The 56,339-nt window shown below is 67.7% G+C and carries 54 protein-coding genes and 1 tRNA gene (2 of these 55 only partly in view); 21 read left to right on the top strand and 34 right to left on the bottom strand.

Features of this window, described 5'->3' with window-relative positions:
* Positions 1-380: the 3' portion of a GNAT family N-acetyltransferase gene (locus ACFVWG_RS17020; protein ID WP_391544225.1), read on the top strand. It extends 628 nt beyond the left edge of the window; 380 of the gene's 1,008 nt are visible here — the last part of the coding sequence; the start codon falls outside the window, past its left edge; the stop codon is at positions 378-380.
* Between the two features lie 389 nt (positions 381-769).
* Here ACFVWG_RS17020 and ACFVWG_RS17015 read toward each other — a convergent pair whose 3' ends face one another.
* Positions 770-958 (bottom strand): hypothetical protein, encoded by a 189-nt coding sequence (locus ACFVWG_RS17015; protein WP_391544386.1) that lies wholly within the window; start codon positions 956-958, stop codon positions 770-772.
* Between the two features lie 214 nt (positions 959-1,172).
* Between ACFVWG_RS17015 and ACFVWG_RS17010 the strand changes: the two genes are divergently transcribed.
* From ACFVWG_RS17010 to ACFVWG_RS16990, 5 genes are all read left to right on the top strand, one after another.
* Positions 1,173-2,489, top strand: a complete 1,317-nt coding sequence (locus ACFVWG_RS17010) for an XRE family transcriptional regulator (protein WP_391544224.1) — start codon at positions 1,173-1,175, stop codon at positions 2,487-2,489.
* Between the two features lie 25 nt (positions 2,490-2,514).
* The gene (locus ACFVWG_RS17005; RefSeq protein ID WP_391544223.1) at positions 2,515-3,087 is read left to right on the top strand and encodes a GNAT family N-acetyltransferase; all 573 of its coding nucleotides are present in this window, start codon (positions 2,515-2,517) and stop codon (positions 3,085-3,087) included.
* Between the two features lie 33 nt (positions 3,088-3,120).
* A complete protein-coding gene (locus tag ACFVWG_RS17000) occupies positions 3,121-4,773 on the top strand; it encodes a PHP domain-containing protein (protein ID WP_391544222.1) in 1,653 nt (550 codons plus the stop codon).
* A gap of 26 nt (positions 4,774-4,799) precedes the next feature.
* A complete protein-coding gene (locus ACFVWG_RS16995) occupies positions 4,800-5,642 on the top strand; it encodes an oxygenase MpaB family protein (protein WP_391544221.1) in 843 nt (280 codons plus the stop codon).
* A gap of 73 nt (positions 5,643-5,715) precedes the next feature.
* The gene (locus tag ACFVWG_RS16990; protein WP_391544220.1) at positions 5,716-6,882 is read left to right on the top strand and encodes an ROK family protein; all 1,167 of its coding nucleotides are present in this window, start codon (positions 5,716-5,718) and stop codon (positions 6,880-6,882) included.
* 112 nt (positions 6,883-6,994) lie between these two features.
* On the opposite strand, the gene ACFVWG_RS16985 is transcribed toward ACFVWG_RS16990, so the two are convergent.
* Positions 6,995-7,591, bottom strand: a complete 597-nt coding sequence (locus ACFVWG_RS16985) for a ParA family protein (RefSeq protein ID WP_391544219.1) — start codon at positions 7,589-7,591, stop codon at positions 6,995-6,997.
* Between the two features lie 210 nt (positions 7,592-7,801).
* Between ACFVWG_RS16985 and ACFVWG_RS16980 the strand changes: the two genes are divergently transcribed.
* Entirely contained in the window at positions 7,802-9,271 is a 1,470-nt protein-coding gene (locus tag ACFVWG_RS16980; RefSeq protein ID WP_391544218.1) for an FAD-binding protein, read from the top strand.
* A 299-nt stretch (positions 9,272-9,570) separates the two neighbouring features.
* On the opposite strand, the gene ACFVWG_RS16975 is transcribed toward ACFVWG_RS16980, so the two are convergent.
* The 5 genes from ACFVWG_RS16975 to ACFVWG_RS16955 form a co-directional block, all read right to left on the bottom strand.
* Positions 9,571-10,542, bottom strand: a complete 972-nt coding sequence (locus ACFVWG_RS16975; protein WP_391544217.1) for an ABC transporter substrate-binding protein — start codon at positions 10,540-10,542, stop codon at positions 9,571-9,573.
* Positions 10,539-12,482 (bottom strand): ABC transporter permease subunit, encoded by a 1,944-nt coding sequence (locus ACFVWG_RS16970; protein WP_391544216.1) that lies wholly within the window; start codon positions 12,480-12,482, stop codon positions 10,539-10,541. The genes ACFVWG_RS16975 and ACFVWG_RS16970 overlap by 4 nt, the downstream gene beginning before the upstream one ends.
* The gene (locus ACFVWG_RS16965) at positions 12,482-13,582 is read right to left on the bottom strand and encodes a glycine betaine/L-proline ABC transporter ATP-binding protein (RefSeq protein ID WP_391544215.1); all 1,101 of its coding nucleotides are present in this window, start codon (positions 13,580-13,582) and stop codon (positions 12,482-12,484) included. Before ACFVWG_RS16965 ends, ACFVWG_RS16970 begins: the two co-directional genes overlap by 1 nt.
* 97 nt (positions 13,583-13,679) lie before the next feature.
* Positions 13,680-14,138: a group II truncated hemoglobin gene (locus ACFVWG_RS16960; RefSeq protein WP_391544214.1), complete on the bottom strand. Its 459-nt coding sequence runs from the start codon at positions 14,136-14,138 to the stop codon at positions 13,680-13,682.
* A 334-nt stretch (positions 14,139-14,472) separates the two neighbouring features.
* On the bottom strand, positions 14,473-15,369 hold the full coding sequence (locus tag ACFVWG_RS16955; protein ID WP_391544385.1) for an aminoglycoside phosphotransferase family protein: 897 nt from the start codon (positions 15,367-15,369) through the stop codon (positions 14,473-14,475).
* Positions 15,370-15,510: 141 nt separating this feature from the next.
* Here ACFVWG_RS16955 and ACFVWG_RS16950 point away from each other — a divergent pair, with 141 nt between their 5' ends.
* The gene (locus ACFVWG_RS16950; RefSeq protein ID WP_391544213.1) at positions 15,511-16,230 is read left to right on the top strand and encodes a hypothetical protein; all 720 of its coding nucleotides are present in this window, start codon (positions 15,511-15,513) and stop codon (positions 16,228-16,230) included.
* Between the two features lie 3 nt (positions 16,231-16,233).
* Here ACFVWG_RS16950 and ACFVWG_RS16945 read toward each other — a convergent pair whose 3' ends face one another.
* The 9 genes from ACFVWG_RS16945 to ACFVWG_RS16905 form a co-directional block, all read right to left on the bottom strand.
* Entirely contained in the window at positions 16,234-17,010 is a 777-nt protein-coding gene (locus tag ACFVWG_RS16945; RefSeq protein WP_391544384.1) for a siderophore-interacting protein, read from the bottom strand.
* 119 nt (positions 17,011-17,129) lie between these two features.
* The gene (locus tag ACFVWG_RS16940; protein WP_391544212.1) at positions 17,130-18,125 is read right to left on the bottom strand and encodes a hypothetical protein; all 996 of its coding nucleotides are present in this window, start codon (positions 18,123-18,125) and stop codon (positions 17,130-17,132) included.
* Between the two features lie 2 nt (positions 18,126-18,127).
* Entirely contained in the window at positions 18,128-19,165 is a 1,038-nt protein-coding gene (locus ACFVWG_RS16935) for a hypothetical protein (protein WP_391544211.1), read from the bottom strand.
* Positions 19,165-20,199 (bottom strand): hypothetical protein, encoded by a 1,035-nt coding sequence (locus ACFVWG_RS16930; RefSeq protein WP_391544210.1) that lies wholly within the window; start codon positions 20,197-20,199, stop codon positions 19,165-19,167. Before ACFVWG_RS16930 ends, ACFVWG_RS16935 begins: the two co-directional genes overlap by 1 nt.
* A gap of 43 nt (positions 20,200-20,242) precedes the next feature.
* The gene (locus ACFVWG_RS16925; RefSeq protein WP_391544209.1) at positions 20,243-21,301 is read right to left on the bottom strand and encodes a hypothetical protein; all 1,059 of its coding nucleotides are present in this window, start codon (positions 21,299-21,301) and stop codon (positions 20,243-20,245) included.
* Positions 21,301-22,353, bottom strand: a complete 1,053-nt coding sequence (locus tag ACFVWG_RS16920) for a hypothetical protein (RefSeq protein WP_391544208.1) — start codon at positions 22,351-22,353, stop codon at positions 21,301-21,303. Before ACFVWG_RS16920 ends, ACFVWG_RS16925 begins: the two co-directional genes overlap by 1 nt.
* Position 22,354: 1 nt before the next feature.
* Positions 22,355-23,407 carry a hypothetical protein gene (locus tag ACFVWG_RS16915; protein ID WP_391544207.1) on the bottom strand — a complete coding sequence of 351 codons (1,053 nt, stop codon included), beginning with the start codon at positions 23,405-23,407 and terminating at the stop codon, positions 22,355-22,357.
* A 101-nt stretch (positions 23,408-23,508) separates the two neighbouring features.
* The gene (locus ACFVWG_RS16910; RefSeq protein WP_391544206.1) at positions 23,509-24,555 is read right to left on the bottom strand and encodes a hypothetical protein; all 1,047 of its coding nucleotides are present in this window, start codon (positions 24,553-24,555) and stop codon (positions 23,509-23,511) included.
* The gene (locus ACFVWG_RS16905) at positions 24,555-25,598 is read right to left on the bottom strand and encodes a hypothetical protein (RefSeq protein ID WP_391544205.1); all 1,044 of its coding nucleotides are present in this window, start codon (positions 25,596-25,598) and stop codon (positions 24,555-24,557) included. The genes ACFVWG_RS16910 and ACFVWG_RS16905 overlap by 1 nt, the downstream gene beginning before the upstream one ends.
* Before the next feature lie 271 nt (positions 25,599-25,869).
* Between ACFVWG_RS16905 and ACFVWG_RS16900 the strand changes: the two genes are divergently transcribed.
* Positions 25,870-28,353, top strand: a complete 2,484-nt coding sequence (locus ACFVWG_RS16900) for a hypothetical protein (RefSeq protein ID WP_391544204.1) — start codon at positions 25,870-25,872, stop codon at positions 28,351-28,353.
* A gap of 4 nt (positions 28,354-28,357) precedes the next feature.
* Here the strand turns inward: ACFVWG_RS16900 and ACFVWG_RS16895 are convergent, their stop codons facing one another.
* From ACFVWG_RS16895 to ACFVWG_RS16870, 6 genes are all read right to left on the bottom strand, one after another.
* On the bottom strand, positions 28,358-28,789 hold the full coding sequence (locus tag ACFVWG_RS16895) for a type II toxin-antitoxin system VapC family toxin (protein ID WP_391544203.1): 432 nt from the start codon (positions 28,787-28,789) through the stop codon (positions 28,358-28,360).
* A complete protein-coding gene (locus ACFVWG_RS16890) occupies positions 28,786-29,052 on the bottom strand; it encodes a type II toxin-antitoxin system Phd/YefM family antitoxin (protein ID WP_391544202.1) in 267 nt (88 codons plus the stop codon). Before ACFVWG_RS16890 ends, ACFVWG_RS16895 begins: the two co-directional genes overlap by 4 nt.
* A gap of 213 nt (positions 29,053-29,265) precedes the next feature.
* Positions 29,266-30,390, bottom strand: a complete 1,125-nt coding sequence (locus ACFVWG_RS16885; protein WP_391544201.1) for an endonuclease — start codon at positions 30,388-30,390, stop codon at positions 29,266-29,268.
* Positions 30,391-30,501: 111 nt separating this feature from the next.
* A complete protein-coding gene (locus tag ACFVWG_RS16880; RefSeq protein WP_391544200.1) occupies positions 30,502-31,176 on the bottom strand; it encodes a hypothetical protein in 675 nt (224 codons plus the stop codon).
* Complete coding sequence (locus ACFVWG_RS16875; RefSeq protein WP_391544199.1) at positions 31,173-31,670, bottom strand: SigE family RNA polymerase sigma factor; 498 nt, start codon at positions 31,668-31,670, stop codon at positions 31,173-31,175. Before ACFVWG_RS16875 ends, ACFVWG_RS16880 begins: the two co-directional genes overlap by 4 nt.
* 353 nt (positions 31,671-32,023) lie before the next feature.
* Complete coding sequence (locus tag ACFVWG_RS16870) at positions 32,024-32,956, bottom strand: glycoside hydrolase family 16 protein (protein ID WP_391544198.1); 933 nt, start codon at positions 32,954-32,956, stop codon at positions 32,024-32,026.
* Positions 32,957-33,109: 153 nt separating this feature from the next.
* On the opposite strand from ACFVWG_RS16870, the gene ACFVWG_RS16865 reads away from it, so the two are divergent.
* The gene (locus ACFVWG_RS16865; protein ID WP_391544197.1) at positions 33,110-33,823 is read left to right on the top strand and encodes a GntR family transcriptional regulator; all 714 of its coding nucleotides are present in this window, start codon (positions 33,110-33,112) and stop codon (positions 33,821-33,823) included.
* Positions 33,824-33,835: 12 nt separating this feature from the next.
* Here ACFVWG_RS16865 and ACFVWG_RS16860 read toward each other — a convergent pair whose 3' ends face one another.
* The 8 genes from ACFVWG_RS16860 to ACFVWG_RS16825 all read right to left on the bottom strand — a co-directional run bounded on the left by ACFVWG_RS16860 (position 33,836) and on the right by ACFVWG_RS16825 (position 42,053).
* On the bottom strand, positions 33,836-34,660 hold the full coding sequence (locus tag ACFVWG_RS16860; RefSeq protein WP_391544196.1) for a carbohydrate ABC transporter permease: 825 nt from the start codon (positions 34,658-34,660) through the stop codon (positions 33,836-33,838).
* The gene (locus ACFVWG_RS16855; RefSeq protein WP_391544195.1) at positions 34,657-35,493 is read right to left on the bottom strand and encodes a carbohydrate ABC transporter permease; all 837 of its coding nucleotides are present in this window, start codon (positions 35,491-35,493) and stop codon (positions 34,657-34,659) included. The genes ACFVWG_RS16860 and ACFVWG_RS16855 overlap by 4 nt, the downstream gene beginning before the upstream one ends.
* 125 nt (positions 35,494-35,618) lie before the next feature.
* Complete coding sequence (locus ACFVWG_RS16850; protein WP_391544194.1) at positions 35,619-36,884, bottom strand: extracellular solute-binding protein; 1,266 nt, start codon at positions 36,882-36,884, stop codon at positions 35,619-35,621.
* A gap of 210 nt (positions 36,885-37,094) precedes the next feature.
* On the bottom strand, positions 37,095-37,766 hold the full coding sequence (locus tag ACFVWG_RS16845) for a hypothetical protein (protein ID WP_391544193.1): 672 nt from the start codon (positions 37,764-37,766) through the stop codon (positions 37,095-37,097).
* 23 nt (positions 37,767-37,789) lie between these two features.
* Entirely contained in the window at positions 37,790-37,987 is a 198-nt protein-coding gene (locus ACFVWG_RS16840) for a hypothetical protein (protein WP_391544192.1), read from the bottom strand.
* Positions 37,984-39,111 carry an aminotransferase class I/II-fold pyridoxal phosphate-dependent enzyme gene (locus ACFVWG_RS16835; protein ID WP_391544191.1) on the bottom strand — a complete coding sequence of 376 codons (1,128 nt, stop codon included), beginning with the start codon at positions 39,109-39,111 and terminating at the stop codon, positions 37,984-37,986. Before ACFVWG_RS16835 ends, ACFVWG_RS16840 begins: the two co-directional genes overlap by 4 nt.
* The gene (locus tag ACFVWG_RS16830) at positions 39,095-39,730 is read right to left on the bottom strand and encodes a transcriptional regulator (protein ID WP_391544190.1); all 636 of its coding nucleotides are present in this window, start codon (positions 39,728-39,730) and stop codon (positions 39,095-39,097) included. Before ACFVWG_RS16830 ends, ACFVWG_RS16835 begins: the two co-directional genes overlap by 17 nt.
* Before the next feature lie 1,546 nt (positions 39,731-41,276).
* On the bottom strand, positions 41,277-42,053 hold the full coding sequence (locus ACFVWG_RS16825; RefSeq protein WP_391544189.1) for a PrsW family intramembrane metalloprotease: 777 nt from the start codon (positions 42,051-42,053) through the stop codon (positions 41,277-41,279).
* A 151-nt stretch (positions 42,054-42,204) separates the two neighbouring features.
* On the opposite strand from ACFVWG_RS16825, the gene ACFVWG_RS16820 reads away from it, so the two are divergent.
* Positions 42,205-45,792, top strand: coding sequence for a S8 family serine peptidase (locus ACFVWG_RS16820; protein WP_391544188.1), 3,588 nt, complete (start codon positions 42,205-42,207; stop codon positions 45,790-45,792).
* On the opposite strand, the gene ACFVWG_RS16815 is transcribed toward ACFVWG_RS16820, so the two are convergent.
* Complete coding sequence (locus ACFVWG_RS16815) at positions 45,785-46,927, bottom strand: sensor histidine kinase (RefSeq protein ID WP_391544187.1); 1,143 nt, start codon at positions 46,925-46,927, stop codon at positions 45,785-45,787. The two genes, ACFVWG_RS16820 and ACFVWG_RS16815, sit on opposite strands and share 8 nt — an antisense overlap.
* Positions 46,924-47,580: a response regulator transcription factor gene (locus tag ACFVWG_RS16810; protein ID WP_391544186.1), complete on the bottom strand. Its 657-nt coding sequence runs from the start codon at positions 47,578-47,580 to the stop codon at positions 46,924-46,926. The genes ACFVWG_RS16815 and ACFVWG_RS16810 overlap by 4 nt, the downstream gene beginning before the upstream one ends.
* 92 nt (positions 47,581-47,672) lie before the next feature.
* Here ACFVWG_RS16810 and ACFVWG_RS16805 point away from each other — a divergent pair, with 92 nt between their 5' ends.
* Genes ACFVWG_RS16805 through ACFVWG_RS16790 form a run of 4 tightly spaced genes read left to right on the top strand, consistent with a single transcriptional unit; the run spans position 47,673 to position 51,046 of the window.
* Positions 47,673-48,131, top strand: coding sequence for a hypothetical protein (locus tag ACFVWG_RS16805; protein WP_391544185.1), 459 nt, complete (start codon positions 47,673-47,675; stop codon positions 48,129-48,131).
* Entirely contained in the window at positions 48,110-49,189 is a 1,080-nt protein-coding gene (locus ACFVWG_RS16800; protein WP_391544184.1) for a peptidoglycan-binding protein, read from the top strand. Before ACFVWG_RS16805 ends, ACFVWG_RS16800 begins: the two co-directional genes overlap by 22 nt.
* Positions 49,186-49,860: an ABC transporter ATP-binding protein gene (locus ACFVWG_RS16795; RefSeq protein ID WP_391544183.1), complete on the top strand. Its 675-nt coding sequence runs from the start codon at positions 49,186-49,188 to the stop codon at positions 49,858-49,860. The genes ACFVWG_RS16800 and ACFVWG_RS16795 overlap by 4 nt, the downstream gene beginning before the upstream one ends.
* Positions 49,853-51,046, top strand: a complete 1,194-nt coding sequence (locus ACFVWG_RS16790) for an ABC transporter permease (RefSeq protein ID WP_391544182.1) — start codon at positions 49,853-49,855, stop codon at positions 51,044-51,046. Before ACFVWG_RS16795 ends, ACFVWG_RS16790 begins: the two co-directional genes overlap by 8 nt.
* On the opposite strand, the gene ACFVWG_RS16785 is transcribed toward ACFVWG_RS16790, so the two are convergent.
* Complete coding sequence (locus tag ACFVWG_RS16785) at positions 51,043-52,023, bottom strand: helix-turn-helix domain-containing protein (RefSeq protein WP_391544181.1); 981 nt, start codon at positions 52,021-52,023, stop codon at positions 51,043-51,045. The two genes, ACFVWG_RS16790 and ACFVWG_RS16785, sit on opposite strands and share 4 nt — an antisense overlap.
* A 241-nt stretch (positions 52,024-52,264) precedes the next feature.
* On the opposite strand from ACFVWG_RS16785, the gene ACFVWG_RS16780 reads away from it, so the two are divergent.
* Both ACFVWG_RS16780 and ACFVWG_RS16775 read left to right on the top strand, forming a co-directional pair.
* Positions 52,265-52,396 (top strand): hypothetical protein, encoded by a 132-nt coding sequence (locus ACFVWG_RS16780; RefSeq protein WP_391544180.1) that lies wholly within the window; start codon positions 52,265-52,267, stop codon positions 52,394-52,396.
* A gap of 65 nt (positions 52,397-52,461) precedes the next feature.
* Positions 52,462-53,292, top strand: a complete 831-nt coding sequence (locus ACFVWG_RS16775) for a carbon-nitrogen hydrolase family protein (RefSeq protein WP_391544179.1) — start codon at positions 52,462-52,464, stop codon at positions 53,290-53,292.
* Positions 53,293-53,360: 68 nt separating this feature from the next.
* Here ACFVWG_RS16775 and ACFVWG_RS16770 read toward each other — a convergent pair.
* Positions 53,361-53,443 (bottom strand) — tRNA-Leu (locus ACFVWG_RS16770).
* A gap of 169 nt (positions 53,444-53,612) precedes the next feature.
* Here ACFVWG_RS16770 and ACFVWG_RS16765 point away from each other — a divergent pair.
* The 4 genes in view from ACFVWG_RS16765 to ACFVWG_RS16750 are tightly spaced (at most 10 nt apart) and all read left to right on the top strand, a layout consistent with a single transcriptional unit that may run on beyond the window.
* The gene (locus ACFVWG_RS16765; protein WP_391544178.1) at positions 53,613-54,449 is read left to right on the top strand and encodes an FhaA domain-containing protein; all 837 of its coding nucleotides are present in this window, start codon (positions 53,613-53,615) and stop codon (positions 54,447-54,449) included.
* A 10-nt stretch (positions 54,450-54,459) separates the two neighbouring features.
* On the top strand, positions 54,460-54,942 hold the full coding sequence (locus ACFVWG_RS16760; RefSeq protein ID WP_391544177.1) for an FHA domain-containing protein: 483 nt from the start codon (positions 54,460-54,462) through the stop codon (positions 54,940-54,942).
* 10 nt (positions 54,943-54,952) lie between these two features.
* Positions 54,953-56,335 carry a PP2C family protein-serine/threonine phosphatase gene (locus tag ACFVWG_RS16755; RefSeq protein WP_391544176.1) on the top strand — a complete coding sequence of 461 codons (1,383 nt, stop codon included), beginning with the start codon at positions 54,953-54,955 and terminating at the stop codon, positions 56,333-56,335.
* Positions 56,332-56,339, top strand: the 5' end (the start) of a protein-coding gene (locus ACFVWG_RS16750; protein WP_391544383.1) for an FtsW/RodA/SpoVE family cell cycle protein. 1,378 nt of this gene lie beyond the right edge of the window; the window shows 8 of its 1,386 coding nt (coding positions 1-8); its start codon is at positions 56,332-56,334; its stop codon lies beyond the right edge, outside the window. Before ACFVWG_RS16755 ends, ACFVWG_RS16750 begins: the two co-directional genes overlap by 4 nt.

The raw sequence follows: 56,339 nt of genomic DNA, 5'->3' as shown, positions 1-56,339 counted from the left end.
AGCGAACCGGTGGAGCCTTGGCCGGGCGGGGTGGGTTGTCCCGGATGGCGGTGGGATCGCCGGTGGCCGTGGCGATCGAGGGGTTGGTCGGCGCCGAGTGGGCCGTCGACCGGCTGGAGCTGGGGTGGGCGCTGGTCGAGTCGGCGCGCGGGCGCGGGCTGGCGACCGAGATCGGGCGGGCCGGACTGGACTTCGCCTTCGCAACGCTGCAGGCACAGGCAGTGATCGCGTTCACCGAGCGTCATAACCTGGCGTCCCGAGCGGTGATGGAGCGGCTCGGCATGACGCTCGCGGGTGAGATCACCGCGGAGGGCTGGGTGGACGGCGTACCGGAGGTGCAGTCAGACGCACCGTTCGCTGTGTACGTCGCGACGACATGACAGAGGCTCCGCTGTGTGACCGCCCAGGCGCGGCGGTCCCACAGCGGAGCCGGCCACCTCGGGGGGTGGTTCCTGGTGAGGTGTCAGGAACCACCAGTGGTGTCCTACCGCCCAGGACACCCGACCCCGGACTGGCCCGAGGTGTCGGCCAGGAGGTGGTGGTTGGAACGGCTGGGCGGCGGCGATACAGGGACTCAACCGCCAAGCCCAGCCGGGCTTTGGGCGGTGCGGTCCGGGGCTGAGGAGTGCCCCGGACCGCACCTGGGTTTCGTTCGGAACTGAGGAGGGTCCCGAACCTTCCAGAAAAGCTGAACCCTGAACGTGAGGAGACTCCAGGGTGCAGCTGACCGAGCCTGAGGAGGGCCCGGAAGCTTAAGTGATCGTTTGAATCAGGTCGTGCTGTCGAGCGGGCCGAGCACGTCGTTGGTGACCTTGAGGCCGGCGAAACGACGCCGCATCGCCTGCTCGTAGCGGGCGGCGAGAGACGCTTCCGCGACGTATTGGGCGATCACATGCTCGCCGAACCAGACCCGAACCCGGCGACGATGCTGTCGCGCCGTCATTTCCGCGATGCTCACTGCCTCTCACCCCGTAACTCTCAGCCCTTGCAACCAGTTGGACTTACTGGTTGTCATGGCAGTAATGGTGCACGAGCCCAACGTGACCGCTCTAGGACCTGAAGAGGACCTTTACCGGACCTCTCAAGGACCTCTGACGGACATCTGGAGGACAGCACCTTGTCGTGGGGCATTAGTCGAGACAACGTCTGTTCTGACGTGAACGGGAGGAACGATGGCGGCGAGGTTGGCGCCTAAGACGGTCCTGGCGCATTTGATCCAGCGCCGGAACCAGACCTACTCCGAGATCGTCGCCGAGTTCGTCGAGCTGGGTGGAACCATCACCGAGCGGCACCTGCGGCGCCTCGCATCCGGCGAGCGGGCAGGAACCACTCCACAGACCCGGCGCACCCTGCAGCGCATGTTCGGAAAGCCGGTCGAGGAGCTCCTCGCGCCGTACGTCCCCGAGCAGGCGGTCCCGCAGCACCACGCGGGGCAGCAGATGGTGCCGGCGGCTGCCACGGGTGGGCGGATCACGACAGGTAACGAGATGGAGGTTCTCGACATGGCTGCCAGCCGAGCGAGGGCATTTGCCCTTGCGGCCCAGTCCGGTCTCGGAAGCGAGGCCATGGAACAGGTCTACGACGACGTTCGCCACGTCGCAAAGGCCTACCCGCAGCGCCCACTGCCAGAGATCCTCGGCCAACTGGTCGAGACACAGGACCTGGTCTTCGCACTGCTGGAGAGCCGGCAACGCCCGGAACACCTGCGGCAGCTCTACTTCCTCGGCGGCGTGACCGGTGGTCTGCTCGCCAAGGCCTCCCACGACCTCGGCAACCCGCACGCGGCGCTCACCCAGGCCCGGACGGCGTTCCTGTGCGCCGACAACGCCGACCACCACGGACTGCGTGCCTGGGTGCGCGGTCTGCAGTCCCTGGTCTCGTACTGGGCCGGCAACCCGCACGACTCGGTCCGCTACGCCCAGCTGGGCGCCGGCTACGCCGAGCAGGCCAACAGCACCACCAGCGTCTGGCTGCCGGTCAGCGAGGCCCGTGCCTGGGCCGCGCTGGGCAACCCCGAGGCGACCAGGGCCGCGCTCGAGCGCGCCGAGGACGCCTGGGACAACGTGCAGAACGACGACCTCGACGAGATGGGCGGCCTGTGCACCTTCGGGCGTAACCGCCAGCTGTACTACGCGGCCGACGCGCTGGCCTGGCTTCCGGGCGAGGGTGAGCAGGCCGAGCGGTACTCACGGCAGGCCGTCGACGCCTACGCCGACCAGAACCACCCGGAGTGGGCCTTCGGCGACGCCGCCGGCAGCCACGCCGCGATGGCGATCAGCCGGATCGCGACGGGTGAGCTGGACGGTGCGGCGGACGCGATCGCTCCGGTGCTGGAGCTGCCGACCGAGCGCCGGATCAACGGTGTCGTGCATTCGGCCCGCCGGGTTCACTCCGCGCTGCGGCAGTCCGGTCGCGCAGATGACGCCCGCGAGTTGCAAGAAGAGATCGAGACGTTCACCCGCACACCCATGCAGACCCTCAATCGCTGACCCCGGCTGCTCCGACAATCGCCCCATGGAGCCTCTCAAGGGTGAGCGGACGGTGCTGCGCGAGTTCCGCGAGACCGATATCGACGACTACCTGGCCATCACCGGTGACGATCGGGTCACCGACTGGATGGCGTTCGACAGTTATGACCGGGCCAAAGCGGCCGGGGTGCTGGCCGGCATCCTCGAACGCTCGGCCCGGACGGACCGACCCGATTACATGCTCGCCGTCACCCGCCGGGACGACGACCACGTGATCGGTTTCGCCCGGATCGCTCCCGGCACTCCGGCGAGCGGTCCCTGGTCGGCCAAGCTCGGGTACGCCGTCCATGCCGACCACTGGGGTCACGGGTATGCGACGGACGCCGCCAAGGTGATGCTGCGGTTCGCGTTCGAAACCCTCCACGTGCACCGGGTGACGGCGGCGATCGGCCCGGAGAACGCGGCCTCGATCGCCGTGGTGAAGCGGATCGGATTCAGCTACGAAGGTCACTTGCGTGACCATGTGTTCACCAACGGTGCCTGGCGGGATTCCTTGCTCTACTCGATTCTCGAGGATGAGTACGCCGATCGTTCATCCGCGCGTCATCTGGCGCCTTGACGGCATTTTGTCCGGACCTGCAGGGTGACGCTCATGCAGCAGTTACCTCCGTGGGCGGACCCTGACGTACCCGAAGCGACTCTCGATCCGCAGGGAGTGTCGCGCCGGAATCTGATCCGGGGCGCCGGTCTGCTCGGCGCGGCCTTCACCGTGACCGCGGCCGGAGCAGCGCAAGCGGCGGCCACCACCACCCCGTCGTACCAGGCCGGTAGTGACCCGGAGCTGGTCTGGCTGGTCGGCGACCACCATGTGCACAGCCGCTACAGCCACGACGCGAAGTACGACTTCACGCAGCTGGCGCAGCGCGGTGCGCAGTTCGGACTGGACTGGATGGCGTTCACCGAGCACAGCAACTTCGGCCACGCCGACAAGGGCGCTGCGGCCGAGAACGCCGAGGTCCTGAAGGCGCGGGCCGAGAACCCGCGGATGCTGATCTTCCAGGGCCTGGAGTGGTACATCCCGGCGGCTGAGCACGGGACTGTCCTGGTTGCACCGGGCGCGAACAACGTGGCGCTGCTGCAGCAGTTCGAGCGTGAGTACGACGGGAAGCTCACGAGCCGTTCGGCGGACACTCCGGACAACGAGCAGCACGCGATCAAGGGTCTGCAGTGGCTGGCGGCTCAGAAGCGCAGTGGGTTCGTCGACGACGTACTGGTGCTCGCGAACCACCCGCTGCGGCTGGGTATCGACTCCCCGCACGAGATCCGCGCCTGGCGCGACACTGGCGTCTGCATCGGCATGGAGGGCGCCCCGGGCTCGCAGGGCGACGCGGAGCCGGCGTGGGTGAAGTTCCGTGGCGCGACCAACGCTCAGCGCGGCGAGTACGTGAACAACCCCGGCACTGGGAGCTTCCCGGGCTTCCCTGCTGATGCCTATCGCACGTACGGCGGCTTCGACTGGGCCACCGCGACGGTCGGCGGACTGTGGGACAGCATGCTCGCCGAGGGCAAGCTGTTCTCGATCACCTCGAACAGCGACAACCACCGGACCATCTGGGACACCTGGACCGACGGCGTGTTCCCACCCGGGCAGAACTTCGACAGCCTCGGCTGGAAGCCCTCACCGACCAACACCGACACCCCGCAGGCCGGGAGCGACTTCTGGCCGGGACAGTTCAGCCGGACCCACGTGGGCGTTGCCACCTACGGCTACCTTGAGGTGATGGCCGCTCTGCGCGCCGGGCGGGTCTGGGTCGACCACGGTCAGCTGGTCGACGGAATCGACGTACGGGTGGCTCCTGCTGGTTCACGTCAGCGTGGTGTGACGCTTGGCGGACGTCTGCGCGTACGGCGTCATGAGCGGCTCGAACTGCGGATCACCGTGACCAGCGCGACCCGGCCGAACTTCCACGGCGTGCTGCCGCGGCTGGCGCATGTGGACGTCATCCGCGGTGCGGTGACCGGTCCCACCGCCACCCGGGACAGCTGGAAGGCACCCGACACCAGAGTGGTCGAGCAGGTCGACGTACATCGCCGTACCGGCACTTATGACCTGCGCATCCCGCTGGGGCGGGCCGAGCAGTCGCACTACGTCCGCGTGCGCGGCAGCGACGGCAACCGGCACGGCGCCGGGTACCTGGGCCGCAGCATCGACCCGGCCGGTCCGATCCAGCACCCGACGAACGACGGCGACCCGTGGCTCGACACCTGGCTGTACACGAACCCGATCTTCGTTGACGTTGTTTAGCTTGGAGTGGTGGGCAGACTGGTCGTATGAGAGACCAGCTGGCTCGGATGATCCTGACGAAGGTGGCTGGGCCGGACCCACAGGCTGAGCGCGACCGGGTGCACAACACGCCCGGTCCGCGCTGGTTCGAACCTGGGAGCCCGATTCAGCGGGTGCACGGGGATGCGTCGATGTTCGCGGGCGGTCTGCGCGCGCTGCTGCTGCAGTCGCTGCATCCGCTCGCGATGGCGGCCGTCTCGGCGCACTCGGGGTACCGGGGTGATCCGTGGGGGCGGTTGCATCGGACCAGCTACTTCCTCGCGATCACGACGTACGGCGCGATCCCGGCCGCCGAGGAGGCGATCGCGCGGGTGCAGTCGGTGCATGAGCGCGTCCGCGGCGCGAACTACCGAGCCTCCGACCCACATCTCCTCAAGTGGGTGCACGTCGCCGAGGTCGACAGCTTCCTCACCGCACACCAGACGTACGGTGCTCACCCGCTCGACGCCGCCGACCAGGACCGGTACGTCGAAGAGACCGCACTGGTGGCCGGCAAGCTCGGAGTGATCGACCCGCCGACCACTGTGGCCGAGCTGCGGCAGACGCTCGCCGAGTACCGGCCGGAGCTGCGCGGCACGACCGAGGCTCGACAGGCTGCGCGCTTCATCCTCGTGCACCCGCCAGTCCCTTGGGCCGCGCGCCCGGCGTACGGCGTACTGACTGCTGCCGCGGTCGGACTGCTGCCGTGGTGGGCGCGCTGGCCGCTGCGCCTGCCCTACTTCCCTTTGACAGAACAAACTCTGGTCCGGGCCGCTGGTGATGGCCTGACCCGGACAATCCGCTGGGCGCTGACGTCACCGATGTGGGAAGAAGCCGACAGATCGGCTTAGCCGCCGGTAGGTTGTTCTCGTGCCGCTGCGTCCACACCGTCCCCTCCCGTTGGCTACGCCGGCGGGAGTTGAGGTGCTGACCAGAATTCTGACCCAGGGTCCGATCCCGCGGGTGGAGATCGCGCGGCGGACCGGCCTGTCGCAGGCCGCGGTCACCAAGGCGGTCGCACCGCTGATCGAGGCCGGGTTCGTCACCGACCAGGCGGCCGCGCCGGTCGAGGCGGACGGTCAACTCGGCAGCCTGGGCCAGATCGGGATCGGGCGACCGGTGAGCCCGCTGACCGTCGTGCCGCGCAGCGTCTCGGTGATCGGCCTGAAGGTGACGCCGACCGATCTCATCGGCGTGACCACCGACTTCACCGCCGGAATCCGGAACGTCTCGCACCGGCACCTGGACAGCACCGACCCGCAGGCCGTGATCGAGCAGCTGACCGAGCTGGCGAAGGAACTGATCGGCGCCCTCAAGGCCGGTACCGACGTGGTCGGCCAGGTGATCGGCGTCGGAGTGTCCGTGTCGGGTGATGTCGACGAGCGGCACGGCGTCGTCCGCGACTCGCCGTTCATGGGCTGGCGTGAGGTACCGGTGGCCGAGCTGCTCGGGCGGAAGCTCAAACTTCCGATCGTCGTGACGAACGACGTCCGCGCGCTGACCGTGGCCGAGCACTGGTTCGGGGTCGGCGTGGATGCGGACTCGTTCGCGGTCGTGACGATCGGCTCCGGGATCGGCTGCGGGCTCTACATCAACGGCGAGGTCGTCTCCGGCGCGTACGGCGTCTCTGGCGAGCTCGGCCATCTGCCACTGGCTCCCGGCGACCTGGTCTGCACCTGCGGCCGGCGCGGGTGTGTCGAGACCGTGGCGTCGTCGGACGCGATCCTGAACCGGATCCGGGAGACGACCAAGCAGCCGAAGCTGGACCTGGCCGGAGCCGTCAAGCTCGCGCACGAGGGCGACGAGCACGCCCGCGAGGCGTTCGACCGGGCCGGTGAGGTGATCGGCTCGGCGCTCGCCGCGATGGTGAACCTGGTCGGCCCGGAGCTCGTGGTGATCGCGGGCGAGGGCGTGGCCGAGTACGACCTGTACGAGGACCGGATGCGCCAGGCCTTCGGCGAGCACGCCTTCGGTGCCGCCGGTGACTGCCGCCTGATGCTGCGGTCGCACACCTTCGACAACTGGGCCCGCGGCGCCGCCGCCACCGTCATCCGCACCTACGTCCGCGGTGAGCCACCCCTGCAACGGTGAGCCCCGGCCAGCAGTGGTGGCAGGAGACACCAACTCCCGGCCGGAGACCTGTGGCAACAGGGCTCCGGCCATCACTTCCTGTCTCGCGCCACCAGTGGTGGCGCGAGCGTGGTCAGGTGCGGGCTACGGCGAGGATCTTGCGCCAGACCTTCTTGTACGCCTCGAGGCCGTCGGGGGCCAGGGGGCCGTCGGGGCCGGCGGTGATCGAGACGCGCTCGGGGATGGATCCCCAGACCGGGATGCCCTCCTTGGCGTACTGCTCGATCAGCTCCTGGTAGGCGCGGGTGTAGGTCCGCGCCGAGCAGATGACCACGCCGGCCGGGACGTCGTCCGGAACCAGCTCGAGCACCGCCTTCACCCGGGGCGTCTCGACGCCGCCGACGCGGGTCGGGATGACCACGATCCGGGCCCGCTCGAGTGCCTTGTTCAGCAGCCGCTCGTGGGACGGCGGCATGTCGACGATACCGATCCCCTCCGGCGGTACCTTGTCCAGCGCCTTGGTCAGCAGCCGCTCCGTCGGCGCCTCGACAATCTCGATCCGGTTCAGGTTCGCGTCGTCCGAGGCATCGATCCAGTCGGCAGCGCTGCCTTGTGGATCCGCGTCGACGAGAGTGGCTGTGCGACGGTTGGAAGATGCCAGCGCGGCCAAGTACACCGACGTGGTTGTCTTCCCGACCCCGCCCTTCAGTGCAGCTGTCACGATGATCATGGAACCGACGCTACCGTGTTTCGCCGAAAATCCGGCGTGTCGTCGGCGTTGCTCCGTCAGCCCGTGATAATTGCCCACGGCCCCCATGAACAAGCTCAACCCAACTTCAACCTGTCAAGGGTTCACGACCGGTACGCCGGACGCCACGTCGTACTCGGCTGGCCAGACGTCACGAGGTGTGCTGAGCTGGTCACCGGTTAGCGTGATCGGGTGCAGCGGCAGGAGGCGTGGATGGGGACTCGGCGTGCGGTACTCGGAGCGATCGGACTCGGGATTCTGGTGACTGGATTCGATCCGGTACGACGGTCCTGGGCGACCGACGGCGGTAACGTCGACCCGCTCCCGCCCCTCGATGGACAGGTACTCCTGGACGCGCCGAGCCGTGAGGGCGTGTCGCAGGACGCCGGGCGGTACGTGCAGAAGGTCCCGCAGGCCGTGCTCGTGCCGGGGTCGGTGCGCGACATCCAGGCGATGATCCGGTACTGCGTGAAGAACCGGGTGCCGGTCGCCCCGCGTGGACTGGCCAACACCACCGACGGCCAAGGCTTGGTCAGCGGCTTGCTGATCGAGATGCGGGCGCTTCGCAAGGTTCACCGGATTGAAGCGGACCGCGCGGTCGTGGACGCCGGTGCCGACTGGCTGGAGCTGACGAACGCCGCCCACGCCAAGGGCCTCACCCCGCCCGCATTGACCGGCTTCCTCGGACTCACCTTCGGCGGCACGCTGTCGCTCGGTGGGATCCCGCCCGCGATCCAGTCCGGCGGCCAGGTCGACAGCGTGCTCGAACTCGAGGTCGTTACCGGCACGGGTGAGCTCAAGCGCTGCTCCAAGACCCAGGACCGCGAGCTGTTCGAGGCGGTCCTGGCCGGCCTCGGTCAGTACGCCATCATCACCAAGGCGACCGTCAAACTCGGCCCGACGCCCGCGAAGGTGCGCGGTCACGAACTCGCCTACACCAGCTCCAAGGACTTCTTCACGGACTTCAAGACCCTGATCAAGCGCGGCGAGATCAGCGAGATCTACGGCGACTGGTGGCGCCCGGGTGAACACGGCGAGGTCAGCCACCTGAACGCCTTCACGTTCCACTCCGTAGCGAAGCCCCCGAACGACGCCCAGATCCTCCGCGGCCTGACCAAGTCCCCGGCCGACGCGGTAGTCAGCGCGAACGACTTCCTCCCGCACGTCACCCGGATCGACGCCGCCGTCGAGCAACTCCGCGAAGCCCTCGACTGGGATCACCTGGCCAAGCCCTGGATGACCCTCTGGCTCCCCGAGAAATCCGTCGAGCAGTACGTCACCGAAGTGGTCACCAAGCTGACCCCGTCAGACGTCGGGGCCGGCGGATTCGTGCTGCTCTACGCCCACCGCCGTACCAAACTGACCCGCCCGTCCCTACGCCTCCCGGCACCCGACGGCAGCGACTGGGTCTACCTGTTCACCCTAATGACAGCCGGCGCAGCCGGAGCCGGGCCCGAGTTCGCCGCGGAGATGCTCAAGCGCAACCGCCGCCTCTTCGACCGAGCCCGCGCCCTTGGCGCCACCCGCTACCCCATCGAGTCGACCCCCTTCACCACACCCGACTGGCAACACCACTACGGCAACCGCTGGCCCCTCCTACAAAAGCTCAAACGCCAACACGACCCCGCCGGCATCCTCACCCCCGGTCCGGGGATGTTCTAACCAGTTGGCGGACCTGACTGCGTCGCGAAGGACATGAGGCGGGGTGCCTCCCGCGGTCCATCACGTGCACCGACTGGAGCAACACCCAGACACCGGCGACATCCACGGCCGCATTTACACGCTTTGCGTGGAGTTACTGCCACAGAGCGGCAGTAATCTTCCGCAAAGTGGCCACAACCGCGACGAAGGAGCGGGGCGGGTGGGGCGCACGGGCGTGTCCCGGAGTGTGGGGGCTCGCCACGTGCACCCCAAGCAATGCGCCCGGGGCGAGGGGTGATTGCCTCGCCCTGGGTTTGGGGTTACTTGCCGAGCCAGGTGTTTACTTTGGACTGGTTGTCTTTGACCCATTTCTCGGCGGCGGCGTCGGGGGTCAGTTTGTCGACGGCGATCATGCGGGCGACGGCGTTCTGGTCTTCGTTGGTCCACTGGAAGTTCTTGACCAGGTCGTACGCCGGTCCGCCGGCGTCGGCGAACTTCTTCGAGACGATCTTGTCCAGGTCGTACGGCGGGTAGTCGCAGGCGATCTTGGCCGGGTCGGCGTCGCAGCCGGCCTTGTAGGCGGGGAGGTTGATCTTCACGAGCTTGAGCTCGTTGAAGAACCACTGCGGCTCGTAGAAGTAGGCGAGCAGCGGCTTCTTGGTCTTCTCGGCGTCGCGGAAGGCCTGGATCAGGGCGGTCTCGCTGCCGCTCTGGACGACCTTGTAGTTCAGACCAAGGTTCTTGACCAGCGCCTCGTCATACGTCACGTACGACGGGTCGCCGTCGAGCAGTTGGCCCTTGCCGCCGGACTCCGAGGTCTTGAACAGTTCGGCGTACTTGTTCAGGTTCTTCGAGTCGGTGATGTCGGGGTACTTGGCGGCCATCCACGGCGGGATGTACCAGCCGATCACGCCTTTGACGCCGGTGGAACCGGCTTCGACCGCGACCTTGTCGGTCTCGATGTACTTCTTCTTCAGGTCCTCGTGGCCCCAGTTCTCCAGGTTCACGTCGACCTCGCCGGTGCCGAAGCCCTGCCAGGCGATCTCTTCCTTGAGGTTCTTCTTGACCACCTTGCAGCCGAGGTCCTTGGTGGCGACGTAGGCGACGACGGCCGCGTTCGCCTCGTAGCCGACCCAGGGGCTGACCGTCAGGTTGAAGCTGCCGCACTCCTTCCCACCGGCGGCCGGCTTCTGCTCGTCACCGACCTTCGCTCCGCCGCAGCCGGCCAGGGCCAGTGCTGCGGCGGTCAGACCGATCGCCCACTGCACGGCGGCGTACCGGAGTTTCTTCACTGCTTGTCTCCTTTTCCATGCGGCCGGGGGGCCGCGGCTTGCGTGATGCGGTCGAGCAGGACTCCGAGCAGGACGATCGCCAGTCCGGCGGCCAGGCCCTTGCCGTACAGCTCGCTCTGCGCGAAGCCGGCCGCGACGTCGTACCCGAGGGCGCCGGCGCCGACCAGGCCGCCGACGACGACCATCGCGAGAACGTAGATCAGGCCCTGGTTGACGGCGAGCGTGATCGCGCGGCGGGCGACCGGCAGTTGCACCTTGCTGATCACCTGCCAACTGCTGGAGCCGACCGAGTTGGCTGCCTCGACGGTCGCGAGCGGGACCGCTTTGATGCCGTCGGCAACGATCTTGGTGGTCACCGGTACGGCGTACACGACGGCGGCCGCGATCGCGGTGAACCGGCTGGTGCCGAACAGCGCCAGGAACGGGACCAGGTACACGAACGGCGGCATCGTCTGCCCGGCGTCGAGGATCGGCCGGATGACCAGGTCGACCCGGCGGTTGCGGCCGGCCCAGACGCCGAGCGCGAGCCCGACGGCGACGACCACCACCGTGGCGAGCAGCGTCGAGGCCAGCGTGATCATGCTGTCCTGCCAGACCCCGGTCGCGACCAGCAGCCCGATGCACACAACAGCCGGTACGGCGGCCTTCCAGCGACCGAGGATCGCGGCCAGCGCCACCACGAACGCGCCGACGAGCCACCACGGCGAGCCGGTCAGCAGCGCCTCGAGCGGGTTCAACACACCCTTGGTGACCGCGTCGCGCACGCCGTACGTGAAACCGCCGAAGACGTCCTGCACCCAGGTGGTCACATCGGCAGCGATCACAGCGATCCGCGAACCGATGCCGACCTCTGACGGGAACTCGGCCGCCCACACGTAGGTCCGCGAGAACCAGACCGCGACCAGTACGCCGATCGCTCCCGCGCCGAGCAGGACCTTCCGGCGTACCGATGCTGTTCGCCAGGGGCGGTCACCGGCCGCGGTCGTCACGCGGTCGAGGACGATCGCGATCACCACGATCGCGAGACCGGCGTTGAACGCGACGCCGACGTCGAGCGTCTGTAGCGCCTTCAGCACGGTCTGGCCGAGGCCGGGTGCATCGATCAGGGCGGCGACGGTGACCATCGAGAGCGCGGCCATGATCGTCTGGTTGATCCCGACGACGACCGTACTGCGGGACATCGGCAGCAGTACCTTGGTCAGGGTCTGACCGCGGGTCGAGCCGAGTGAACGCGAGGCCTCGACGCTCTCCGGCGGTACCGAGCGGATCGCGTGCGCGGTGAGCCGGACAGCCGGTGGTGCCGCGTAGATCAGCGTCGCGATCGTGGCTGCGGCCGGGCCGATCGCGAAGAACAGGGTGAGCGGCGCGAGGTAGACGAACGTCGGCAGCGTCTGCATCAGGTCGAGGACGAGCGTCGCGACCTTGAAGGCACGGTTCGACAGACCGGCCCAGATGCCGAGCGGGATCGCGATGAGCAGCGACAGCAGGACGGCCGCGATGGTCAGGGCGAGCGTGTCCATGCTCTCCTGCCACAAACCCTGCAGGCCGACGAACGCAAGGCCGGCCGCGGTCAGCAGCGCGACCTTCCAGTTACCGAAGGCCCAGGCCAGGTACGCCGAGATCGCGACGACCCCGAGCCAGCCGACGACCGGTACCGGTCGGCCGAACGACGGCTGCGAGACCAGATCCTGCAGCAGCACGACGAGGTGGCCGACAGCGGTCCGGATCGCATCGAAGAAGACGTTGCCCTGGCCGACGAAGTCCCGGTTCTCGGTGAGCCAGCGGTGGAACCCGGTGGTCTCCTGGCCGCCGAGCGGCAGGGTGTCGATCCCGCTGAGCACGAAGTACGCGGCGACCCAGACAACGATGAGGACGCCGATGACCACGCTGCGCCGCGGACGACGTACCTCCACGTGGACGTCGCTCGTGATCGCTGCCATCAGTCGGTCGCGCGGTCGGACGGACGCGCGGACCAGTGTGAGTCGGCCGGGTCCGCGACCACCGCGAGGATCTCCTCGTCGCTGATCACCCCCAGCAGTTGCCCTCCGTCCACCACCTTCACCGGGCGATCGGCTTCGAGCACGAGCCGGGTTGCCTCGCGGACCAGGACGTCCGGGCCGAGCTCGGGTCCGTCCAAAGGCTCACCCGGCCGCGGATCCCGCGCGATCCAGCGCAGAGTCAGTACGTCGGCCCGCGGTACGTCGCGGACGAAGTCGCGCACGTAGTCGTCGGCCGGGGCGCCGACGAGCTCGTCGCCGGTACCGAGCTGGATCGCGGCGCCGTCGCGCATCAGCAGGATCCGGTCGCCGAGCTTGAGCGCCTCGGACAGGTCGTGGGTGACGAACACCATCGTCTTGCCGACCTCGCGGTGCAGGCGGACGACCTCGTTCTGCATCTCGCGGCGGATCAGCGGGTCGAGCGCGGAGAACGGCTCGTCGAAGAGCAGGACGTCGGGGTCGTTGGCGAGCGCGCGAGCCAGGCCGACGCGCTGCTGCATGCCGCCGGACAGCTGCTCCGGGTACTTGGCCTCGTTGCCGGCCAGGCCGACCAGGTCGATGACCTCCTGGGCCCGGCGACGGCGGTCGGGCTTGCTCTCGCCGCGGACCTCGAGACCGTACGAGACGTTGTCGATCACCTTGCGGTGCGGCAGCAGGCCGAAGTGCTGGAACACCATCGAGAACTTGCTCCGACGCAGCGCCCGCAACCGCTTCTCGTCGGCCGCGCGCAGATCCTCACCCTCGAAGATCAGGCTGCCCGCAGTCGGCTCGATCAGCCGGGTCAGGCAGCGGACCAGCGTGGACTTGCCCGAACCGGACAAGCCCATCACGACGAAGACCTCGCCGGGCGCCACGTTGAAGCTCAGGTCGCGGACGGCCGCCGTACAGCCGGTCTTCGCGGCCAACGCGGCGCGGTCGAGCGACGCCAGCTCCGGCCGGCGCGGGACGCGCTGCGCCTTCGGGCCGAACACCTTCCACAGGCCTTGGATCGACAACAGCGCGTTGTCGTCGTCGATCTCGGGATACTCGAGCTGAGCGGTCACGGGTCCCTCCCGAGATTTGTCGTGAACCGCGACTGTATCCAACGACCAGTCCCCGGGCGTCTTCCCGGGGTGTTTGTCTCGTCAGCTAGCCGGACACCTACGGCTGGTACGGCGGTGCTTCGCCCCAGCCCCAGTGGGGGACCGGCGCCTTCGGCGGTGGCGTGGCTCCGGGCTGCGAGTTGGCCAGCGCGATCCGGGTGCCCCACTCGACGTACGCGACGAACGCTGAGCGGAACTCCGGGTCGTCGGGGAGCCCGGCCGGATCCGCGCTCGCAGCGATGAGCGCCGCCCAACGAGACCGCTGCTCTTCGGTGAGCTGCAGGTTGATGTGGTGCGCCAGCATCGCGGGGTAGCCGCCGAGCTCTTCGGTGTACCGGTCGTGGCCGCGGAACACCTCACCAAGCCAGAGCGCCACGTGCTCGCGATGCTGATCGCTCATGTGCGCGAACACCGGTGCGAGGATCGGATCGTCGAGCACCCGGTCGTAGAACACCTCGGTCAGCCGTCGCAGCGCCTCATGCCCGCCGGCCCATTCATAGAGCGTAGGAGTAGTCACGTAATTATGTAATCACAGACCGAGGGCCAGGGCGATGGTCGAGCGGCTCAACTCACCGGCCCCGGACGCGGGACTGGGCCCGGCTAATAGTGCTTGGGTGCCGAACCGGTACGACGTTGAGCACGGTTCAGTCATTTGTGCGGCCTGCAGATGGTTGAGGGGTGCTCAAGGCGAATTGGCGCTGCGACGTTGAGCACGGTTCAGTCGTTTCGGCGGGTGTCAGATGGTCGATGGGTGCTCAAGGTGGCTCTGGGCCGATGACTTTGAGCCCCTCCGCGGGTTGAAGTTGTTGAGTTGGGAGCAGAGGAAATCAAACACAACAAACTGGTCAGGGCTACGTGAGCTTCAGGGCCGTGGCGATGGTGAGGTAGCGGGGGTCGAACGCGTCTGCCCAGAGGACGTTCTGGAGGACTCGGCCGGCGGTCCAGGCGAGCGCGCGGTCGCGATCGATGCCGGTGATGTCGACCATGAGGTCGAAGCGGTCGCGGATGGCCTGGTCGAGGTTGCCGGTCGCAACCAGGTCGTCCCAGCGGTTGTGCAGGGCCTGGAAGAGTTCGAACGCCGGGTCGCCGGCCAGGGGCTTCGGGTCGATGACCAGCCAGGGCTGGCGGCCGGAGGCGAGCACGTTGCCGTAGTGCAGGTCCCAGTGCAGGAGACGGTCGCCGGACTCGGGGATCAGCTCGCGGACCTGGTCGGCGTACCGATTGACGAGCCGCTGCTCGGCCGGGTCGTCGAGCTTGAGGTCGGCGGCCTCCTCGACCATCTCGGTGGCGATGTCCTCGAGCGTGCGGACCTCCGGAGGCGCCGGGACGACGATCAGGCGGGCCATCAGCTCGGCGAGGATGCGGGTGGCCTCGACGTGATCCGGTACGGCGTTCAGTGTCCGGCCGTGCAGGCGTTCGAGCAGCAGCGTGGAGGTCGCCTGGTCATCCTCGAGAACGGTGACCACGTCATTCGGGGACCAGGTGCGGAGCGCGAGCGCCTCAGCCTCGCTCTCCTCGTTTCGCGGCTGCAGCTTCAGCATCGCGGCTGTCCCGTCCCGGCGAACCACGGGGACGATCAGCGAGGCGGCGCCGTTCAGGAAGTCGCCGGATCGGGTGAGCTCCCAGCGGGCCAGGTACTCGTCGAGCTGCGTCGGCAACGCGGCGAGCCACTCCGGCGACTCGTCCTGGTGCGACTCGATCAGCTGCGCCGGAATCACGATCACGGTTGGCAGCGTAGGTGCTGCGATGGTGAGGTGCTCGGGAATTTCCGGACGCCCATCACCCACTAAGTGCCGACGAGAGGGTTCATCGGCAGGCAGTTGAGCGTGGCGGATCGGGTGCGGCGCGAGTTGGTGGGTGATGGCGGTCCGCCTGAGTAGGCTCACTCCGTGACTGAGGTGGAGCGCCGGCATCGGCGCGTGCAACGGCTCGTGGCACTCGTGTACGTCGGGATTCCCGTCGTACTGCTGGTGATCGTGGCGTGGGTGAGTTCGCGCGGGTCGGCGGCGGCCTGGATCGGGTGTGTGCTGCCGATCGCGATGCTCGGGCTGGGGTTGTACCTGCTGCCGAAGCATCGGTACCAGCCACGGTGGTGGGCCGGCGTCGGTGGGTTGTTCGGTGCGGCAGCCGGGCTGATCGCGACGCTCTTCCCGTTGGTGCTCGGGGTGTGGTGGCCCGCGGTTCTGTCCATCCCGGCGGCGATCTTCGGACTGCTGGTCGGGCTGCTGCTCGCTCGACGGGCGAACCTGGCGTTGCTCGTACCGGTCGTGCCCGAACTGGCGGAATCGCCGTACGAGCTGGTCTTCCGGCTGCGGGGCGCGCCGCTCGCGACGGTCCTGCTCGGGGCGGACGCGATCGAGATCCGCGGTACGCCGGCCGCGCGGAAGGAAGAGCAGTCGAGGAGTTATCCGTTGAGCGCGATCACCGGGACGTTCCCGGTCGACCTCAGCGGGTCGGAGCGGCTCAAGTTCCCGATCGCACTGACGGTTGTCGGGACGCCCGGACCGGCCGTGATCCTGCAGGCGTCGGGGGAGGACTGGGTGCTGCCGACGAACGAGGCGGCGATCCTGATCGAGCTGCTGGACCGCCGCCGTACCGCAAAAGCCTAGGACCTAGTTGCCGGCCGCCGCGCGCTCCTTGGCGGCGGTCTCGGCCTTCTCAGCCTGCCAGCCGTCTTCGTTCTTGCCGACGCGCCAGTACCCGGAGACCGAGACGCGGTCGCGGGACAGGCCGCGGTCGTTGAACAGGTGCTTGCGGAGCCGGAGGACGAATCCGGCCTCGCCGTGCACGAACGCCTGTACGTCGCCCTCGAAGGTCAACGCCTCGACCGCACCGACCAGGGCATCACCGCGCGCGGAGGTGCTTCCGGAACGGTGGAACCAGGTCACGTCGACATCGGCGAACTTCTGCTGCTCGGACTCGTCCTCCACCTCGACGAACACGGTCGCCTTGGCGCCGGCCGGCAGTTGCTCGATCGCGGCACCGATGGCCGGCAGCGCGCTCTCGTCGCCGACCAGCAGGTGCCAGTCGGCCGCCGTGTCCGGCGCGTAGGCGCCGCCCGGGCCGTTGTACCAAACGACGTCACCCGGCTGAGCCGCCGCGGCCCACGGCCCGGCGATGCCTTCGTCACCGTGGTAGACGAAGTCGATGCTCAGCTCCTTGGCGGCCTCGTCGAAGCTGCGGACCGTGTAGGTCCGGCTCGTCGGCCACTGCTCGGACGGGAGCGTCTCGCGGATCACGCCCATGTCCAGCGGCTCGGGGTACTCGACGCCCGGCTTGCCGAACAGCAGCTTCACGTAGTGATCGCTGGTGCCGTTGTCGACGAAGTCGTCGGCAGTCATCACGACTCTGATCATGTGGGGCGTGATCCGCTCGGTACGAGCGACCACGGCCCGCTTACACGTGCGGTTACGGCGGGGTGCGGGGGTGGCCACAGCCAGGTCCTCTCGAGCGAAAGTAAGGTCTACCTAACTCAGGCTAACCCACGCACCCCAACCACGGACAAACCTCAGGTACCGGTGATGGAGAACGGCTTGGTACTGCCGGCGACAAAATTGCCACAGGCAGGCATCAGCACGCGGTAAGAAATCTTCCCCTTGTACGCCGGTTGCGCGTTCACGGTGAACCGGCCGCTCTCGCGGACCATCGTGGTCGCGACGGTCCGCCACTGCGAGGCGCCGTACAGGCGTTGCAGTTGCACCTGGCAGTGCCACGACTGCGGCTGTGATCCGCTCACCGGGACCAGCGTGCCCACCTTCGCGCTCGTCTTGGCGGGCTTGGCTGAGACGCTGCGGATCCACTTCGGCAGGACCGTGGCCCCCCAGTACTGCGCCGGCACACCGGGAAAGGCCAGGCAGGCGTTCTCCCCGCCGCCCCGCGTCACCACCCCGTTGACATCGGTCACCGCGTCGCCGTAGCAGAGCACATCGCCCGCGGTTCCGGCCGCCACCGGGATCTTCGTGCCGTACGGCTTGCCGGTCGCCGAGTCGAGCACGGTCCACTTGACCTTGAAGCCGCCTTGGTACGGAACAACGGCCGGGATCTGGGTAGCGGTGACCTTGGGGATGTGAGTTCCCTTGATCGTCAGCGTCGGACCGTCGTACGGCGTCTCGTCGAGCCCCATGCCGGCGATCCAACTCTCGTACGAGGCCGGTACCACGCCGATCACCTTGTAGGTTCCGGTCGCGATCGCCGGCACGTTCACCACGCCGCGCCACGTGCTGTGCTCATCCGTGCCCGACACCCATCGAAGCTCGTCGGAGAACAGGTTCCCGTTGCCGCCGCTCTGCGGCTTCAGCACCGCGGTGAGCACCCCATCCGGATCGGGCTTGTAGGAGCCGGTCACCGTAATCGTGACCGGCTCGGTCTTCAGCCCAGCGGGCGCGACACTCGCCTGGCCCAGCGTCACCGTGGTGAGCTTCAGCTCCGGATCGGGCGACGCATACGCCGTCGGAGTCCCGACGAGCAGGACACCGGCGGCGAGGATGCTGACTGCTCGTCTCATCGTCAGACTCCCGTGATGTAGAAGGTTTTGCTGACACCGGTCAGGACGTTGTTGCACGCGGGCAGCTGGACCCGGTACGGGATCTTGCCCTTGTACGCCGGTTGCGCGTTGACCGTGAATCGCCAGCTGCTGCGAACCTTCGCGGTACCGACGTTGCGCCAGGCGGTGGCGCCGTACAGGCGTTGCAGGTTGACCGGGCAGTTGTACGCCGACTGGGCGGTGCCGTTGACCGGCACGATGGAACCGACCGGAGCGCTGGTCTTCGACGGGGTGGCCGTGACGATGCCAGGCCGGGTGGGAATCGCGCCGTCGCTGAAGATCGGCGCCGGGTTGCCGGGGACCATGAAGCAGATGACGTAATTACCGGCCGGGTAGTTCTTGGTGATCGAGCCGGCGGTGTCCGTCAGCGTCGTCGTGGTGAAGTCACCCTCGACGCATCCGTTGTCCTGGCGCAGCATCACCTTGAGCTTCGAGCCGTACGGCTTGCCGGTCTGCGAATCCGTCATCGTCCACTTGATCGAGAACGGCGAGTTGTACGGCACCACCTTCGGGGTGAAGGTCGCGGTGAGCTTCGGGATGTGCGTGCCGGTCACCGCGAGGCTCGGTCCGTTGACGTTGACCGGGTAGTCCTCGCCGCAACTCGTGCAGCCCAGGAGGTAGCCGCCCGCGATGACCCGGGCTGCCTTGATGGTCCCGTTCACCGTCGACGGGACGTTCACTACGCCCTGCCAGGTGCCGTCCTGGGGCGTGCCCTTGATCAGCTTCAGCGGCATCGAGTACAGGTCGTCCTTCGGCCCGGTGCCGGCGACTCGCTCGAACGCCACGTAGTAGGTGTCGTACTCGCTCGGACCGGCTGTGCCTTCCAGGGTGATCGTCACCGGCACCGTGTTGAGGGACGAGACCGCGACACTCGCACGGTTCAGCACCAGCGACTTGACCTGCAGGTGCGGATCGGCCGCCTGCGCGGTAGTCGCCGTACCGAGGGTCAGCGCAGCCAGTGGAACGGCCAGGAGAGCGGCCAGAATTCGGTTCGTTCGCATCAGATCCCCTTGATTGTGAACGTCTTGCTGACACCGGCCACGAAGTTGTTGCAGGCCGGGAACTGCACGCGGTACGGGATGTTGCCCTTGTACGACGGCTGTGCGCTGAGCGTGAATCGAGCACTGGTCCGCACCTTCGCCGTACCGACGGTCCGCCACTGCGAGGCGCCGTACAGGCGTTGCAGGTTGACCGTGCAACCGGCCACGTAGGCGACCGTGCCGTTCACCGGTACGACGCTGCCGACCGGAGCACTCGTCTTGGCCGGCGCGGCCGTGATGACGGGCACGCTGTCGACCCCGATGGCGGTCCGGTAGAACGGAGCCGGGTTGCCGGGGAAGCCGAAGCAGTACATCCCCTGGTTCGACTTCTGGTTGATCGTCACCACGCCGTTGACATCAGACAGCGCGGCGTCGAGCACGCCGTCGGCACATGCGCTTTCGGTAGCCACGAGCGTCTTGAGCTTGGTGCCGTAGGGCTTGCCGGTCTGCGAGTCGATGACCTTCCACTTGATCGTCACCGGCTTGCCCACCGGTACGGCGGCCGGCGTCGCGGTGCCGGTGACCTTCGGGATGTGCACGCCGGTCACCACCAGGGCCGGCCCGTCGACATCGGCCACCTTGTCGAAGCCGCACTGCGAGCATCCGTAGGGGTGACTACCGCCGAGCACCGAGACGGCCTTCATCGTGCCGTTCACCGTCGACGGGACGTTCACCACGCCTTGCCAGGTGCCGTCGTTGATCGTGCCCTTGATCAGCTTGAGCGGCGTCGAGTACAGCTCTTTGTCCGGACCGGTTCCGGCAGACCGGTCGAACTCGACGTAGTAGGTGCTGTAATCGCTCGTCGTGGTCGAGCCTTCCAGCGTGATCGTCACCGGCACGGTGTTGAGCGAGGAGACAGCGACGCTGCCGCGACTCAGCACCAGCGAGTCGACCTGCAGCTCCGGCACAACCGCCTGCGCGGCAGTCGCCGTACCGAGAGTCATAAACGTCAGCGGAGCTGCGAGGAGCACCGCGGTCAGGCGTCGGTTCTTCATGGTTCAAGAATGAGGCCTGCCGCGGGCTCCACTAGACCAGAATTCAGGTCCCGCGAATCGTGAAGGCCTTGCTGACGCCGGCCTTGAAGTTGGCGCAAGCCGGGAAGGACACGCGGTACGGGATGTTGCCCTTGTACGCCGGTTGCGCGTTCAGCACGAACTTGCCACTCGCTTGCCGGACCTTCGCCGTACCGACGTTGCGCCAGGCGGTCGCGCCGTACAGGCGTTGCAGGTTGACCGGGCAGCCGGTGGGTGCGCCGGCGACGGTGCCGTTCACGGGCACGATCGCCCCGACCGGGGCGCTGGTCTTCGACGGGGTCGCGGAGACGATGCCGGGATGATTGACGTGCACATTCGTCCCACCGACGGGAGCCGGGTCGCCCGGGAGCAGCAGGCAGTTGCCGTAGTCGCTGGCACTGGCCGGATAGCTCTTGGTGAGGTAGCCGTTGGTGTCGGTCAGGACCGCCGGACCGCCGAAGTTCTCGACGCAACCGTTGTCGTCGGCCAGCCAGACCTTCAGCCTGGTTCCGTACGGCTTGGCCGTCTGCGCGTTGATCACCGACCAGCGGATCGAGTAGCCCTGGCCGAACGGCACCGGATCCGGCAGCACCCGCGCCGTGATCTTCGGCTGGTTGGTGCCGATGACGGTCAGCTTCGGTGGGTTCGGGGCCGGGGTCTCGGTGGTCATGTCACCGGTGTCGATGGAGGTGTAAGCCCCGGTCATCACGCCGGACACCTCGAGGGTGCCGTTGGCGGTGGAGGGCACGTTGACGTTGCCCTCCCAGGTGCCGTGCTGGGTGTCGCCGGTCTTCCGCACCAGCTCCGTCGAGATCAGGAGGTTCGCCATGCCGGTGCCGGCCGTGCGTCTGAGGAAGGCGTGCAGTGTCAGGTTCGCATCCTGCGGATCGGTCGAGTTGTACCCGCCGGTGACAGTGAGCTTGACCGGGACCGTGTTGAGCGACGACACGGCGACGCTCGACTTGTTCAGCTCGACCTTGGTGATCGTCAGCTTCGGATCGGGATAGGCCTGCGCGGCCGGCGTGGTGAGCGCCAGTGCCGCCAGCGGCGTCACCAGGAGCGCCGCGACTACTCGCGCGCGCATCAGAGGCCCTTGATCGTGAAGGTCTTGCTGACGGCCGCCTTGTAGTTGTAGCAAGTCGGGAAGGACACCCGGTACGGGATGTTCCCCTTGTACGCCGGTTGGGCGTTGACCGTGAACCGGCCGCTCTGCCGGACCTTCGCCGTACCGACGTTGCGCCAGGCGGTCGCGCCGTACAGGCGTTGCAGGTTGACCGGGCAGTTCGACGGCGCACCGGACACCGTGCCGTTCACCGGGACGATCGAGCCGACCGGGGCGCTTGTCTTCGACGGCGTGGCCGAGACGGTGACGGGGCGGTTGACGAACAGCGACAGGAACGCGGCCGGGGACGGTTCGGCGGGAATCTGCAGGCAGTTGAGGTAGTCGGCGTCGGCCGAGGTGTACGCCTTGGTCACGTAGCCGTTCGTGTCGGTCAGGTAGCTCGGGCCGCCGAAACTCTCGACACACCCGTTGTCGTTGGCCAGCCAGACCTTCAGCCGGGTGCCGTAGGGCTTGCCGGTCGATCCGTTGATCACCGACCAGCGGATCGAGTAGCCCTTGCCGAACGGGACCGGGTCGGGAAGGACGCGGGCGGTCAGCTTCGGGATGTTGGTGCCGGTCACCGTCAGGACCGGGCCGTCCGCGACCGGGGTCGGGTCGGTCATGTCACCGCTGCCGGGCGAGAACCGGCCGACCATCACGCCGGTCAGCTGGAACTTCCCGTTCGCCGTCGAAGGCACGTTCACCACACCGCGCCACTTGCCGTTCTGGACGGTTCCCTCGTACTTCGTGAGCGGCATCGTGTACAGGTACTGCAACTGTCCCGTGCCGGCCGAGCGATGCAGGATCGCCCAGAGCGTCGTACCGGGATCGGCTTCGGGCCAGGTGTACTTCGCGTCGACCTCGACCGTCACCGGCACCGTGTTGAGTGACGACACCGCGACCGGCGTCGTCCTGATGATCCGCGTCTCCGTGACCGTCAGGTTCGGGTCCGGTGCGGCTTGCGCGGCGGGTGCGCTCAGGACCAGTGCCGCCAGCGGCGTCACCAGGAGCGCCGCCAGTACTCGGATGCGCATCTCAAACTCCCTTGATGATGAAGGTCTTGCTGACGCCCGCCCGGAACTGGTAACAGGCCGGGAAGGACACCCGGTACGGGATGTTTCCCTTGTACGCCGGTTGTGCGTTGACCACGAATCGACCGCTGCCCTGATTGACCGTGCCGGTGCCGACATTGCGCCACGCGGTCGCGCCGTACAGGCGTTGCAGGTAGACGGGGCAATGCGTTGGCGCGCCGGCCACGATGCCGTTGACCGGCACGATCGCGCCGACCGGTGCGCTGGTCCTGGACGGTGTCGCGGAGACGATGCCGGGGCGACTGACGACCACACTCAGCCAGCCGTTGGGCGCCGGGTTGCCGGGGAGCAGCAGACAGTTGCCCTGTTCAGCAGCGGAGGCCGGATAGACCTTGGTGACGTAGCCCTGAGTGTCAGTCAGGGCGTTCGAACCGCCGAAGCTCTCCACACAGCCGCTGTCGCCTTCCAGCGCGACCTTCAGTCTCGAACCGTACGGCTTGCCGGTCTGGCCGTTGATCACTGACCAGCGGATCGAGAAGCCGGTGTTGAACGGGACCGGATCCGGAAGCACCCGGGCGGTGATCCGCGGCTGGTTGGTGCCGACCACCGTCAGCTCCGGCGGGTTCGGGACCGGGGTCTCGGTGACCATGCTGCCGCTGCCGGGCCAGTACACCCCTTCCATCACGCCGGTGAGCTTGAACTTCCCGTTCGCCGTCGACGGCACGTTCACGATGCCACGCCACTTGCCGTTCTGCGTGGTCCCGTCGTACCGGTGGAGCGGAGTGGTGACGAGGGACTTCAGCTGCCCGGTGCCGGCGGAGCGCTCGAGGGTCGCGAACAGCGTCGTGTTCGGGTCCGCGTCGGGCAAGGTGTACTTCGCGTCGACTTCGACGGTCACCGGAACCGTGTTGAGTGACGACACCGCTACCGGTGTCGTCCTGATGATCCGGGCCGCCGTGACCGTGAGGTTCGGGTCAGGGTCTGCCTGCGCGGCGGGGGCGCCCAGCGCCAGAACCGCCAACGGCGCCGTGAGGAGCACCGCAACCACTCGTCTCATCCGCATACTGCTCAGCGTGCTGCCGGACCACCCACTCCGCCTACAACCGCGCCGAACTAGTGCGCGATCGGGCGGAGCGGGTGGACCGGTATCAGGCATGTTCAGGTCCCGGTGATCCAGAACGTCGGACTGTAGGCGGTGACGTAGTTGTAGCAAGTGGGGAACTGCACGCGGTAAGGGATCTTGCCCTTGTACGCCGGTTGCGCGTTCAGCACGTAGCGCTTGCGGGAGTCGGACTTCGCGGTGCCTACGGTCCGCCACTGAGTGGCGCCGTACAGTCGTTGCAGGTTGACCGGGCAGTACAGCGGATTGACCTTGACGACGCCGTTCACCGGCACGATCGTGCCGACCTTGGCGCTCGTCTTCGACGGTACGGCGGTCACCACGCCGGGGTGGTTGAGGCCGATCGACGAACCGCCGATCGGGGCCTGGCTGCCCGGGACCAGGATGCAGTGGATGGCATCGTCGGAGAAGGTCTTCGAGACGATGACCCCGGCGGTGTCGGTCAGTACCGTCCCCGCCCCACCGACCCGCTCCACACAGCCGTTGTCATCGGCAACAATGACGCGGAGCTTCGAGCCGTACGGCTTCTTGGTGTCCGAGTCGGTCACCTGCCACTTGATCGTGACCGGCTTGCCCTGGGTCGCGACGGTCGGCGTCACGGTCGCGGTGAACTTCGGCTGGTGGACACCGTTCACCTGGATCGCCGGTCCGTCCACCAGTGTCGGCTCGTCGTTGCTGCCCGAGGGCGGGTAGTAGACGCCGATGTGGAACCCGGTGATCTTCAACGAGCCGTTGGCGGTCGACGGCACGTTGACCTTCCCCTGCCAGACGGCGCTCGTCTCGTCACCAGAGACCATCTTGAGTGAGTCGGAGACCACCCAATCGATCCCCGCCGGGACAGTGCCGACGCGCTTGAGGTCGGCGTACAGCGGAGTGTCCTTCTGCGTCGGGTCGCCGTTGGTGATCGACCCCTTGACCGTGATCGTCACCGGCACCGTGTTCAGGCCGGCGACCGCAACACTCGGCCGGTCGATCGTCACCGCGTTGATCGTCATGTCGGGCGGCGCGGCCTGGGCCGGGGCCGCGGTCAGGACCGCACCGGCCACCGGCACGGTCAGCAGAGTGGCTAACAACTGTCGCTTCATCAGACTCCTGTGATCGTGAAGGGTTTGCTGGATGCCGGGACGAAGCGGTTACACGCCGGCAGCAGAACGCGGTACGGGATCTTTCCTTTGTACGACGGCGTCGCGGTCAGCGTGTAACGTCCACTGTCACGGACGGTAGCCGAGCTGACGGACCGCCACTGGGAGGCGCCGTACAGGCGTTGCAGGTTGATCCCGCAACGGGCCGGCGGGCCGGTGACCGAGCCGTTGACGGCAACGTTCGTGCCGACCTTCGCGGAGGTCTTCGCGGGAACCGCCGAAACTCCGCTCTGCCGCAGCACGCGGGCGTCCGAGATCGCGATCGGGTAGGGATCGGTCTCCATCACGAAGCAGTTCAGCCAGTTGGCGTCCGAGGCCTGGTAGGACTTCGTGTAGTTGCCTGCGGCATCGGTCGTGATCGGTTGGCCGCCGCCCTCGGCGCACGGGGAGTCGACGCCGACCCAGGCGCTGACGCGGGTGCCGTACGGCTTGCCGGTCGCGGAGTCGGTCACGGTCCACTTGATCGAGTACGGCTTCCCGACCGCGACCGTCCGCGGGGTGACCGTGTACCCGATCGTCGGCGCGTGGGTCCCGGTGACGCCCAGGACCGGACCGTCGTACGGCGTGGGGTCGAAGCCCGTTTCGACGCCGTACGGGCTCGCTCCGACCGAGGTGACGTGCCAGGTGCCGCTCGCGGTCGAGACGACGTTGAGCGGGCCGGTCCAGGTGCCGTTCTTGAGCGTCCCTGCGGTGCGCTTCAGCTTGGTCGACGCCATCCGGTCGATCTGGCCGGAACCGCTGGTTCGCTGGAGGTAGACGTAGAGGGTCGTGTCTTCGTCACGCGGGTCGTCAGAGTCGTACCCCGCCTTGACGGTGACGTCGAGCTTCGCGATATCCAGACCGGACACCGAAACCGCCGCCTTGCTGAGTCGCACGTCGCTGATGCTCAGCTTCGCGTCCGGCACGGCGTGCGCCGGAGTTCCCCCGAGCACCGCGACGATCAACGGCGCTGCCAGCAGCGCCGCGAGGAATCGTCGAGTGTTCACCGCACCAGCATGAACCCTCGGGAGAACGCGACTAGACCGGAACTCAGAGACCGATGATGGTGAAGGTACTCGTTTGGCTCCCATGGCATCGACAGTGCCGGTGGGTTCAGCTGCCCGCCAAGAGAATGCAGGAAGGTCTGCGCGATGGTGTCGGGGAGTAGACCGGTTCACGGGCTCGGCGGTCGGGCGACGGGTGCTGTTCGGGCGATCCGCGGGCAGTGTTAACCCGCTAGCCATGTGACGCCCCGGTGCGGTCCGCAGGCTGGGCGGCATGAGCCAGGTCTTCGGTACGCCGCGGCTTCCGGCGTACGCCGTCCCTCGGACGGACCGGCTCGGCCGGGCGATCACGCTCGACCCGGTGCTGCCCTCGCGGCGGGCGATCCTGTTCACCGGGCCGCCCGGGATGGGGAAGACACGCGAACTGGATCACGCGGCTGAACTGGCGGCTCAGCAGGGGTGGACGACGGTTCGGGTGGAGGCGTCAGCGCGGGAGCCGTTGGAGCATCGGTTCACCCGGGCGATCAGCGCGGACCTCGGCAAGCTGCGTCAGGAGTTCGGCGGGTTCCGCGTGCGCCAGCTTCGCCGTACGGTGCGCGATCTGACGCAGCGACAGCGGAAGGTGCAGCACGGCGCCGAGGTGCGGGTCGGCGGTGGGCCGGTGCAGTTCGTCACCAAGCGGCAGTGGGACGCGACGCCGCAGGGAAACCTCGGCTCCACGCTGAACGACGTGGCGGATCAGCTGGGCTCACTCGGTGACAAGCCCGTGCTGCTGCTCGTCGACAACGTGGACCAGGCTTCGCCGTACGACCTAGCTGGGCTGAATGAGCTTGCCGTTCATCTCGAGCAGCGCGGCCGGCCAGTGTGGCTGGTTGCGGCCGGGGGCGCGATGGCGACCAGCCGGTTGATGGCCGCGTCGGAGCGGATGTCCGGGATCGCGACGACGGTGACCAATCAGTTCGACATCCGGGAGCTTGGGCCGATGTCCGACGCGGAACTGCGGTCGGTGCTGACGGTCCCGTTGGATCGGAGCAGAACGCCGTACGAGAGTGCTGGCATCGATGGGCTGGTGCGAGCCGCGAACGGGGATCCGAGTCGGCTGCGGACATTGGCCGACGCGGCGCTTGAACTTGCTCGTCCTGCGATCACCGGCGAGGTGGCGGAGGCCGCTTCTGCCCGGGTGCAGGCGCGGTCGGCGGTGCTCTATCAGGGGCGCTGGAACAAGAGCTCGCCCGCGGAGAAGGACCTGCTGGCGCGGGTCGCCGCTTCGAACGGCCTGTTGATGCCGCCCGAGCTGGCGAAGGCAGGTGCGGGCCGATGGCAACCAATTGACCAGGCGCGGCACGAGTTGGTCGCGCGCGGCCTCCTGCGCGCGGACGGCGAACGCGTCACCTTCGCCGACGCCGGTCTGCAGGATTGGGTCAACACGTCTCTCGGTCAGACCCCTTCAGCTCCTGCCCAGCCGGCGGCGCCCGCTCCGGCTGTTGCGGTCAAGACGTATGGTACGACGCGCCTTCCGGTGCATCAGGTGGATCGGAAGGATGGCGAGGGCCGACCGCTCTCACTCGACCAGCGGACCCCTTCCAGTACGACGGTCCTGTTCACCGGCGCACCCGGGATGGGGACCAGCAACGAACTCGACCGCGCCGAGAAACTCGCCGTACGTCAGGGTTGGACCTCGGTCCGAATCGAGGCGTCACCGCGCGAACCACTCGAGAACCGCTTGATCCGGGCGATCTCCCAAGACCTCGACACGTTCCGGAACCAGTACGGCGCCGTGGCCGCGCGCGGGTTGTCGAAGGATCTCGACCGGCTTGCCTCGCGGAGCCGGAATCCCCAGACAGGCAACGAGATTCGCGGTGGCGTTCCCGGTGTCTTCCAGGTGGTCGTGAAGGAACAGCACGACGCGTCGGAACCGGATGAGGTCGGCGGCACGCTCAACGAGCTCGCCGACCGGCTCGGTGAACTGGCCGCGGCCAAGGGTGAACCGATGGTCCTGATGGTCGACAACCTCGACGTCGCCTCCGACCGCGACCTGGTCGGGCTGACCGAACTGTCCGCGCGGCTGGCGGCCAACCGGCAGCCGGTCTTCCTCGTGGCGGCCGGTGGTGAACTCACCACGAGCCGCCTGCTCGCGGCCTCCGGTGGTGAGGCCGGCGTCGAGACCGACGTGGTCAGCCGGTTCGACATCCGTCAGGTCCAGCCCTTCACCGACGCCGAACTCCGCCCCGCCCTCACCGAACCACTCCGGCAGGCCGCCGTACCGCACGAGCCCGAAGCCGTCGACCGCCTGGTCAGAGCCGCCAACGGCAACCCCAGCCGCCTCCGCGCCCTGGCCACCACTGCCCTAGACCTCGCCGAGCCCACCACCGGCCTCACCATCCCGGTCGCCAAAGCCGCCACCACCCGCCTCAACGACGCCTCCCGCCCCCTCTACGAGGCCGCCTGGCACAACTGCACCCCCGCCGAGAAAGACCTCCTCGCCAAAGCCGCCCAGCACCCCATCCAGTTGCCCACAGCAACCACCACCCGCTGGTCCCTCGAGTCAGCTGCCACTCGTCCCCTCACCCAAGGCCTCCTCCGAGCCACCCCCACCCACCTGGCGATCGCCGACCCAGGCCTCCAAACCTGGCTCCAAACCCGCTTCGCCCACGCCGCCCTCACCCCACCCACCCCTTCCCCCACCAAAACCCCAGACCACCACCACACCCCCAAACCCCGGGAGCACAGCAGCCGCCCGCAACACCTCAACCGCTGAAGAACTACTGCACGTCGTTCACATCCGCGATGTGAAACCCGAGGTTCGCACCGGCTTTCAGCAGTTGCCGATCGCCCGAGGCAAACACCAAGTCCGACTCGTCGACTCCTTCGGCAGTCGCACAGTGCAGCGCGTCGTACGCGCGCAACGCCTCCGAGAAGGTCAGCACGGCCGCCCTGTGCACCAGAGCTTTAGTCGGTTCGATGATGTTGACCTCCTGCCAGATTCTGTCGAGCTCGCGCAGCGCCCGCGCTCTTTCCGACTCGGTGATCCGATAACACCGAGCCGCTCGGGCCAGGCCGCTCGCCGTCTCCAAGTACAAGAGCCGGTTGGAGACCACATCGTCGGCTTCTTCCCACAGTCGCTTGCAGATCGGCGAACTGGGCTCCTCGATCAGGAGCGGAACGAACGCCGACGTGTCGAAGTAGCAGATCATCGGCGGTCCTCGATCACCAGGTCGCTGACTGTCCCCTTCGTTTTGATGGGTGTCGGCGCCGGCCCCTTCGGTCGAACGGGCGCCTGCGCCTCGCCGTTCGCGATCATCTGCTGCAACTTCGTGAGTCGGGCGACCGGGACGATCTGGGCGATCGGCTTGCCGTGGTCGGTGACGGTGATCGTGTGTCCTTCACGGACCTGGGCAAGGTGCCGGCTGAGTCCGTCTCTTAGCTCCCGAATGCCGATGTCCATCAGTTCATCCATTTCCCATGCTACTGCCGTGGCCACTTTTCCTCCTTTGATACTAGCCACAATTTGTGTCTGCACTCACTGTGACGGCAGTAGGGGTGGCTGCGGAGGGCAGATGGCGGGGCAGCTCGGGGCAGATCAGACGGCGATCGGCCCGGATCGTGGCTCGATCCGGACCGATTCCGAGGAGATTCGGGGCATCCCCGGGCATTCCGGGGCAGCGGTCGGTCAGGGCCAGATGGAGGTGACCCATTCGGGGTGGTCGATGAAGGGGTTCCGGTTGTGTTGGTAGGTGGTGTAGATGACCTCGTTGCGGCGCTTCTCGAAGGCATCCGGCGGGTCGGCGGCGGCCCAGGCCTTCAGCACGGAGAGTTTGCCGATGTAGGGGGCGGTGCCGTTGTTCACCGAGTTGTTGGGCTCGAGGTTGGCGAAGCCGTCGTCGCCTTCGTAGCGGACCGCCATGTAGAAGATCATCCGGGCGACGTCGCCGCGGACGGCCGCGCGGGGGGCGAAGGAGTCGGCGTCGGCGGTGCAGCCGGGGCATTCGGTGACGGCGGTACCGCCGTTGTCGAAGTCGAGGTTGCCGCGGGATGAGTTGACCGAGACGTCCTCGGGGCGCAGGTGGTGGATATCGGTACCCGGTCCGATCGCCGTACCGAAGTCGCCGTGGGACTTGGCCCAGACGTGTTCGCGGTTCCAGTCGTTGACGCCGCCGCCGTTGGTGGTCTTGCTCTGTGAGCGGCCGGAGTAGATCAGGATGACGTTGTTGGTGTTCGCCGGGTCCTGGTCGGTGTCCTTCAGGGCGTTCCACGCCTGGTCATAGGTGAGCTTGGTCTGGCTGGAGATGATCGTGTGCAGTGCGGACTTCAGCGCGGCGCCGCTCTTGCCCGCGGCGGCTGCGTAGTAGTCGCCCGGGTCCGGCGGGTCACCGGGATCCGACCCGCCACCACCGGTGAACGCGGTCGCGTCCTTCAGACCCGGGTGCGAGAAGTACGCCGCCAGCGTGCCGGTGACGGTGATCTGCTTGCCGAGCAGAGTCGGGTTGCTCTGCAGTCCGTACGATGCCCGGAACGCTGTCGGGATCTGTACGTACAGCATCGACCCCGTGCTCGTCTGACTCGCGGAGTCCGCGAGAGCGAGGGCGTAGTCGTTCGGGAAGTTGCTGCGGACCACCGTGCTGGTGGCGGTCGGCTGACCGACCACGTACCCGGTGACGGAAGCGGTAGAGCTGTCCTGCCGGCCGATCGCCGTCGCAACGGTGATCGGGGTCGCGGCGGTCGACGGCGTGATGCCGAAGCCGAACAACGCGAGGACGGCGGTGATGATCAGGACGGGGCGGAGCGAGCGGGCCACAGCGACTCCCAGGGCGGTTGGGTGGGTCGCAGGTCAGCTTGCCCGTCCGCCCGGTACTGCGAAACGTCTCAGCACCTGAAGATTGCCGGACGATCCGGCAAACCACCGGGGTCAGGACAACTGCAACCGCCCGACCGGCTCGCTGCCCTTGACCGCCTTGCCCCAGTAGAAGTTCCCTTCGACCTCCATCGTCGACTGGTAGATGAGGTAGGAACCCGCAGCCGCCTGCCCCTTGGCGCAGCTCTGCACCGTGAGCTGGACGGTGGAGGTGTGCGAGGCTCCGGGCCTCAGCACCACGTCCTCTTGGGTGACCTTCGCCTGCGCACGGCCGGTGACTCGCTGGTCGCCCTTCTCCGGGACGATGACGTAGTGGTACGGCGCGTTCGGGGTGTGCAGCGTCACCTTGGCCGGGTTGGTGAGCTTGACCTCGACGGTGCCGGACCAGGTGGTCTTGCCGGTCCGCCTCATCGACTTCTGAGTCAGCTCCGTCTTTGCACTAACGGTCGCCTCCTCCGAGATGTAGATCGGCTCGCAGTCACTCGACTGGAAGCTCGAGGTAGCAGACGGCGCACCACCACTCACCGACGCGTCCGAAGGACCAGCACCCGGCAGTACGGCGTACGCGCCAAGCGCCAGCGTGGTGACCGCGGTGACGCCACCGACGCCTACGGCGGCCGAGCGGACGCGGCGACGGCGGCGGATGGTCGGGATCAGCGCACTGCCGTCGACACTCACGTTCTCGGCCTCGGCGGCGGCACTTCGGAGCAGGTCTCGTAGATCGGTCATTTCATCGTCTCCTCGGGTACGGCGAGCTGGGTGGCGAGCTTGGCGTGGGCATCGGACAGGTGGCGTTTGACCGTGCCTGGCGCGCAGCCGAGCTGATCCGCGATGTCGGGGACCGTGAGGTCCTCGTAGTACCGGAGCACCACACACGCCCGCTGCTTCGGCGACAACGTGTCCAGAGCCCGCCGTACGGCGTCTGTCAGCAGGCGGTCCTCGTCGTGGTGCTCCGCCGGGTGGACCAGCAGATGCCGTTTGGCTCGCCACAGTCCGGCCCGACGGCGGCCGTCGACGAACTGGTTGAGCATCGCGCGCCGTACATAGCCCTCGAGCTGTGCGACGTCGTTGCCGACCCGCATCCGGCTGAAGACACGCAGCAGCGCGTCCTGGACCAGATCCGCGGCAGCCGCGGAGTCACCGGTCAGCAGGTAGGCATACGCCCGCAGAGCACCGCCGCGAGCGGCCAGCAGTTCTTCGAAGGCCCGTTCCCAGTCAGCCATCCGCCACCCGTTCTCTCGGTTTCAGCTTTCGAAAGACCAAGACGATCCAGGGTGCCGGAGCGTTGGGGGCAAGAGTTGAGTCGGTGGGGCGGTGAACGAGTGAGTGTCGTTCGCCGCCCCACCTAGGTGGCTGGGCCCCCATCAGGCCGCGGCTCTCACCGCGGGCTGCTTGCCCATCCACCAGTGAGGTGCCACTGGCGGGCGGTACCTCACCGTCGAAGTACGGAGGCGTCCTCCGTCGTGGCGTGGTGCGGACGCCGTTTACGGACCGTACTCAGTCCGGCACAGGTTGTCCATGGGCAAAGCAGCCATCTCACCACATGACCCGATTGCTTACTCAGCAGACAACAGCCTCAGCAGGAGATGTTGTCCTGGTGGGTCGTACCTGCGGTGCGGAAGTTGTTCACGCGGGCGGTGATCTGGGCAGGTGTCAAGGTTTCGTTCTTCGCGTAGTAGACCCAGTCGGCCGACTGGACATAGTTGCTGGTGCCGCCGGTATGGGCGTCCAGGTCGATGAACCACAGGTTGTAGTTCAGCGTCATCGGCCGCCGCGGGTAGACGTTGTGGCCGTCGTCGTCGGTCGTGTGGTCGGCGGCCAGCGCGCCGTCGATGTAGTACTTGACGTGCCCGCCGGCGACGACCGTGACGAGGGTGTGCCAGCCGTTGTGGCTGGAGTAGCGCGCGGTGCTCTTGCGCCAGCCGTCGAACGGGTCCACCTGGTAGGTGTTCCAGCTGGTGATGAAGTTGACCGGGCCGGTCTCACCCCAACCGCCGTTCGGCAGGTACTCCGAGATGTCGAGCTCCGAGTACGTCGGCTCCCAGTCGTAGTCCAGCGGGGAGATCGTGTAGAAGGTCTGGTTGATGTGGTCACCGTCGTTGCCGGTGGTCGGGGTGTCGCTGAACTTGAACCGGGTCGCGTAGGTGCCCTCGAAGAACCGTAGGGCGTTCTGCTGGACCTGCGCCTGGGTGGTGCCGCCGGCAGTGCCGTTGGTCGCAGCCTTGAGCTGCAGCGACTTCTGGCCGTCCACGGTCGGGAAGGACACGTTGGCCGCGGTCCAGGTATCCGGGATCCCGGGGCCGCCGGCGCCGGACCGGACGCTCCAGTCGTGGCCGGTGAAGTTCGGGTCGGTCCGCGACGTGTAGTTGAAGTCGTCGAACAGCGCACCACACGCGGTCGCCTTGGCGACAGCTTCGGGGCGGGCGGTGGCGGTGGTCGCGGTCCCGGCGGCGAGGGCAGCCAGTACGACGGCAGTGGCGGTGAAGCGAATCGTGCGTGATCGAGTCATCGGAAGTTCACAACCTTCAAAGGTCTCGGGGGCGGGCAATCCCTCGTAGGGTGGTCTATCCAATTGGTAAAGTCAATGCGTAATCCACGCTCGAAAGGTGCCGAGGTGGTTCGGAAATGCGAGGATAAGGCTTACCACTGGTAAGATTTGGGGATGCGAAGGACTGAGGCGCGCGACCAGCTGCTGCGGCTGATCGAGGAGCGGAACCCGGGTGAGCCGCTGCCGTCGGAGCGGATGCTGAGCGAGTCGCTGGGCGTCTCCCGGCCCACGTTGCGGGCCGCGCTGGACGATCTGGCCCGCGACGGCCTGATCACCCGTGAGCACGGCCGCGGCACCTTCACCAACCCGCGCCGGATCCACCAGGAGCTGGAGCCAACCGCCTCCGGCGACTTCCAGGCGCCGCTGGCCGAGGGGTCGCCCTGGCCCGCCCGGCTGATCAGCTTCGAGGTCGGTCCGGCCGGCGCGCGGCTCGGTCAGCGGATGGAGATGTCACCCGGCGACGAGCTGGTCACCGCGGTCCGGCTGCGCCTCGTGGACAACGCGCCGATGTGCATCGAGAAGATCCGGATCCCCGGGAGCTTCGTGCCCGGCATCGCCGGGCGGGACTTCGAGCTGGGTTCGCTCTACGGGCTGCTGCGCTCGCGGTATCACGTTGCACCGAGGACCGCCGTACAGACTGCGGAGCCGACGGTGACGGACGCCGAGGAGGCTGAGGTGCTCGGGGTCCCGCTGCACTCGCCGGCGCTGCTCTTCGAGCGCACCACCCGGAACGCGGACCACGCCGTGATCGAGTACACCCGCTCCATCTATCGCGGAGACCGGTACCGGATCACGACGCGGCTGACGTTCCCAGAAGGTGCGCTCTGAGAAGGGCGTCTCCTAGCCCTTGACTGCGCCGGCGGCGACACCCGAGGTGACGCGGCCCTGGAGGACCAGGAAGATCAGCAGGACCGGGAGCATGAACAACGTGGCCGCGGCCATCGTCGCGCCCCAGTCGGTACCGAAGGTGTTGCTGAACGACGACAGCCAGACCGGTAGCGTCCGCTGGTTCTGTTCCTTGATGATCAACAGGTTCGCGAACGCGAACTCGTTCCACGCGGTGATGAACCCGAACAAGGATGTGGACAGCAGCCCGGGCGCGAGCAGCGGGAACACGATCCGCCGGAACGCCTGGAACTGGTTGCATCCGTCCACCTGCGCGGCCTCTTCGAGGTCCGGCGGAATGGCGTTCAGGAATCCGCGCAGCGTCACGATCGTGAACGGCAACGTCATCATGAAATAGATCAGCGTCAGCATCGGCAGCTTGTCCAGCATGTCGGTGTCGCGCGCGATCACGTACATCGGGATCAGCAGTGCTTCCCACGGCGTCATCTGCGCGACGAACACCATCACGATGAACGCCTGCCGGCCCTTCCACTTCAGCCGCGCGACCGAGTACGCCGCCAGGCAGGCGACGATGAGCGCGAGCAGGACGCCGCTGATCGCGACGAACGCGGAGTTCCGCCAGAACAACCAGAACCCGTCCGCGTGCACCGCCGTACTGAAGTGGCTCAAGGTGATGTCGGTCGGGAAGAACGACGGCGTCTCGGCCTGGATGTCCTTGGTCGGCTTGAAGGCCGTCAGGATCATCCAGTAGACCGGGAAGACCGCGAACGCGAAGACTCCCAGCGCGATGACGTTGAGGACTATCCGCTTCGGCTTCACAGTTCACCTTCTTCCTTGAACAGCTGGCGGAAGTAGGCCAGCAGTACGACGGTCAGCAGCAGCACCGTCACCATCGAGATCGCCGCACCGAGGTCGTACCGGTTCAGCGACTGGGCGATCTGGTAGGCGTAGACCGGCAGCGTCAGGGTCGCGTCACCCGGTCCGCCCTGGCTGATCACCCAGATCTGCACGAAGCTCTTGAAGACCCAGATCACCTCCAGGCACAGGATCAGCCCGAACATCGGCCGCAGGATCGGGAACGTGATCAGCCCGAACATCCGGATCGGCCCGGCCCCGTCCATCGACGCCGACTCGTAGATCTCCTTCGGCACCGTGGTGATCGCGGCGTACAGGGTGAGTGCCGCGAACGGCACCGACTGCCAGACGATCATGATCACGATGATCGCGAACGTCGACGTACCGTCCGCGAACCACGCATAACCGTCGTACTGGGTGAAGCCGAGCTGGACGAGTACCCAGTTGACGACGCCGAGCTGGGACTGGAACAACCACTGGAACACGGTCGTTGCCGCCAGCACCGGAATGGCCCAGGCCAGCACCAGGCCGCCCATCACGAGGAAGCGCATCCACTTGCCCAGGGCATCGATCAGCAGCGCGACCAGGGTGGCCAGCACCATGATCAGTACGACGTTGATCGCGGTGAACGCGAAGGTCCGGCCGACCACCGACCAGAACTTGTCGTCGGTGAAGATCGCCTGGTAGTTGTCGATCCCGACGAACTCGGCGCCACCGCGGATGAGCTGGGCGATGCCGAACTTCTGGAACGAGATGATCAGGTTCCGGATCAACGGGTAGATCAGTAGGTACGCCATCCCCAGGACGGTTGGCGCGATCAACAAATAAGGAAGAACCCGCGGGCGCCCCCGCCGGGCCCCGGCTGAGGGTTTCTCGGGCGGGGTGGCGGGGGCGGTCCGCTCGGCTTGAGCGAGAGCCACGGTTACTTTCCGCTGTTCAGGGCCTCGGTGATGATCGCGTCGGCCGCCTGGGCCGCCGCGGCCGGGTCACCGCCGGTGAGCACCTTGGTCTGGTACTCCTTGATCGGGTTCTTCGCCTCGACCGCTGCCCAGTTCGGCGAGTTCGGGGTCGCCTTGCCGTTGGCCGCACCGGCCGCCATCGCGCTGGTGCCCTCGTCGCCGGTGACCTGGGACGCGAGCGCCTTGCGGTTCGGCACGTACTTCATCGACTTGGCCAGGTCGACCTGCCACTTCTCGCCGGCCAGCTCCTTGATGAAGGTGTAGGCCGCGTCCGGGGCGTCCGACGCCTCCGGCACGATCAGGTCCGAGCCACCGGTGAAGACCGCACCCGGCTTGTCTGCGGTCTTGCCCGGGATCGGGAAGAAGCCCAGCTTGTCCTTGAGCGCTGGGTTCGCCTGGGCGATCAGCTCGGCAGCACCCGGTACGGCGATCATCTGCGCGACCTTGCCCTGCGCGAACACGTCGGTCTGGGTCGGCTTCGCCTCGTCGGAGTCCTTCGGACCCTTGCCGAGCGCCTGGATCTGCTTGTAGAACTCCATGCCCTTGAGCGCCTCCGGGGACTCGAGGGCACCCTTCCAGTTGTCGCCGTCCTTGACCGCCAGGTCGCCGCCCTCGTCCCAGATGAAGCCGGACAGCACGTAGAAGTTCTGACCGGGCAGATAGATGCCCTGGTTGCCACCGGTGTTCAGCTTGGCGGTGGCGGCCAGCCACTCCTCGCGGGTCTTCGGCGGGGTCTTGATCCCGGCCGCCGCGAACAGGTCCTTGCGGTAGACGACCACGCGGTTGGCCGCGTAGTACGGAACGCCGTACTGCTTGCCCTCGTAGTTGCCGGGGCCGGCCAGACCTTCGATCCAGTCGTCGCCCTGCAGGTCGCTCTTCTTGTCGGACAGGTCCCGCACGCCGCCGGACGCGGAGTACTGCGCGACCTGGGTGTTGCCGACCTCGATCACGTCCGGCGCGTCCTTGCTGGCCAGCGCGCCGATGATCTTCGGGCCGATCCCGTTCCATTCCTGGATCTGGACGTTCAGCTTGACGTCGGTGTGCTTCGCCGCGAAGTCATCGGTGAACCGCTTCAGGAAGTCGTCCGAGACGCTCCCCTTCATCAGCCACACGTCGATGGTCTTCGGACCGGAACTTGCTTCGTTCTTGTCGCCGGACGACCCACACGCCGCGAGGGCGGTGAGGGACAGGGCCGCGACAGCAGCCACGGCAAGCGAACGGAACTTCATGGATCACCCCTGGTATGAACCTGTTCCTGCAGAGGCCCCGAGAATTGCCCAGCCGTGACTGACGGGTCAATAGTTCAGAAGTGTCCGTTACTATTCTGTGAGAGCGCGATCGCGCTGGTTCACGCATGCCGGAGCGGCTAAACCGGTCAAGCTGTGCAGCGCCAGTTGCACATGGCGCAACCACACCACTTCCGCACCTCGTGATGCCAATTAACGAACCAGTTGGGCGAGAATCGCGCCCGCAACGGCCGCATCGGTGGCTCCGACGCCGGTCAGATCGGCGATCGAACGGCGTACATCAGGCCTTCCGTCGCGAAGGACTTCGCCTACCGCAACGTCCGCCGTCGCCCCGACCACGCCGGCCCGTACGGCGTTGCCGAAGTCACCGTGATGGAGGCACTGGGCGTGGTCATCGGTGGCGATGAACGCACCGGCGAAGACCTCGGCTGGCAACTCGCCCTTTCCCGGCATATCGGTCCCGATGCCGGTGATGTGCACGGCGCCCCGGAACGCCTCCAGCGGCAACGGCTCGCGAGCAGCGGTCGTCGTGATCACGCAGGGAGCGCCGGTCAACCCGTCCGGCGTCGCGTTCACACCTTCTGCGGTGAGCGCTGCGCACAGACGCTCGACGGCTTCCGGTCGGCGTCCCCAGACCTTCACGTGGGTGAGTGGTCGCAGTTCGCGCAACCACAGCACCTGCAGGAGTGCCTGCTCACCAGTCCCCAGTACGGCGACCTCGTCGATGCCGGATGGGGTCATCGCGTCGGTGATGAGCGCCCCGGCGGCCGCCGTACGCCATGCTGTCAGCTTTCCCTCATCTGCAAGGACTGCAGCCGACTGACCGTTGGTCGCATCTACGGCAAGCATCAGCCCGTTGTTCACGGATCCGAAAGTGCTCGCCACTTTCACCACGAAGTAGGCGTTCCGCCCACGTGACCGGCTTTCACGTGGGTGTCACCGGCGTACTCGGGGAACTCGAGCACCATCGGCGCCGGCACCGACGTACGGCCCTCGGCATGCGCAATCAGGGCGGACCGCACCGCGTCGAACACGACCGCGTGCGTCGCCACCGGTGCGATCTCCGCCAGACCGAACACCTTCATCTGGCGTCCAGCCACTCGGACCAGACAGCGAGTGCCGGACCGGGATTGTGCCGTCCGAGGCCAACGCGGAAGCGATCAGTCGGGGTTGCGGTCAGCTCGGAGCGGTAGATGCTCGCGGGCAGCAGCAGCACGCCGGTCTGCTCGACGAGCGCCTCACACATCGCCTCGACGCCGTCGGGCCCGAGGTAGCGCGGATAGGTCACGCACCCACCGTCCGGCGCGGTGAACTCGAACAGATCCGGGTAGCGATCGAAGAACTCGGTGAAGAGTGGCAGGTTCGCCGCGACGATCCCGCGGTTGCGCTTGAGGATCTGGTCGCGAGCGCGGAGTGCGATCAGCGCGAGCACCTCACTCGGCGCCGAGTTGCAGATCGTCGTGTAGTGCTTGGCGCGTTCGAGTCGATCCAGTACGGCGCGATCACGGCAGGCGACCCACCCGATTCGCAGTCCAGGCAGGCCGTAGGCCTTGGACATCACGTTCAGGGAGAGCGCCGTACCGGAGAGATCTGTTGCCTGAGGCAACGGATTACGGTTGAGCTCGAGTCCGCGGTAGACCTCGTCGGAGAACAGCAGGATGCCGCGCTCCGCGCACAGCTCGACCAGTCGTTGCCACGCCTCGGGTGTCGGGACCGCGCCGGTCGGGTTGTTCGGGAAGTTGACCGAGACCATCCGCGTATTCGGCCGCAGTGCAGCTTCGACCGCGGCGACGTCGAGCGCCCAGCCGTCCTCGGGCCGCAGCGCGACCCCGGTCACCGCCGCGACGGACAGCGGCACGGTCTCGGCGGCCTGGTAGTTCGGGGTGAGGACGACGAGGTGATCACTCGGCTCCAGCAAGGTGCGCATCGCAAGGTAGATCCCCTCCTCCGCACCTGCGAAGCAGAGGATGTCGTCCGCCTCCACCTCGTCGTACGTCGCCGCGATCGCCTCCCGCAGCGCCGGCAGTCCACGCGTCTCGGTGTACCCGAGGGCCAGCGACTCCCAGCGCTCCCGACCATCGTCGTCAGCCAGCGCGAGCAGCTCGGACATCGTGAGCGTCTGCGCATCCGATGCGGTCAGGTGGTACCGCGCAGTGAACTCCCAGCGCGCGAAGTGGGTCTCCAGCCGGAAATCAGGCAGAGTCGGCATGCGGCTCCTTCCGAGCCTCGGCAAGCAGTTGATAGAGCGCAGACCGCGACACCTGCAACGCCCGAGCCACCGCAGGCACCGACCGCCTCTGACTGAGCACTCCGGCTTTCTCGAGACGCCTCAGCAGCTCCACGCGGTCAGACCGCCCCAGCCGCTCAACCGGTACGCCGCGCTCCTGCACGTAGGTCGCAACCAGCTCATTGAGCGTCTCGGTCCAGTCATGCTCAAAGAACACCCGCGGCTGCCCGGACACCGGCGCCGCGAACGCAGCCAGCAGGCGGCTCGCACTCTCGAACGCAGTCCGGTCGACATTGACGCACAACACGTAAGCCGCCGTACCGTCGTCATCCCGCAGTACGGCGCTCACACTCGACAGCCGACGCCCATCCGGCAACACCTTCGGATACGGCCCATACGCGTCGCGCGCCGTCTCACTCAGCTCGTCAAGCTCCCCGAGCAGCGACGGATCCCCAGGCTCCCGCCCCGACAACGGATTCCAGATCGCCACGATCCGATCCGTCGCCGAGTCATGCAGCACCACCTCCGCATGAGGCGACAACAATCGCGCCAACACCTCGCCCACCGGCGCAATCTGCTCAGGAGTCACGAGTTTGGACACTATATCCACTCTGGACAGATTGTCCATGCATCGGTTTTACTCTCCTCCGTCTCGCGCGCCTGCGGCCGAGCCGGTACGACGGGGGTGATTGCTCGCCACTCCGCCTGCGGCCGGCCCGGTACGACGGGGGTGATTGCTCGCCACTCCGACAGCGGCCGGCCCGGTACGACGGGGGTGGTTGCTCGCCACTCCGCCTGCGGCCGGGGAGGTGGGTTTGTGGTTGCTCGCCGCTGCGGCCGATTTACAGTGACGGGTGGCTGGCCTGGGCGCGTGGCTGAGGGGGATGGATCCGTCGGCGACCACGGTGGGCGTTTCCTGGGCTTCCGGGCTGTGGTTGCGGCCGGCAGCGACGAGGCCTGAAAAGTGACCCACCGTGGCGGATGCTCCCACCCAGGCCCCTCGCCCCCTCGGCATCTGGTGGGTTCACCCATCGGCTTGTGGGTTCTGCACCCGCATGCGAGTCCAAAACCCACCACCTCATGGGTTAACCCATCAGATGGCGAGGCCCCGGGGGTGCTGGGGGGGTGCTGGGGGGGTGCTGCCGCGCCTGGCAGCCCTCGCTAATTGGTGCCTTTTCGTCACCGGGTCCCCAAAACTCGCCAATTAGCGCAACCCACCCGCACGCCGGCCCGCCCGGTCCACTAATTGGTGGATTTTCGTCACCGAGTCCCCAAAACTCACCAATTAGCGCGACCGACCCCGCGTTGCGGTCCGCCTGCGCGTTATCCGTGACTTTTTCGGCGCATGGACCCGAAAAGTTCACCGATAACGCGGACCATGCCCGCTGCCGGTCGCCCCGCTCACTGGATGGAACGTTGTGTCCAAATAGCGACCAGGACCGTCTACTCGGCGCAGATCTTGGACCCCAGCCACAGCCCGGAAGCCCAAACAACGGGAACCGCGGTCACCGACGGATCCATCCCCCTCAGCCCCGCACCCACGCCAGCCACCCGCCACTGTAAATCGGCCGCAGCGGCGAGCAACCCAAGGCCCACGCCCCCGGCCGCAGACGGAATGGCGAGCAACCACTCCCGCCGTACCGGACAACGCATCCCGACCCCACCATCCCCCTAACCGCATTTGAACGGATATCCCCTGAAATGCACCCTTCTCCCCTCGAATTTCCAGGGGAGAAGGGTCAACATGCGGGGTTATCCGTTCAAATTGCCGGAGGCGGAGGCGGAAGCGGAAGCGGAAGCGGAAGCGGAAGCGGAAGCGGAAGCGGAAGCGGAGGCGGAGTGAGCGAGCGCGGGCGGGGGCGCGCCAACCAAACGCCGTACCGGACCTGCCGCAGTCGGAGCGGCGGGCAACCACGCCGCCGGACGAGCCACCAATCGGGGGCTTGAACAGGGAGTGGTGGGCGGGGACAGGTCATAGCTTGTTCAAGGGCACGTCAGGGGGTGCACGCCCCCGGGCGGGTGCGCGTGGAGTACGGCGGCGCGGGTGGGTGGTGCATGGAGTGCGGCGGCGCGGGTGGGTAGCGCGTGGAGTACGGCGGCGCGGGTGGGTGGTGCGTGGAGTGCGGCGGCGCGGGTGGGTGGTGCGGTTAGTGGGCGGCGTCCCAGCGTTGGGCTCGGCGGAGGCCGTAGAGGAGGAGGCCGATGGAGATGGCGCCTACTACGGAGTAGGTGACTACGCCGCCGATTCCGTCCCAGGCGGTGTGGAGGGCGACGGCTAGGGCGTACATGCCGGCGAAGCCTGCCAGGTGTTTGCCGGTGGGGGCGCTGACGAACCGCCAGAGGCCCCAGCAGCTCAGGCCGGTCCAGGCGGCGTGGCCGGCGGGTGACAGCAGGCCGCGGACGAAGAGGGTCTGCTCGGCGGCGCCGACGTTTCCGCCCGACTGGAGCAGGGCGACGAAGGCGTAGCCCATCGTTTCCAGTACGGCGAAGCCGGTGCCGACCGCTACTCCGATGACGATCCCGCGTCCGATCGAACTGCGGTAGCGGTGCCCGAAGAACACCACCAGGATTGCGGGGACGACCAGTTTGGCCGCCTCCTCGATCAGACCGACTCCGAGCATCGGGAGCGTGCCCAGTCGGCGCATGGCGTCGTACTCGAGTAGTCCGGCGACCACTACGCCCACTACGCCGCCGAACAGGAGGCAGCCGCCCAGGGTGGGGCCGTCGATCAGCCAGCGGCCGGAGCGGCCTGCGGCGAAGGTGACGAAGGTCAGAGGGACGACGAGGGCGCCCAGCAGGATCATCGTCGGGAACAGGTTCGGATTGTTGGTGTCGGCAAGTACTGCGAGGACCGCGAAGTACAGGGCCGCACCGACCAGCAGCGTGCCGAGCCACGCCCACTTCCGCACCGCAGACACAGTCATGTGCTGATGGTGCCGGTGCTGGCGTGGTTGCGCCATGTCGCAGGGACGGCAGTGATGGACAGGGCGGATCACCGTGACGAGATTGCAAACTCAACCCGAAGGGGTTGCCCCTAATCCTTGAACTTCACCCTCCGAACGAGGAGACCTGCCCATGCGCTCCCCACGGATCACCGCGGTCGCAGTCGCCGCGGTTCTGACCCTCGGCGTCGTACCGGTGACCCCGGCCGTCGCCGCGGCACCGCCCCCGCGCGTCAACAGCGCGCGCCCGAGCACCGCCTCAGTCACCCTGATCACCGGTGACGTCGTGTCGGTCACCGACGCGGGTAACGGCAAGAAGGCAGCCAGTGTCCAGCCGGCACCGGGCCGCGAACGCATCGCGTTCCACACCGTCGAGGCCGACGGCGGCCTGCGCGTCCTGCCGAGTGACGCCGTCCCGTACATCTCGACCGGAGTCCTCGACGTTGACCTGTTCGACGTCGACGAGCTCATCCGAGACGGGTACGGCGACGCTGCCGCCCAGCAACTCCCGTTGATCGTCAAGTACGCCGGGGGCCTCCGCAGCGCCTCCACACTCGCCGGTACGACGACCACCCGGCCGCTGGAGTCGATCGGCGCCTCGGCGGTCTCCGCGGCCAAGGACCAGCTCCCCACGCTCTGGAAGTCGCTGTCGGGTGCACATGCGCTGAGTGGTGGCGTCAGCAAGGTCTGGCTGGACGGCAAGGTGCGTCCGGTGCTGGACAAGAGCGTGCCGCAGATCGGTGCGCCGGACGCGTGGAAGGCCGGTTACCAGGGCTCCGGCGTACAGGTCGCCGTACTGGACACCGGTGTGGACGCGCAGCACCCGGACCTGGCCGGCAAGGTCAAGGAAGCGCAGGACTTCTCCGGCAGTGAGACCGGACCGGTCGACCACTTCGGCCACGGCACGCACGTCGCAGCGACGATCGCCGGGACCGGTGCGGGCGCCGGTGGGACCCGCAAGGGCGTGGCGCCGCAGGCCGACCTGCTGATCGGCAAGGTGCTCAACGACGACGGCATCGGCTACGACTCGTGGATCATCGCCGGGATGGAGTGGGCGGCCGCGAAGGGCGCCAAGGTCGTCAACATGAGCCTCGGCGGCGAGGCCACCGACGGTACCGATCCGCTGAGCCAGGCCGTCAACGACATCACCGCCCGGACGGGCACGCTGTTCGTCGTCGCAGCAGGCAACGACGGCCCGAGCGACGAGACAGTCGGTACGCCGGGCTCAGCAGCCGCCGCACTCACCGTCGGAGCCGTCGACCGCGCTGACAAGCTCGCCGACTTCTCCAGCCGCGGACCGCGGCTCGGCGACGGCGGACTGAAGCCGGAGATCACCGCACCGGGTGTGGAGATCGTCGCGGCCCGCGCGGCCGGCACTGCCATGGGCAACCCGGTGGACAACCTCTACACAGCAGCCTCCGGTACGTCGATGGCCACGCCGCACGTGGCGGGCGCTGCGGCGCTCCTCGCGCAGCAGCACCCAGACTGGAAGGCCGACCAGCTCAAGAACGCACTGGTCAGCACCGCGAAGACGCAGGCGAACCAGACCGTCTACCAGCAAGGTGCCGGCCGGGTCGACCTGACGCGGGCGGTCGCTCAGCAGGTGTTCGCCAGCGGTGTGGCCGACTTCGGCCTGACCACAGGCAGCCGGCAGATCACCTACCGGAACGACAGCGCCGCACCGATCACGCTGGCTTTGTCCACGGCGGTCACCAACCTCGACAGCGGCAAGGCAGAGTCCGACGCGTTCGGCCTCCCGGCCACCGTCACCGTCCCGGCACACGGAAGCACCGATGTCTCGCTGAACCTCGACGGTGCGAAGCTCGAGCGCGGTCTGCACAGTGGCTGGGTCACAGCGACCGGACCGAACGGAGTGCTCACCCACACTGCGGTTGGCGCGTTCAAGCAGGGCCCCAAGCACACAGTGACGTTGCGGGCGGTCGGGCTGGACGGCAAGCCGACCGGTGTCCCGGTCATCTCGCTCTACGGCAGCAACGCGCGTTCCGACGTACTGGCCTGGATCGGTGACGGTCAGACCTACCAGGCCGAGGTCGAGGAGGGCACGTACCTGCTGCACTCGCTGGTCGAGGACTACGACCCGGAGCACGAGCAGGTCAGCCTGTTCACCGACCCGAACGTCCTGGTCGACAAGGACCGGGAGATCGTCATCGATGCGCGCAAGGCGGTACCGATCACCATCGAGACCCCGAAGCCGTCCGAGCAGCAGTCGATCCTGAGCTACTACGTGCATCGCGAGTACCCGAACGGCCGCTCGATCAGCCACGGGGTGATGCACTTCAGCACGGTGCAGCAGGTGAACGTGACGCCGACCAAGCCGGTCAAGGACGGCACGTTCGAGTTCTCGTCCCGCTGGCAGCTGGTCGCACCGATGGTCCAGACCTCGATGCCTGACCTCGACATCAACCTGCTGCACCAGTCGCCGTCGTACGAAGGCAAGCGGCGCTTCCCGCTCACACTCAAGCCCACCAAGGGCGCACTGCTCGTCGAGCGCACCCGGGACGACGTGAGCGAAAGCGAGCAGATCGCCGCAGCGGCCGCTGCCGGAGCCGCTGCGATCATCCTGGTCCGTCCTGCAGAGCAAGGCGCTTGGACGGTATGGCGGCCGACGGGCGACCGTGAACCCATCCCCGCGATGGTGACCACCAATGGCAACGGTCAGAAGCTGATCGACCGGGCCAGGCGCAGCCACGCCACCATCGACGTCACGCTGACCACGTCGAGCCCCTACCTGTACGACGTACAGCAGGTGGCGACCGGAGCGATCCCCAGCAAGATCAACTACCGGGTGACCGCGCAGAACTCCGCCCGCGTCACCACGCGCTACAACGACAACGGTGGGTTCGGCTGGGCATCGGAGCAGCGGTTCGGCTGGCGTCCGTGGCAGGACTACTCGTGGAATGACTCACAGCGGTTCGTCCAGACACCCAAGGTCCGCGAGGAGTGGGTGACGTCGGGTGACTCGCTCTGGCAGCACCGGGTGAGCCACGGCCTCAGCTGGGACACCATGAATCCGCTCCAGGGCGGGATGACCGAGCGACCGAAGAGCTACCGCACCGGTACGTCGAACGAGACGTGGTTCGGTCCGGTCGTCCGGCCGGCCGCAGCGACCGGTGTGGTCTCCACACGCACCGGCGACCGGCTATCACTGCGCATCCCGACGTTCGTCGACGCAGACGGGCACTACACGATCGGTGAGACCAGTGCGGCGTCCGCGACGCTCTCGCGCAACGGCACTGTGGTCGCCCAACTGCCGGATGCGTGGCAGGACGTCATCACCAGCAGCGGCGACGCGTCGTACCGGCTGGACCTCAGCACCGAACGGAACGATCCGGACGGTGAATGGCTCTGGGGCACGAAGACTCAGACCAGCTGGGACTTCCACTCCGCCAAGACCGCAGAGGACAAGGCCACCCCGCTGTCCCTGCTACAGGTCGGCTACAAAGCACCGACCGACCTGACAGGCCGCGCACCGCGGACGCACGTGCTGGGCTTCGAAGCACCGAAGGCCACCGGCCTGCAGGCGTGGGCGTCGTACGACGAAGGCAAGTCCTGGCAGCGCCTCCCCGTGGTGGGTGCACTCGGCCACTACCTCGCCATCGTCACCAATGCCCGCAACACCGTCTCCCTCAAGGTCCAGGCGACCGGCACAGGCGGCACCAAGGTCACCCAGACCGTCCTCAGGGCCTACGGCATCAAGTAGCCGGCAGGCTGACCCGGACGGTGAGACCACCGTCCGGGTTGGCCTGTGCAGTGGCCTCACCACCATGCGCCTTCGCAACAGCCCGGACGATCGACAGTCCCAGACCGGAACCCTTCTGCTCGGTCCGGACGTGCGCCCGGCGGAAGGGCTCGAAGAGCAATTCCACTTCGGACTCCGGCACCACCGGCCCGGTGTTGGTCACTGTGAGCACCACCTGCTCCGGCCCTCGGGTAGTCCGCACGTCGACCGACCCGCCGGGGACGTTGTAGCGGACTGCGTTCTCCAGCAGGTTCTCGACCACGCGGCTGAGCAAGACCGGGTCACCGATCGTCGGAGCGGCGGTCAGCACCGTACTCAGGGCCAGCTCGGTGCTAGTGGCTTCGACGACCTCCGCCGCGATCGCAGCGAGGTCTACCGGCTGCGTGTCGAAGGCTGCGCTCTCGCTCTCCGCCAGCAGAAGCAGGCCCTCGATCAGTTGCTCGTGCCGCCGGTTCACTGCGAGCAGTGAGGTGCCCAGCTCCTTCGTCTGGTCGGGTACGCCGGGCTCTCCGAGCGCGACCTCGACCAGAACGCGGTTCGTCGCCAGCGGTGTGCGCAGCTCGTGGGAGGCGTTCGCAACGAAGCGGCGCTGTCCGTCGAACGACCGGTCCAATCGGTCCAGCATCTCGTCGAAGCTGTCGGCCAACTGCTTCACGTCGTCGTCCGCACCGACCAGGGCGATCCGCTCGTGCAGACCGTTCCCGGTACCGTCCGCGGCGATCCGCTGCGCAGTCTCCCGGATCCGCTGCACCGGTCGCAGTGCCCGGCCAGCCAGCAACCAACCCGAGGCACCCGCCAGCAGTCCGACACCGAGCAGTGCGATGCCGCCCTGAGTCACCAGCGCCCGCCCGGCCGCCGCGCGCACCTCCTCCTGCTGACTGCGGATCTCGCTGACCAGCTGATCCACATCCCGCCCGGACGCCCCCACCGCATCGGCACGGATCGCTGCGATCCGCGTGTCGGTCTGACGGTTCAGTTGGCCTGCCAGGCTGTTCTGCACGAGCAGATAGGTCACGCCCAGCAGGACTGCGCCGGCGACGAGGAACAGGCCGCCGTACAGGACGGTGAGGCGCGCGCGCAGCGTCCAGCTCTTCATGAGAGCCGGTAGCCGGCGCCGGGCACGGTCTCGACCAGTGGCGGGTCGCCGAGCTTGCGGCGCAGCTTCATCACCGTCACCCGCACCACGTTGCTGAACGGGTCGATGTGCTCGTCCCACGCCTTCTCCAGCAGGGCCTCCGCGGAGACGACCGCTCCCTCGGCTCTGAGCAGTTCTGCGAGCACTGCGAACTCCCGGTTCGCCAGAGCGATCGGTTGACCGTCTCGCTCCACTGAACGCCGTGCCGGGTCCAGTCTGATCCCAGCACGCTCCAGAAGCGGCGGTACGGCGGGTTGCGAGCGCCGGGCCAACGCATGCACCCGTGCTGCGAGTTCAGCGAACGAGAACGGCTTACCGAGGTAGTCGTCCGCACCGATCGCCAGTCCGGCCACTCGATCGCGGACCGCGGTCGAGGCCGTCAGCATCAGCACCCGCGCGGCCGAGTCACCACCGACGATCTGCCGGCACACCTCGTCACCGTGCACGAGTGGCAGGTCCCGATCCAGTACGACGACGTCGTACGCGTGCACGCCGATCCGCTCCAGCGCGGCGGCTCCGTCGTACACGACGTCGACCGCGAAGGACTCGCGCCGTAGTCCGCGCGCGACCTCGTCCGCCAGCAGGCTCTCGTCCTCGACCACCAGGATCCGCATGGCTCTATCGTGCCGGGAGTCGCGTAACCGGGGGATAACCACCGCGTTCCGGTTTACGCCCTGGTTATCCGCTGCTGGCTTCACTCCTCGGTATGAAGACGATCGCAGCAGTGCTACTGATGACAGCGGCCCTGGCGGGGTGCGCCAAGGCCGACAACGGGGTCGCAACAGCGAGCGGTACGCCGTCCGCGACCGCTCCGACCGCTCAGACCTTCAGCTCCTGTATGGCGGACCACGGCGTCCAGGTCGCCGATCCGGCGCCAGGGGAGGGCCTGACCGGGGTCGACCCGGCAACAGCCAACTCACCGGCCTTCAAGACCGCACTGGCCGCCTGCAAGGACCTCATCCCGGGCGGAGTCCGCGGCAGCGAGGCACCGGCCGATCTGCAGAAGTACCTGGAGTTCGCGAAGTGCATGCGCTCCAACGGCCTGCCGGACTTCCCCGATCCGAAGCCGGGAAGCAAGGACGGCATGTTCGGCGGCAGTGCGGTCGACCGGAACAACCCTGCGTTCCAGAAGGCGGCAGCGGCATGCAACCACGTACTTGGCTGACTGGCGGCGCGGTGCTGGCCGTAGTAGCCGTGACCGCAGTGATAGTCCTCACCGGTAGCAGCGAGGTGGCTGCCGGCAACGAACCGCCAGCGACGGCGACCGTGGTGAAGACCGACCTCGTCCAGACCGTGCAGGTGAGCGGAACACTCTCGTACGGCGTCCCGCAGCCACTGACGGCTGCTGCGAACCCAGGGACGATCACCTGGATCGCACCGGAGGGTGCGACCGTGAAGGTCGGCCAGCCGGTGTACAAGGTCGACAACGTGCCGGTGATCCTGTGGAACGGCAGCACACCGCTCTACCGCCCACTGCAGACTGGCACCAAGGGCGCGGACGTCCTGCTGGCCGAACAGAACCTCTCAGCCCTCGGCTACCTCAAAGCGAAACCCAATTCCACGTACGACGCGGCAACCGCGAGCGCGGTGAAGACGTGGCAGCAGGCGACCGGCCAGCCCGCGACCGGCGTCGTGGATCCGCAGCACGTCGTACTGGCTCAGCTGGGGCCGCCCGCGAACCTGGCCGGGCACGGCGACCTCCGGATTGCCCTGCACACGCTGGAGGCCGGGGACCGGGTCGGGTCGAATGCGAACAACGCGATCCTGACCTACAACGGCACTACGCCGCTCGTGGTCGTCGGACTGGACGTGGCCAAGCAGCACCTGGTGAAAAAGGGGCTCAAGGCGACGGTCACGCTGCCGACCGGGAAGGCTGTGGCCGGAACAGTGGCCACCGTCTCGACTGTGGCCACAGTTCCGCAGCAGGGCAGCGATGACCCGCCGAATGTGCCGGTGGTGATCACGCTGGCCGACCCGGCCGCGGCAGGCGGGCTCGACACCGCACCGGTCGACGTGGCGCTGGTGTCGGCGCAGAAGCAGGACGTACTCGCCGTACCGATTGCTGCGCTGGTCGCACTCGCCGAGGGCGGCTACGGCGTCCAGGTCGTCGCAGGGGACAAGACGTCGTACGTCGCGGTCCAGACGGGGATGTTCGCCAACGGCAAGGTGGAGATCCCCGGTGACGGCATCGCCGCTGGGACCGTGGTCGGAGTGGCCGGATGACTGCACTCATCGAACTCGAGCGGGCGACCAAGCGGTACGCCGGTGGCGTGGCCGCGATCAGCGACGCCGACCTGACCATCGGTCCCGGCGAGCTGGTCGGGATCGTCGGCCCGTCCGGCTCAGGCAAGTCCACCCTGCTGAACCTGATCGGCACTCTGGACCGGCCGACCAGTGGCACGGTCCGGATCGACGGTCACGACGTCGGCAGCCTCTCAGACCGTGAGGTGTCGGCCCTGCGCGCACAGCGGATCGGATTCGTGTTCCAGCAGTTCCACCTGACCGCTGGCGTCACAGCACTCCACAGCGTCGCCGACGGACTCCTGTACGCCGGTGTGCCGCGTACTGAACGTCTGGTGCGCGCCGCGGACGTGCTGCACCAGGTGGGGCTCGGACACCGGCTTGACCACCGCCCGCACCAGCTGTCCGGCGGCGAACGTCAGCGCGTGGCCATCGCCCGCGCGCTGATCGGGCACCCACCGCTGCTCTTGGCCGACGAACCGACCGGCAACCTCGACAGCGTCGCGGGCGCCGGCGTGATGGCCCTGCTCCGCTCCCTCCACACCGAAGGGACGACCGTGCTGATCATCACCCATGATCACGACATCGCCGCCGCCCTGCCCCGCCAGGTCAGACTGCGTGACGGCCGGATCCAGGCAGGCTCCGATGGCTGACCTCGAACCCGGCCGGCTGTCGCTGGCTGACCTCGCCCGGGTGGGACTCGCCGGACTGCGGGCCAGAACGGTGCGGGTAGTGCTGTCCGCGGTTGGCATCGCGATCGGCATCGCAGCCATGGTGGCGGTGGTCGGAATCTCCACCTCGAGTCGTGCGGACCTCAACCGGCAACTGCAGGCGCTGGGCACCAACCTGCTGACAGTAGGGCCCGGTCAGAATCTGTTCGGCGAGGACGTGCACCTGCCGACCGAGTCGGTCGCCATGGTCGACCGGATCCAGCCGGTGACCGCAGTGTCCGCAGTCGGCGCGGTACCGGACACGTCTGTCTACCGGACGGACAAGATTCCGGCCGGGCAGACCGGCGGCATCCAGGTCGTCGCTGCACAGGTCGATCTGCTGCCAACGGTCGGCGCCGAGCCCGCCGACGGAACGTTCCTGAACGCCGCCACTGCGCAGTATCCGGCTGTCGTCCTGGGTGCCCAGGCTGCTCAGCACCTCGGAGCAGCCGTCGGGCAGCAGGTCTATCTCGGCAGCCAGTGGTTCACAGTCGTCGGCCTCCTGCAGCCCGCTCCACTCGCACCGGAGCTCGACAACGCCGCACTGGTCGGTTGGCCAGTGGCGAAGGCACTCCTAGGCTTCGACGGCTACCCGACCACCATCTACGCCCGGGCGGTCGAGGACGACGTGACCGCCGTACAGAAGGTTCTTGCGGCGACCGCTAAGCCCGAGGCGCCCAACGAGGTCGCGGTATCGCGTCCGTCGGATGCCCTGGCCGCACAACAGGCGGCGGACGCCACCCTCGACGCACTGCTGCTCGGACTGGGCGCAGTGGCCCTGCTGGCCGGTGGTGTCGGTGTCGCGAACACCATGGTCGTCTCGGTCCTCGAACGCCGCGGCGAGATCGGACTGCGCCGCGCACTCGGCGCTACCCGGCATCAGATCCGATCGCAGTTCCTGACCGAGGCGCTGCTGCTGTCAGGACTCGGAGGCCTTGGCGGAGCGCTGCTCGGCACCCTGGTCACAGTCGGCTACGCGACCACGCGCGGCTGGCCGGCCGTCGTACCGGTGTGGGCGTTGCTGGGCGGTCTGGCGGCCACTGCGGTGATCGGAGTACTGGCCGGGCTTTATCCAGCAGTACAGGCAGCACGGCTGGCTCCTACAGAGGCACTGAGTGCGCCGGTCTAAATCCAATGACGCCGTGCGGCTTGGTAGGCCAGGCCGGTGCGGGTGTCCACACCGGCGAGGATCATCAGGCGGTCGAGGCGGCGCTGGACGGTACGGCGGCTGATGCCGAGCTGGGAGGCGATCGACTTGTCGGGGACGCCGGCGACCAGGAGTGAGAGCAGGAAGCGTTCGTTGTCGTCGAGGATCTCAGTCGTCGGCGACTGCGCGGAGTGCAGCGTCACCGGAGTGGCCATCTCCCAGTGGCTCTCGAACAGGGCCAGTACGGCGTCGAGCAGCTGGCCGCGGTTGATGACGGCCGCGGTCGGTTCGCCGATGCCTAGCTCGTCGTCGCGGACCAATGGGCAGACCGCGGTCGCCCGGTCCACGATCGCGAGCCGGACCGGCAGAGTGGGAAGCGTCCTGGCCTCCTCACCCCAGCTGATGCCTTCTGCGATGGTGTCGAGCTCACCGGGGGTTTCGAGCAGCGCTCGCTCGTAGATGGCGCGATAGCGCACGCCACGGGACAGAGCGCCGTACTCCTCGGTGTTCTCGGCGCCCTGCATCGCCAATGGGTTCGCGCGGCAGAACCAGAGGATCTCCTCGCGCGCTGACTCCTGCAGGTCGCGGAGCCGTTCGCGTAGTGCCGTCGCGCCGACGACGACCTCGACCAGGTGGTGTGCGTCGCGACGGCTCGCGCTGGCCCGGAACTCCTCGCTCAGCAACGCCACCGTCTTGCGAGCGGCTTCAAGGGACTCCTGACGGCGCAGGAGCGTCGTACCGAGTGCTACGTCGGGAGGCAGCGCGCGGAACACCGGCTCATCGGCGGACTGGCTGACCGCAACCAGCCCCTTCGCCTGCAACCGCTGCAGCAACTCGTCGGCCTCGTGCGGCGGCAGCTCGGCCACCTCCGCCAGGTCCGCGGAGCGCGCAGCCGACAAGCCGACCAGCAGCCGGTAGGCCCGTTCTTCCCGGGCGTCGAGCAACAAGCCGTCCTGCATCGATTCACCTCCGGACCCCAGCTAACCAGTCCGGCTGCGCCCACGGCGACCGTTTTCCGCGCGGCTTTGATCAAACTCTTACTGGCACTGATCAGACACGGCACTCCCATGCCATCACAACCCAGATGAGGGAACGTCACTGCACAAATACCTTCCCCACCCCACCACCCCGATCTGGCCAGTCAGTTGTCAGCGGACCTCGCCGCCGCCGAGTCGTCCCGCCGTTCGAAACGAGAAACTCATGAGCCTGACCGACCTGGCCGGCATCGCCGGTCTCATCAGCGCGGCCCTGCTGGCCCTGTGGATGCTCCTCGGCGCCCCGAACCTCCGCCCCACCCCACAGACCGGGCGGCACCGGCGCCCGCGGGCTTAGTTGCCGGGGCCAACATTCCCGCGCCGGTCCGCGGATCTGTCGGCGCGGGCTGAGACGGTAGGGCGATGACGGGGATTCGGATAGCTATCGCTCAGCCGACCATCACCGCGGATGCGGCGGCGAACGGGAAGAAGGTCCGTTCGCTGATGCGGAAGGCGGCTGCCGGGCGAGCACGGCTGGTGCAGTTCCCCGAAGGAATGCTGAGCGGTTACGCGAAGGAGCAGATCGCCGACTGGTCCCAGGTCGACTGGGACAGCATCCGCAGCGAGCTCGAGCAGATCATGGCACTGGCCGCCGAGCTGCAGATCTGGGTCGTGCTCGGCTCCGCGCATCCGCTGACGCCGCCGCACCGCCCGCACAACAGCCTGTACGTGATCTCCGACTCCGGGCTGCTGGTCGACCGCTACGACAAGCGGTTCTGCTCGCACACCGAGCTCACGCACTTCTACACGCCCGGTTTCGAGCCGGTCGTCTTCGACGTCGACGGCTACCGCTTCGGTGCGCTGATCTGTGTCGAGATCAACTTCCCGCAGTTGTTCAGCCAGTACGAGCGGCTCGGTGTCGAGTGCCTGCTGCTCTCGGCCTACCCGGTCGACGTCGGCTTCGAGCTCAAGGCCCGGGCGCACGCCGCGATCAACTGCTACTGGATCGCCATGTCGCTGCCTGGCCAGACCATCGACCTGATGCCGTCCGGCCTGATCAACCCGGCGGGCATCTACACGACCCAGGTGCTCGGCACCTCCGAGCTCGCCTTCGCCACCATCGACCGCGACGACCAGACCGTGGCCGGCCCGCTCAAGGGCGCCCGCCCGTGGCGCGCCGCCGCCAGCAAGGGCGACATCTACCGCGCCCGCGCCGTCACCGACCCCCGCTCGGCCAACCGGACGGCCCTGTGAGCGACGACACCCCCGGGACAACAAAAAATCCCGGTCTCTCGACCGGGATCCCTGCTCGACATTCGCTGTGCGCGAGGGGGGAGTTGAACCCCCACGCCCTTTCGGGCACACGGACCTGAACCGTGCGCGTCTGCCATTCCGCCACTCGCGCGCTGCTGCCCGGACGATGCCCTGGCAACGAAAAGGAACATTAGCACGGGAATGTCGAGTGCTTCACATTGCAGGTTCGGTCGAACCTCCCGTTACGATCGATCGTCGTACCCGGTGTGTCCGCCACGACCGGTGGATACGGACCGTGGACCGACCGTGGAGGAGGAGGCGTGCGACCGCTGCAGCGCTTCGAGCGACGTCTGGAGGGCATCGTGAGCGGTGTCTTCGCGCGTGCGTTCAAGGGCGACGTCGAGCCGATCGAGCTGGCTGCGGCGCTCAAGCGTGAGATCGACAACACCGCCCGGATCCTGTCCCGGGACCGGCGGCTGGTGCCGAATCACTTCACCATCGAACTGGGCCCGGGCGATTTCGAGCGCCTGAACGCGTACGGCCGGACCCTCAACCACGAGCTGTCCAACGAGCTCCGGGACCATGCCGACATCCAGCGGTACACGTTCTCCGGGCCGATCGAGATCGAGCTGACCCAGCAGGACGACCTCCCGACCGGTAAGTTCCGGGTGGTCAGTGCAACCGTCGGGACACCACAACGGCGGAGCCCGTCCTATGAGCAGCCCTACCAGCAGGAGCCCTACGTGCCGCCGAACGACGGCCAGACGGTGCTGCAGAGCGCCCCGGTCCCCCCACCGCCCGTACCGCAGCAGCCACAGCGCAGCGGCCACCCGCAGGTGATGCTCGAGGTCAACGGGCGTCGCCGTCCGGTCAACCCGCCGGGCGTCGTGCTCGGTCGTGGCACCGACGCGGACATCCAGATCAACGACCCCGGGGTGTCCCGGCGGCACGCGGAGATCCGGCTGATGCCCGAGGGCAACGGCGGGATCCGGGTGGTGCTGGTGGACCTCGGGTCGACCAACGGCACGCTGGTGAACGGCCGTCGGGCGGCCGAGGTCGAGCTGGTCGACGGCTCGACCGTGCGGATCGGCAACACCACCATGACGTTGCGGCTGGCGGACGAGCCGATGCCTCAGCCGCCGAGCAGCGGGTGGTGACCGCACCACCATGTCGGAACTGACGCTGACCCTGATCAAACTGGGGTTCCTGGCCCTGCTGTGGATGTTCGTCCTGGCCGTGCTGTCCGTGATTCGCTCCGACCTGTTCGGGGCGAAGGTGGACAGCCGGGCCGCGGCGGCCGTCGTACCGGCCACGGCCCGGACCCCGAAGCCGGCCAAGCCGGCGAAGAAGCGCAAGGGCCTGCCCGGCTCGGTGACGATCGCCGACGGGCCGCAGGCCGGGGTCGGCGCGACCCTGGTCGAGGAGCCCGTCGTGATCGGCCGTGGTTCGGACTGCCAGATCCGGCTCGACGACGACTACTCCTCCACCCGGCACTCGCGGCTGTTCCTGTCCGAGGGTCAGTGGTGGGTCGAGGATCTCGGCTCCACCAACGGGACGTACCTGGACGGCCAGCGGGTGACCCGCCCGGTGCCGGCCGAGATCGGTGGCTCGATCCGGATCGGCCGGACGACGCTGAACATCGCGAAGTAGGCCTGCCTCGATGACCCTGTCGCTCGACTACGCCGCACTGTCCGATGTCGGACGGGTGCGCCGCAACAACGAGGACTCGGCGTACGCCGGTCCGCACCTGCTGCTGCTCGCCGATGGAATGGGTGGCGCGGCGGCCGGTGAGGTGGCCAGCGCGGCGGCGGTCCAGGTGATCCGGCGGCTCGACACCGCCACCATCGGCGGCGAGGACATGATCGAGGCGCTGGCCGGCGCCGTACACCGGGCCAACGAGCGGCTGTCCGAGCTCGTCGAGGAGGACCCGGAGCGCGAGGGCATGGGCTCCACCGTGACCGCGCTGATGTTCGACGGTCAGCAGCTCGGCCTCGCCCACCTCGGTGACTCCCGGGCGTACCGGATGCGCGACGGCCTGCTCTACCAGCTCAGCCACGACCACACCTTCGTGCAGTCGCTGGTCGACGAGGGCCGGATCTCCCAGGAGGAGGCCTTCACCCATCCGCACCGCAACCTGATCCTGCGGGTGCTGGACGGCCGCCCGGACTCCGATCCCGACCTGCAGATTCTCGATGTCCGGGCGGGCGACCGCCTGATGCTGTGCAGCGACGGCCTGCCGGACTACGTCGCCGCCGAGGTGATCGCCGCCTCGATGGCCGACGGTACGCCGGACTCCGTCGTGGTCGAGCTGATCACCCACGCGCTCGAAGCCGGCTCGAACGACAACATCACCTGTGTCGTGGCCGACGTGGTCGAGACCGCACCGGCCAGCGGAACCACGCCGCAGCTGGTCGGGGCCGCTGCCGAGCTCGCTCAGGGCGGCACCGGTCGCGGTGAGGCGACCACGCTGGTCCCTGGTGGCAGCAACAGCGGTGGCAGCGGTCGCGGCCGGGCCCTCGACCCCGAGGAGCTGCGCTACGCGCCCCGCCCGCCGAAGCGGTTCCCCTGGCTTCGCCGGATCGTGGCCGTGGTGATCATCCTCGGTCTGCTCGGTGGGGCCGGCTGGATCGGGTACCGGTGGACCCAGGACCAGTACTACGTCGGCACCGACGGTGGCTTCGTGGCGATCTACCAGGGTGTGGACGCGGAGATTCCCGGCCTGAACCTGACGAAGGTGTACGAGAAGCAGCAGTTGCAGGTGGACAAACTTCCGACGTACAACCGCCAGCAAGTGGAGAGCAACATCGAGGCTGACGATCTGTCCGGCGCCCGCGCGATCGTGAGCGAGCTGCAGCGCACTGCTGAAGAGTGCGCCAAGAAGCTCACGCCGACGCCCAAGCCGAGCACGACGCCCACCAAGCCACCGGCCTCGAAGGCACCGGTCTCGAAGGCACCGACCACCGCGCCGACGAAGACCCCGTCCGGTACGCCGAGCACTCCGGCCGGCGAAGCCAACCCGGACGACTGCGACGGCGTCCGATGAGTAT

This window comes from Kribbella sp. NPDC058245 (genome assembly GCF_042882005.1).
Taxonomy (GTDB): Bacteria; Actinomycetota; Actinomycetes; order Propionibacteriales; family Kribbellaceae; genus Kribbella.
The sequence above is the reverse complement of the archived record's forward strand: the minus strand, read 5'-3'. Positions and strand labels throughout refer to the sequence as shown.

What these genes read in the sequence shown, in the direction of transcription:
- ACFVWG_RS16925 (WP_391544209.1), bottom strand. Translation starts at nt 21,301, where the DNA reads ATGCGCGCGCGAGTAGTCGCGGCGCTCCTGGTGACGCCGCTGGCGGCA.
- ACFVWG_RS16800 (WP_391544184.1), top strand. Translation starts at nt 48,110, where the DNA reads ATGCAACCACGTACTTGGCTGACTGGCGGCGCGGTGCTGGCCGTAGTA.
- ACFVWG_RS16880 (WP_391544200.1), bottom strand. Translation starts at nt 31,176, where the DNA reads ATGACCGATCTACGAGACCTGCTCCGAAGTGCCGCCGCCGAGGCCGAG.
- ACFVWG_RS16870 (WP_391544198.1), bottom strand. Translation starts at nt 32,956, where the DNA reads ATGACTCGATCACGCACGATTCGCTTCACCGCCACTGCCGTCGTACTG.
- ACFVWG_RS16815 (WP_391544187.1), bottom strand. Translation starts at nt 46,927, where the DNA reads ATGAAGAGCTGGACGCTGCGCGCGCGCCTCACCGTCCTGTACGGCGGC.
- ACFVWG_RS16875 (WP_391544199.1), bottom strand. Translation starts at nt 31,670, where the DNA reads ATGGCTGACTGGGAACGGGCCTTCGAAGAACTGCTGGCCGCTCGCGGC.
- ACFVWG_RS16790 (WP_391544182.1), top strand. Translation starts at nt 49,853, where the DNA reads ATGGCTGACCTCGAACCCGGCCGGCTGTCGCTGGCTGACCTCGCCCGG.
- ACFVWG_RS16995 (WP_391544221.1), top strand. Translation starts at nt 4,800, where the DNA reads ATGAGAGACCAGCTGGCTCGGATGATCCTGACGAAGGTGGCTGGGCCG.
- ACFVWG_RS16940 (WP_391544212.1), bottom strand. Translation starts at nt 18,125, where the DNA reads ATGAGACGAGCAGTCAGCATCCTCGCCGCCGGTGTCCTGCTCGTCGGG.
- ACFVWG_RS17000 (WP_391544222.1), top strand. Translation starts at nt 3,121, where the DNA reads ATGCAGCAGTTACCTCCGTGGGCGGACCCTGACGTACCCGAAGCGACT.
- ACFVWG_RS16760 (WP_391544177.1), top strand. Translation starts at nt 54,460, where the DNA reads ATGTCGGAACTGACGCTGACCCTGATCAAACTGGGGTTCCTGGCCCTG.
- ACFVWG_RS16810 (WP_391544186.1), bottom strand. Translation starts at nt 47,580, where the DNA reads ATGCGGATCCTGGTGGTCGAGGACGAGAGCCTGCTGGCGGACGAGGTC.
- ACFVWG_RS16820 (WP_391544188.1), top strand. Translation starts at nt 42,205, where the DNA reads ATGCGCTCCCCACGGATCACCGCGGTCGCAGTCGCCGCGGTTCTGACC.
- ACFVWG_RS16795 (WP_391544183.1), top strand. Translation starts at nt 49,186, where the DNA reads ATGACTGCACTCATCGAACTCGAGCGGGCGACCAAGCGGTACGCCGGT.
- ACFVWG_RS17005 (WP_391544223.1), top strand. Translation starts at nt 2,515, where the DNA reads ATGGAGCCTCTCAAGGGTGAGCGGACGGTGCTGCGCGAGTTCCGCGAG.
- ACFVWG_RS16970 (WP_391544216.1), bottom strand. Translation starts at nt 12,482, where the DNA reads ATGGCAGCGATCACGAGCGACGTCCACGTGGAGGTACGTCGTCCGCGG.
- ACFVWG_RS16900 (WP_391544204.1), top strand. Translation starts at nt 25,870, where the DNA reads ATGAGCCAGGTCTTCGGTACGCCGCGGCTTCCGGCGTACGCCGTCCCT.
- ACFVWG_RS16775 (WP_391544179.1), top strand. Translation starts at nt 52,462, where the DNA reads ATGACGGGGATTCGGATAGCTATCGCTCAGCCGACCATCACCGCGGAT.
- ACFVWG_RS16930 (WP_391544210.1), bottom strand. Translation starts at nt 20,199, where the DNA reads ATGAAGAACCGACGCCTGACCGCGGTGCTCCTCGCAGCTCCGCTGACG.
- ACFVWG_RS16865 (WP_391544197.1), top strand. Translation starts at nt 33,110, where the DNA reads ATGCGAAGGACTGAGGCGCGCGACCAGCTGCTGCGGCTGATCGAGGAG.
- ACFVWG_RS16920 (WP_391544208.1), bottom strand. Translation starts at nt 22,353, where the DNA reads ATGCGCATCCGAGTACTGGCGGCGCTCCTGGTGACGCCGCTGGCGGCA.
- ACFVWG_RS16915 (WP_391544207.1), bottom strand. Translation starts at nt 23,407, where the DNA reads ATGAGACGAGTGGTTGCGGTGCTCCTCACGGCGCCGTTGGCGGTTCTG.
- ACFVWG_RS16935 (WP_391544211.1), bottom strand. Translation starts at nt 19,165, where the DNA reads ATGCGAACGAACCGAATTCTGGCCGCTCTCCTGGCCGTTCCACTGGCT.
- ACFVWG_RS16855 (WP_391544195.1), bottom strand. Translation starts at nt 35,493, where the DNA reads ATGGCGTACCTACTGATCTACCCGTTGATCCGGAACCTGATCATCTCG.
- ACFVWG_RS16805 (WP_391544185.1), top strand. Translation starts at nt 47,673, where the DNA reads ATGAAGACGATCGCAGCAGTGCTACTGATGACAGCGGCCCTGGCGGGG.
- ACFVWG_RS16985 (WP_391544219.1), bottom strand. Translation starts at nt 7,591, where the DNA reads ATGATCATCGTGACAGCTGCACTGAAGGGCGGGGTCGGGAAGACAACC.
- ACFVWG_RS16895 (WP_391544203.1), bottom strand. Translation starts at nt 28,789, where the DNA reads ATGATCTGCTACTTCGACACGTCGGCGTTCGTTCCGCTCCTGATCGAG.
- ACFVWG_RS16755 (WP_391544176.1), top strand. Translation starts at nt 54,953, where the DNA reads ATGACCCTGTCGCTCGACTACGCCGCACTGTCCGATGTCGGACGGGTG.
- ACFVWG_RS16840 (WP_391544192.1), bottom strand. Translation starts at nt 37,987, where the DNA reads ATGAAGGTGTTCGGTCTGGCGGAGATCGCACCGGTGGCGACGCACGCG.
- ACFVWG_RS16835 (WP_391544191.1), bottom strand. Translation starts at nt 39,111, where the DNA reads ATGCCGACTCTGCCTGATTTCCGGCTGGAGACCCACTTCGCGCGCTGG.
- ACFVWG_RS17010 (WP_391544224.1), top strand. Translation starts at nt 1,173, where the DNA reads ATGGCGGCGAGGTTGGCGCCTAAGACGGTCCTGGCGCATTTGATCCAG.
- ACFVWG_RS16890 (WP_391544202.1), bottom strand. Translation starts at nt 29,052, where the DNA reads ATGGATGAACTGATGGACATCGGCATTCGGGAGCTAAGAGACGGACTC.
- ACFVWG_RS16910 (WP_391544206.1), bottom strand. Translation starts at nt 24,555, where the DNA reads ATGAAGCGACAGTTGTTAGCCACTCTGCTGACCGTGCCGGTGGCCGGT.
- ACFVWG_RS16785 (WP_391544181.1), bottom strand. Translation starts at nt 52,023, where the DNA reads ATGCAGGACGGCTTGTTGCTCGACGCCCGGGAAGAACGGGCCTACCGG.
- ACFVWG_RS16780 (WP_391544180.1), top strand. Translation starts at nt 52,265, where the DNA reads ATGAGCCTGACCGACCTGGCCGGCATCGCCGGTCTCATCAGCGCGGCC.
- ACFVWG_RS16850 (WP_391544194.1), bottom strand. Translation starts at nt 36,884, where the DNA reads ATGAAGTTCCGTTCGCTTGCCGTGGCTGCTGTCGCGGCCCTGTCCCTC.
- ACFVWG_RS16825 (WP_391544189.1), bottom strand. Translation starts at nt 42,053, where the DNA reads ATGACTGTGTCTGCGGTGCGGAAGTGGGCGTGGCTCGGCACGCTGCTG.